At 67.0% G+C, this 54551-nt stretch carries 64 protein-coding genes (1 of these 64 cut by a window edge); 27 read left to right on the forward strand and 37 right to left on the reverse strand.

What is annotated here, in order from left to right; all coding sequences use genetic code 11:
• A protein-coding gene (holA, locus tag AC0CH8_RS03200) for a DNA polymerase III subunit delta (protein ID WP_465238642.1) crosses the window boundary here: on the forward strand, window positions 1-774 show its 3' portion. The gene continues 246 nt to the left of window position 1, outside the view; 774 of the gene's 1020 nt are visible here — the last part of the coding sequence; the start codon falls outside the window, past its left edge; its stop codon occupies window positions 772-774.
• Here the strand turns inward: holA and AC0CH8_RS03205 are convergent.
• The 10 genes from AC0CH8_RS03205 to hemE form a co-directional block, all read right to left on the reverse strand.
• A complete protein-coding gene (locus AC0CH8_RS03205) occupies window positions 771-1664 on the reverse strand; it encodes a ParB/RepB/Spo0J family partition protein (protein WP_465238643.1) in 894 nt (297 codons plus the stop codon). The genes holA and AC0CH8_RS03205 overlap by 4 nt on opposite strands.
• Window positions 1661-2446 carry a ParA family protein gene (locus tag AC0CH8_RS03210; RefSeq protein ID WP_465238644.1) on the reverse strand — a complete coding sequence of 262 codons (786 nt, stop codon included), beginning with the start codon at window positions 2444-2446 and terminating at the stop codon, window positions 1661-1663. The genes AC0CH8_RS03205 and AC0CH8_RS03210 overlap by 4 nt, the downstream gene beginning before the upstream one ends.
• Window positions 2443-3054, reverse strand: coding sequence for a 16S rRNA (guanine(527)-N(7))-methyltransferase RsmG (gene rsmG / locus AC0CH8_RS03215; protein ID WP_465238645.1), 612 nt, complete (start codon window positions 3052-3054; stop codon window positions 2443-2445). The genes AC0CH8_RS03210 and rsmG overlap by 4 nt, the downstream gene beginning before the upstream one ends.
• Window positions 3051-4874: a tRNA uridine-5-carboxymethylaminomethyl(34) synthesis enzyme MnmG gene (gene mnmG / locus AC0CH8_RS03220; RefSeq protein ID WP_465238646.1), complete on the reverse strand. Its 1824-nt coding sequence runs from the start codon at window positions 4872-4874 to the stop codon at window positions 3051-3053. The genes rsmG and mnmG overlap by 4 nt, the downstream gene beginning before the upstream one ends.
• Window positions 4875-4931: 57 nt before the next feature.
• Window positions 4932-6203: a tRNA uridine-5-carboxymethylaminomethyl(34) synthesis GTPase MnmE gene (gene mnmE, locus AC0CH8_RS03225; protein ID WP_465238647.1), complete on the reverse strand. Its 1272-nt coding sequence runs from the start codon at window positions 6201-6203 to the stop codon at window positions 4932-4934.
• Entirely contained in the window at window positions 6200-6445 is a 246-nt protein-coding gene (locus tag AC0CH8_RS03230) for a DUF6489 family protein (protein ID WP_204199048.1), read from the reverse strand. The genes mnmE and AC0CH8_RS03230 overlap by 4 nt, the downstream gene beginning before the upstream one ends.
• 64 nt (window positions 6446-6509) lie before the next feature.
• Entirely contained in the window at window positions 6510-7238 is a 729-nt protein-coding gene (locus tag AC0CH8_RS03235; RefSeq protein WP_204199047.1) for a TerC family protein, read from the reverse strand.
• A gap of 194 nt (window positions 7239-7432) precedes the next feature.
• Complete coding sequence (gene rho / locus AC0CH8_RS03240; protein ID WP_055844563.1) at window positions 7433-8689, reverse strand: transcription termination factor Rho; 1257 nt, start codon at window positions 8687-8689, stop codon at window positions 7433-7435.
• Window positions 8690-8841: 152 nt separating this feature from the next.
• The gene (locus tag AC0CH8_RS03245; RefSeq protein WP_465238648.1) at window positions 8842-9300 is read right to left on the reverse strand and encodes a CopD family protein; all 459 of its coding nucleotides are present in this window, start codon (window positions 9298-9300) and stop codon (window positions 8842-8844) included.
• Window positions 9297-10343: a uroporphyrinogen decarboxylase gene (gene hemE / locus AC0CH8_RS03250; RefSeq protein ID WP_465238728.1), complete on the reverse strand. Its 1047-nt coding sequence runs from the start codon at window positions 10341-10343 to the stop codon at window positions 9297-9299. Before hemE ends, AC0CH8_RS03245 begins: the two co-directional genes overlap by 4 nt.
• Before the next feature lie 345 nt (window positions 10344-10688).
• On the opposite strand from hemE, the gene AC0CH8_RS03255 reads away from it, so the two are divergent.
• The 11 genes from AC0CH8_RS03255 to AC0CH8_RS03305 all read left to right on the forward strand — a co-directional run bounded on the left by AC0CH8_RS03255 (window position 10689) and on the right by AC0CH8_RS03305 (window position 17784).
• Window positions 10689-11501 (forward strand): pyruvate, water dikinase regulatory protein, encoded by an 813-nt coding sequence (locus AC0CH8_RS03255; protein WP_055844568.1) that lies wholly within the window; start codon window positions 10689-10691, stop codon window positions 11499-11501.
• Between the two features lie 283 nt (window positions 11502-11784).
• Window positions 11785-12372 carry a Maf family protein gene (locus AC0CH8_RS03260; RefSeq protein ID WP_465238649.1) on the forward strand — a complete coding sequence of 196 codons (588 nt, stop codon included), beginning with the start codon at window positions 11785-11787 and terminating at the stop codon, window positions 12370-12372.
• A gap of 60 nt (window positions 12373-12432) precedes the next feature.
• Window positions 12433-13239 carry a shikimate dehydrogenase family protein gene (locus tag AC0CH8_RS03265; protein ID WP_465238650.1) on the forward strand — a complete coding sequence of 269 codons (807 nt, stop codon included), beginning with the start codon at window positions 12433-12435 and terminating at the stop codon, window positions 13237-13239.
• Complete coding sequence (coaE, locus tag AC0CH8_RS03270; protein ID WP_465238651.1) at window positions 13239-13832, forward strand: dephospho-CoA kinase; 594 nt, start codon at window positions 13239-13241, stop codon at window positions 13830-13832. The genes AC0CH8_RS03265 and coaE overlap by 1 nt, the downstream gene beginning before the upstream one ends.
• Before the next feature lie 7 nt (window positions 13833-13839).
• Window positions 13840-14535: a DNA polymerase III subunit epsilon gene (gene dnaQ / locus AC0CH8_RS03275; RefSeq protein WP_465238652.1), complete on the forward strand. Its 696-nt coding sequence runs from the start codon at window positions 13840-13842 to the stop codon at window positions 14533-14535.
• A gap of 51 nt (window positions 14536-14586) precedes the next feature.
• Entirely contained in the window at window positions 14587-15171 is a 585-nt protein-coding gene (gene hpf, locus AC0CH8_RS03280) for a ribosome hibernation-promoting factor, HPF/YfiA family (RefSeq protein WP_465238653.1), read from the forward strand.
• A gap of 73 nt (window positions 15172-15244) precedes the next feature.
• Window positions 15245-15712, forward strand: a complete 468-nt coding sequence (locus tag AC0CH8_RS03285) for a PTS sugar transporter subunit IIA (RefSeq protein WP_211534501.1) — start codon at window positions 15245-15247, stop codon at window positions 15710-15712.
• Entirely contained in the window at window positions 15702-16154 is a 453-nt protein-coding gene (locus AC0CH8_RS03290; RefSeq protein ID WP_204199038.1) for a PaaI family thioesterase, read from the forward strand. Before AC0CH8_RS03285 ends, AC0CH8_RS03290 begins: the two co-directional genes overlap by 11 nt.
• Window positions 16151-16477, forward strand: a complete 327-nt coding sequence (locus AC0CH8_RS03295) for a DUF1491 family protein (RefSeq protein WP_465238654.1) — start codon at window positions 16151-16153, stop codon at window positions 16475-16477. The genes AC0CH8_RS03290 and AC0CH8_RS03295 overlap by 4 nt, the downstream gene beginning before the upstream one ends.
• 154 nt (window positions 16478-16631) lie before the next feature.
• Window positions 16632-17228, forward strand: coding sequence for a cell wall hydrolase (locus AC0CH8_RS03300; protein ID WP_465238655.1), 597 nt, complete (start codon window positions 16632-16634; stop codon window positions 17226-17228).
• A gap of 55 nt (window positions 17229-17283) precedes the next feature.
• Window positions 17284-17784, forward strand: a complete 501-nt coding sequence (locus tag AC0CH8_RS03305; RefSeq protein ID WP_465238656.1) for an MmcB family DNA repair protein — start codon at window positions 17284-17286, stop codon at window positions 17782-17784.
• Window positions 17785-18293: 509 nt separating this feature from the next.
• Here AC0CH8_RS03305 and AC0CH8_RS03310 read toward each other — a convergent pair.
• Window positions 18294-18887: an ankyrin repeat domain-containing protein gene (locus tag AC0CH8_RS03310; RefSeq protein WP_211534463.1), complete on the reverse strand. Its 594-nt coding sequence runs from the start codon at window positions 18885-18887 to the stop codon at window positions 18294-18296.
• A 73-nt stretch (window positions 18888-18960) separates the two neighbouring features.
• On the opposite strand from AC0CH8_RS03310, the gene AC0CH8_RS03315 reads away from it, so the two are divergent.
• From AC0CH8_RS03315 to AC0CH8_RS03325, 3 genes are read left to right on the forward strand one after another with little or no spacing between them, the layout of a single operon-like run.
• Complete coding sequence (locus tag AC0CH8_RS03315) at window positions 18961-19536, forward strand: SCO family protein (protein ID WP_465238657.1); 576 nt, start codon at window positions 18961-18963, stop codon at window positions 19534-19536.
• Complete coding sequence (locus AC0CH8_RS03320; RefSeq protein ID WP_425530303.1) at window positions 19536-19964, forward strand: YcgN family cysteine cluster protein; 429 nt, start codon at window positions 19536-19538, stop codon at window positions 19962-19964. Before AC0CH8_RS03315 ends, AC0CH8_RS03320 begins: the two co-directional genes overlap by 1 nt.
• Window positions 19961-20653 (forward strand): M48 family metallopeptidase, encoded by a 693-nt coding sequence (locus tag AC0CH8_RS03325; RefSeq protein WP_465238658.1) that lies wholly within the window; start codon window positions 19961-19963, stop codon window positions 20651-20653. Before AC0CH8_RS03320 ends, AC0CH8_RS03325 begins: the two co-directional genes overlap by 4 nt.
• Here the strand turns inward: AC0CH8_RS03325 and AC0CH8_RS03330 are convergent.
• The 6 genes from AC0CH8_RS03330 to AC0CH8_RS03355 all read right to left on the reverse strand — a co-directional run bounded on the left by AC0CH8_RS03330 (window position 20629) and on the right by AC0CH8_RS03355 (window position 26325).
• Window positions 20629-22779: a transglycosylase domain-containing protein gene (locus AC0CH8_RS03330; RefSeq protein ID WP_465238659.1), complete on the reverse strand. Its 2151-nt coding sequence runs from the start codon at window positions 22777-22779 to the stop codon at window positions 20629-20631. The two genes, AC0CH8_RS03325 and AC0CH8_RS03330, sit on opposite strands and share 25 nt — an antisense overlap.
• A gap of 51 nt (window positions 22780-22830) precedes the next feature.
• Complete coding sequence (msrB, locus tag AC0CH8_RS03335) at window positions 22831-23229, reverse strand: peptide-methionine (R)-S-oxide reductase MsrB (RefSeq protein WP_465238660.1); 399 nt, start codon at window positions 23227-23229, stop codon at window positions 22831-22833.
• Between the two features lie 31 nt (window positions 23230-23260).
• Window positions 23261-24343: an NAD(P)/FAD-dependent oxidoreductase gene (locus AC0CH8_RS03340; RefSeq protein WP_465238661.1), complete on the reverse strand. Its 1083-nt coding sequence runs from the start codon at window positions 24341-24343 to the stop codon at window positions 23261-23263.
• Window positions 24322-25002: a methyltransferase domain-containing protein gene (locus AC0CH8_RS03345; protein ID WP_465238662.1), complete on the reverse strand. Its 681-nt coding sequence runs from the start codon at window positions 25000-25002 to the stop codon at window positions 24322-24324. The genes AC0CH8_RS03340 and AC0CH8_RS03345 overlap by 22 nt, the downstream gene beginning before the upstream one ends.
• Window positions 24999-26084, reverse strand: a complete 1086-nt coding sequence (locus AC0CH8_RS03350; protein WP_465238663.1) for a type III polyketide synthase — start codon at window positions 26082-26084, stop codon at window positions 24999-25001. The genes AC0CH8_RS03345 and AC0CH8_RS03350 overlap by 4 nt, the downstream gene beginning before the upstream one ends.
• 91 nt (window positions 26085-26175) lie before the next feature.
• The gene (locus AC0CH8_RS03355; RefSeq protein WP_204199025.1) at window positions 26176-26325 is read right to left on the reverse strand and encodes a hypothetical protein; all 150 of its coding nucleotides are present in this window, start codon (window positions 26323-26325) and stop codon (window positions 26176-26178) included.
• A gap of 309 nt (window positions 26326-26634) precedes the next feature.
• Here AC0CH8_RS03355 and AC0CH8_RS03360 point away from each other — a divergent pair, with 309 nt between their 5' ends.
• On the forward strand, window positions 26635-27105 hold the full coding sequence (locus AC0CH8_RS03360) for a hypothetical protein (protein ID WP_204199024.1): 471 nt from the start codon (window positions 26635-26637) through the stop codon (window positions 27103-27105).
• 30 nt (window positions 27106-27135) lie between these two features.
• Here AC0CH8_RS03360 and AC0CH8_RS03365 read toward each other — a convergent pair whose 3' ends face one another.
• Both AC0CH8_RS03365 and hisC read right to left on the reverse strand, forming a co-directional pair.
• On the reverse strand, window positions 27136-28044 hold the full coding sequence (locus tag AC0CH8_RS03365; protein ID WP_211534461.1) for a prephenate/arogenate dehydrogenase family protein: 909 nt from the start codon (window positions 28042-28044) through the stop codon (window positions 27136-27138).
• Window positions 28044-29150, reverse strand: a complete 1107-nt coding sequence (hisC, locus tag AC0CH8_RS03370; RefSeq protein WP_465238664.1) for a histidinol-phosphate transaminase — start codon at window positions 29148-29150, stop codon at window positions 28044-28046. The genes AC0CH8_RS03365 and hisC overlap by 1 nt, the downstream gene beginning before the upstream one ends.
• Window positions 29151-29210: 60 nt before the next feature.
• On the opposite strand from hisC, the gene metX reads away from it, so the two are divergent.
• The 4 genes from metX to AC0CH8_RS03390 are packed head-to-tail and all read left to right on the forward strand — an operon-like array spanning window position 29211 to window position 31780.
• Window positions 29211-30320, forward strand: coding sequence for a homoserine O-acetyltransferase MetX (gene metX / locus AC0CH8_RS03375; protein ID WP_465238665.1), 1110 nt, complete (start codon window positions 29211-29213; stop codon window positions 30318-30320).
• Window positions 30317-30751 (forward strand): GNAT family N-acetyltransferase, encoded by a 435-nt coding sequence (locus AC0CH8_RS03380; RefSeq protein ID WP_465238666.1) that lies wholly within the window; start codon window positions 30317-30319, stop codon window positions 30749-30751. Before metX ends, AC0CH8_RS03380 begins: the two co-directional genes overlap by 4 nt.
• Window positions 30748-31344: a methionine biosynthesis protein MetW gene (gene metW, locus AC0CH8_RS03385; protein ID WP_465238667.1), complete on the forward strand. Its 597-nt coding sequence runs from the start codon at window positions 30748-30750 to the stop codon at window positions 31342-31344. The genes AC0CH8_RS03380 and metW overlap by 4 nt, the downstream gene beginning before the upstream one ends.
• 43 nt (window positions 31345-31387) lie before the next feature.
• Window positions 31388-31780 (forward strand): response regulator, encoded by a 393-nt coding sequence (locus AC0CH8_RS03390; RefSeq protein ID WP_465238668.1) that lies wholly within the window; start codon window positions 31388-31390, stop codon window positions 31778-31780.
• A gap of 243 nt (window positions 31781-32023) precedes the next feature.
• On the opposite strand, the gene AC0CH8_RS03395 is transcribed toward AC0CH8_RS03390, so the two are convergent.
• From AC0CH8_RS03395 to AC0CH8_RS03425, 7 genes are all read right to left on the reverse strand, one after another.
• Complete coding sequence (locus AC0CH8_RS03395; protein ID WP_465238669.1) at window positions 32024-33580, reverse strand: sensor histidine kinase; 1557 nt, start codon at window positions 33578-33580, stop codon at window positions 32024-32026.
• 5 nt (window positions 33581-33585) lie between these two features.
• Window positions 33586-34164, reverse strand: a complete 579-nt coding sequence (gene ssb / locus AC0CH8_RS03400; protein ID WP_465238670.1) for a single-stranded DNA-binding protein — start codon at window positions 34162-34164, stop codon at window positions 33586-33588.
• A gap of 13 nt (window positions 34165-34177) precedes the next feature.
• Window positions 34178-36031, reverse strand: a complete 1854-nt coding sequence (feoB, locus tag AC0CH8_RS03405) for a ferrous iron transporter B (RefSeq protein WP_465238671.1) — start codon at window positions 36029-36031, stop codon at window positions 34178-34180.
• A gap of 21 nt (window positions 36032-36052) precedes the next feature.
• Window positions 36053-36304, reverse strand: coding sequence for a FeoA family protein (locus AC0CH8_RS03410; protein WP_204199016.1), 252 nt, complete (start codon window positions 36302-36304; stop codon window positions 36053-36055).
• Between the two features lie 91 nt (window positions 36305-36395).
• Window positions 36396-37061, reverse strand: coding sequence for a PEPxxWA-CTERM sorting domain-containing protein (locus tag AC0CH8_RS03415; protein WP_465238672.1), 666 nt, complete (start codon window positions 37059-37061; stop codon window positions 36396-36398).
• 119 nt (window positions 37062-37180) lie between these two features.
• Window positions 37181-37882, reverse strand: a complete 702-nt coding sequence (locus AC0CH8_RS03420) for a COQ9 family protein (protein WP_465238673.1) — start codon at window positions 37880-37882, stop codon at window positions 37181-37183.
• Window positions 37879-38904 (reverse strand): DMT family transporter, encoded by a 1026-nt coding sequence (locus tag AC0CH8_RS03425; protein WP_465238674.1) that lies wholly within the window; start codon window positions 38902-38904, stop codon window positions 37879-37881. Before AC0CH8_RS03425 ends, AC0CH8_RS03420 begins: the two co-directional genes overlap by 4 nt.
• Window positions 38905-38959: 55 nt before the next feature.
• Between AC0CH8_RS03425 and AC0CH8_RS03430 the strand changes: the two genes are divergently transcribed.
• The gene (locus AC0CH8_RS03430; protein ID WP_465238675.1) at window positions 38960-40048 is read left to right on the forward strand and encodes an alkene reductase; all 1089 of its coding nucleotides are present in this window, start codon (window positions 38960-38962) and stop codon (window positions 40046-40048) included.
• A gap of 178 nt (window positions 40049-40226) precedes the next feature.
• On the opposite strand, the gene AC0CH8_RS03435 is transcribed toward AC0CH8_RS03430, so the two are convergent.
• The 9 genes from AC0CH8_RS03435 to gltX all read right to left on the reverse strand — a co-directional run bounded on the left by AC0CH8_RS03435 (window position 40227) and on the right by gltX (window position 46823).
• Window positions 40227-40610, reverse strand: coding sequence for a hypothetical protein (locus AC0CH8_RS03435; RefSeq protein ID WP_465238676.1), 384 nt, complete (start codon window positions 40608-40610; stop codon window positions 40227-40229).
• Window positions 40607-41152: a GNAT family N-acetyltransferase gene (locus AC0CH8_RS03440; RefSeq protein WP_465238677.1), complete on the reverse strand. Its 546-nt coding sequence runs from the start codon at window positions 41150-41152 to the stop codon at window positions 40607-40609. Before AC0CH8_RS03440 ends, AC0CH8_RS03435 begins: the two co-directional genes overlap by 4 nt.
• Window positions 41152-41574, reverse strand: a complete 423-nt coding sequence (gene ribH, locus AC0CH8_RS03445) for a 6,7-dimethyl-8-ribityllumazine synthase (RefSeq protein WP_055844659.1) — start codon at window positions 41572-41574, stop codon at window positions 41152-41154. The genes AC0CH8_RS03440 and ribH overlap by 1 nt, the downstream gene beginning before the upstream one ends.
• 4 nt (window positions 41575-41578) lie before the next feature.
• Window positions 41579-42712, reverse strand: a complete 1134-nt coding sequence (gene ribB / locus AC0CH8_RS03450; protein ID WP_204199008.1) for a 3,4-dihydroxy-2-butanone-4-phosphate synthase — start codon at window positions 42710-42712, stop codon at window positions 41579-41581.
• A complete protein-coding gene (locus AC0CH8_RS03455) occupies window positions 42702-43304 on the reverse strand; it encodes a riboflavin synthase (protein ID WP_465238678.1) in 603 nt (200 codons plus the stop codon). Before AC0CH8_RS03455 ends, ribB begins: the two co-directional genes overlap by 11 nt.
• A gap of 10 nt (window positions 43305-43314) precedes the next feature.
• Window positions 43315-44253: a bifunctional diaminohydroxyphosphoribosylaminopyrimidine deaminase/5-amino-6-(5-phosphoribosylamino)uracil reductase RibD gene (ribD, locus tag AC0CH8_RS03460; protein WP_465238679.1), complete on the reverse strand. Its 939-nt coding sequence runs from the start codon at window positions 44251-44253 to the stop codon at window positions 43315-43317.
• A gap of 20 nt (window positions 44254-44273) precedes the next feature.
• Window positions 44274-44621 carry a hypothetical protein gene (locus tag AC0CH8_RS03465; RefSeq protein ID WP_465238680.1) on the reverse strand — a complete coding sequence of 116 codons (348 nt, stop codon included), beginning with the start codon at window positions 44619-44621 and terminating at the stop codon, window positions 44274-44276.
• 88 nt (window positions 44622-44709) lie between these two features.
• Complete coding sequence (locus tag AC0CH8_RS03470; RefSeq protein ID WP_465238681.1) at window positions 44710-45390, reverse strand: energy transducer TonB; 681 nt, start codon at window positions 45388-45390, stop codon at window positions 44710-44712.
• Between the two features lie 107 nt (window positions 45391-45497).
• Entirely contained in the window at window positions 45498-46823 is a 1326-nt protein-coding gene (gltX, locus tag AC0CH8_RS03475; RefSeq protein ID WP_465238682.1) for a glutamate--tRNA ligase, read from the reverse strand.
• Window positions 46824-46924: 101 nt separating this feature from the next.
• Between gltX and AC0CH8_RS03480 the strand changes: the two genes are divergently transcribed.
• Entirely contained in the window at window positions 46925-47860 is a 936-nt protein-coding gene (locus tag AC0CH8_RS03480; RefSeq protein ID WP_204199002.1) for a ribose-phosphate pyrophosphokinase, read from the forward strand.
• A 181-nt stretch (window positions 47861-48041) separates the two neighbouring features.
• On the opposite strand, the gene AC0CH8_RS03485 is transcribed toward AC0CH8_RS03480, so the two are convergent.
• Window positions 48042-48374, reverse strand: a complete 333-nt coding sequence (locus AC0CH8_RS03485; protein ID WP_204199001.1) for a PilZ domain-containing protein — start codon at window positions 48372-48374, stop codon at window positions 48042-48044.
• Between the two features lie 203 nt (window positions 48375-48577).
• Here AC0CH8_RS03485 and sucC point away from each other — a divergent pair, with 203 nt between their 5' ends.
• From sucC to AC0CH8_RS03500, 3 genes are all read left to right on the forward strand, one after another.
• A complete protein-coding gene (sucC, locus tag AC0CH8_RS03490; RefSeq protein WP_465238683.1) occupies window positions 48578-49777 on the forward strand; it encodes an ADP-forming succinate--CoA ligase subunit beta in 1200 nt (399 codons plus the stop codon).
• 185 nt (window positions 49778-49962) lie between these two features.
• Window positions 49963-50712 (forward strand): electron transfer flavoprotein subunit beta/FixA family protein, encoded by a 750-nt coding sequence (locus AC0CH8_RS03495; RefSeq protein WP_465238684.1) that lies wholly within the window; start codon window positions 49963-49965, stop codon window positions 50710-50712.
• Window positions 50709-51638, forward strand: a complete 930-nt coding sequence (locus tag AC0CH8_RS03500) for an electron transfer flavoprotein subunit alpha/FixB family protein (protein ID WP_465238685.1) — start codon at window positions 50709-50711, stop codon at window positions 51636-51638. Before AC0CH8_RS03495 ends, AC0CH8_RS03500 begins: the two co-directional genes overlap by 4 nt.
• On the opposite strand, the gene AC0CH8_RS03505 is transcribed toward AC0CH8_RS03500, so the two are convergent.
• Window positions 51604-52563, reverse strand: coding sequence for an acyl-CoA desaturase (locus AC0CH8_RS03505; protein ID WP_465238686.1), 960 nt, complete (start codon window positions 52561-52563; stop codon window positions 51604-51606). The genes AC0CH8_RS03500 and AC0CH8_RS03505 overlap by 35 nt on opposite strands.
• Before the next feature lie 81 nt (window positions 52564-52644).
• Here AC0CH8_RS03505 and AC0CH8_RS03510 point away from each other — a divergent pair, with 81 nt between their 5' ends.
• Window positions 52645-53484, forward strand: coding sequence for a metalloregulator ArsR/SmtB family transcription factor (locus AC0CH8_RS03510; protein ID WP_465238687.1), 840 nt, complete (start codon window positions 52645-52647; stop codon window positions 53482-53484).
• Between the two features lie 499 nt (window positions 53485-53983).
• Window positions 53984-54394: a response regulator gene (locus AC0CH8_RS03515; protein WP_204198996.1), complete on the forward strand. Its 411-nt coding sequence runs from the start codon at window positions 53984-53986 to the stop codon at window positions 54392-54394.
• The last annotated feature ends 157 nt before the right edge of the window (window positions 54395-54551 follow it).

Below are 54551 nucleotides of genomic sequence, written 5' to 3' on the forward strand. Positions count from 1 at the left end.
ACCGGTCTCGGCGAAGAGAGCCTCGCGGCGATCAGCGCGTTGCTGGAGGCGGAAAGCGCAGGCAATCCCGTCGTGGCGATCGCACCGACGATCAAAGCCACCGGCAAGGTGGTGAAGCTGGCGCAGGACTCTCCTGCCGCAATGGCCTTCGCCTGTTACCCGCCGACCGCACAGGACGCCGAGCGGCTGGCAGTGTCGCTTGCCGCCGAACAGGGCATGCGGACCGCCCCCGGCGTCGCGGCACGGATGGTGGCGGCGAGCAGCGGCGATCGTGCCGTGCTGGCGCGAGAGGTCGACAAGCTGGCGCTGTTCCTCGACGCCGCCGCCGACCGACCGCGCGATCTGGATCACGAGGCGCTCGACGCGATCGGCGCGGCGCTGGACGAGGCGGAGACGAACTTAGCCGTCGAGGCCGTGGTCGAGGGGCGCGCCGATGTCCTGGCCGTAGAGCTGGCGCGGCTTTCGGAGAGCGGCACGTCGCCGATCATGTGGCTGCGTCAGCTGGCGCGTCGGCTCACGGCCTTGGCGGAGATGCGGGCCGAAGTCGCCCGCGGCGAGCCGGCCGACAGCGTGGTCAAACGCCACCGCGTCTTCTGGAAGGAAGAGCAGGCGACGATCCGGGCGTTGCGCCGCTGGTCGCCCGTGATGCTTGCCGACGCCCTGGCGCGCGCGCGCGCCGCGGAACGGGCGGTGATGACCGCGAACAACGCTGGATCGGTGCTGGCGGATCAGGCGATCCTGACCCTCTCCCGCGCGGTGGCCCGGCGAGGCTAGATCGTCTCGCCGGTCAGTCGCTGACAGAGCATGTCGAGCTGGTCGAGCGTCGAGTAGGCCAACGTCAGTGTCCCGCCTTTCTCTCCATACCCGATCGATACGGAGACCCCGAGCAGGTCTGCAAGCCGACGTTCCAACGCCGCGATGTCGGCATCCGGTGCCGGCGGTGCCGCCCGCTCCCCGCGCGGTTCGGATCGTCGCGGCTTGGTGTCGCGGGCCAGCTTCTCCGTCTCGCGCACCGACAGGCCACGCCGGACGACCTGTTCCGCCAACCCCTCGACGTCGGGAGCGCCCAGCAACGCCCGCGCATGGCCCATCGACAGCGATCCATCGACCACCCTCGCCTGTACGGGGTCAGGCAAATCCAGCAGCCGCAGCAGATTGGCGACGTGGCTGCGCGACTTGTGGACGATCTGCGCCAGCGCTTCCTGCGTATGACCGTAATCGCCCGCCAGACGTTGATACGCCTGCGCCTCTTCGATCGCATTCAGGTCCTGCCGCTGGATGTTCTCCACCAGCGCGATTTCGAGCGTCTCTGCGTCGTCGAAGTCGCGAACGACGACCGGCACTTCATGCAGCCGAGCCCGCTGCGCGGCCCGCCAGCGTCGTTCACCCGCGACGATCTGATACTGGTGACCATGCGGCCGCACCACGATCGGCTGGATGACGCCCCGCGACGCGATCGACGCGGCGAGTTCGTCCAGCATCGCCTCGTCGAAGTGGCGTCGTGGCTGCTCGGGGTGCGGAGCGAGAGCACTGACCGGTAGCATCCGCACGCCCGGTCCCGGCTCCGCCCCCGGTGTAACCGGCGCTTCGCGCGCGATTTCGCCCAGCAAAGCGTTTAATCCGCGCCCGAGTCCTCCCCGCGGTCGACGTGCGGCATCGCTCATGCGGCCGCATCCACAGCCGGCTTGGGAAGCCGCTGAATCATCTCGCGTGCCAACGCCATATAGGCTTCCGAGCCGGAGCAGCGGTGATCGTAAATCAGCGCGGGCAAGCCGTGGCTCGGCGCTTCGGACAGGCGGACATTGCGCGGAATCACGGTGTCGAACACGACCTTGCCCAGCACGGCGCGAACGTCGGTAGAAACCTGCTCGGTCAGCCGGTTCCGGCGATCGTACATCGTCAGCGCGACGCCGAGGATCGCGAGTCCGGGATTGAACCGCTCCCGGATGCGCTCCACCGTACTCAACAGTTGGGACAATCCTTCGAGCGCGAAGAACTCGCACTGCAGTGGAACTAGCAACCGGTCGGCGGCCACCATCGCATTGATCGTCAGCAGTCCGAGCGATGGAGGACAATCGATCAATACGATGTCCCAACGCGAGGCGTTCGCACGGATGGCCGCATCAAGGCGGTGGGTACGATCATCGAACTCGACCAGTTCGATCTCCGCCCCGGACAGGTCAACCGTCGCCGGAAGAACATCGAGCCGTGGCACCTTGCTGGCAACGACCGCGGCATCCACCGGACAATCCCCGAGCAAAACGTCGTAGCTCGATCGCTCGCGTTGCGACTGTAGAATCCCAAGGCCTGTGGAGGCGTTGCCCTGCGGGTCAAGGTCCACCAGCAACACGCGTTGGCCGGTAGCGGCGAGAGCAGTGCCAAGGTTGATGGCGCTGGTCGTCTTTCCAACACCACCCTTCTGGTTCGCGATCGCCACGCAGATCATGTGGGGCAGCCTTCAAGAACCACGATCGAAGACGAGGTCTCCGTGACGCTTTGTTCCACGTGAAACATCATACCCCTCGCTTCGACCTGGGTCTGAAGATCGCCGATGTCGGCCGCTCCCCGCGGCAACAACCAGCGTGTCCTTGGTGTGCAGCAATGCCGCGCCGCAAGCAAAAGCTTTTCGACGGACGCCACTGCCCTGGCGGTGATAACATCCGCTTCAACCCGAGCCGTTTCAATCTTGCCTTCGATGACCAAGGCGGGCGCGACGCCCAACGTGTCGAGGCAATGGCGCAAAAACGCGACGCGACGCTTCCGCGGTTCCACCATCGTCATCGGCAATGCACCCGCGATGGCGAGAACCATCCCCGGAAATCCGCCGCCCGATCCGATGTCGAGCCACCTGCTCGGCCGATCCGACGCTGCGATTGACATCAGCTGCAGCGAATCCGCAATATGTCGACTCCACAGCATCGGCACAGTACCCGGCGAAATCAGGTTCTGCCGCGTATTCTCTTCGACGATCATGATCGCGAACCGTTCGAGCAATTGGAACGCGCTCGGATCCACTCGATCAGCAACCCACGCCTTGGCGTCGTCCTCGGTCACGCGGCCTTCCTCGCATGAAGCAACACTGCGCTGAGAGCGGCTGGTGTGATCCCCCTGACCCGCGCGGCCGCCGCCAGCGACCGCGGCTGGCTGGCCGACAACCTGACGACCATCTCGTTCGACAGCCCCTGAATTTCGGCGAAGCACAGATCGTGTGGCAAAGGGATATCCTCATCCCTCCTCATGCGCTCGACCTCGGCTGCCTGGCGGTCGAGATACGGGGCATACCGCGCGTCTTGCAGCGTCTCCGCAAGGATGTCGGCATCAGCGACCACATCTGGCGCGACATGGTCCCACGCGACACCGTCGAAACGCAGCCATTCCCACGCGCTCCGCCGCGATCCATCCTGCGCCACCTTACCGCCCGCGACCGCAATCGCGGATGACGTGACTTCTCGCGCAAGCAGTGTGCGGACCCGCGCTCGTTCCTGAGTCCGGCCGTGCTGGTGCTCCAGCCGAGCGCTTCCCAATGCTCCGGCCGCCTCGGCAATATGGCCCAATCGTGATCCGGCATTGTCGGCGCGCAGGGCCAGTCGGTACTCGGCGCGAGCCGTCAGCATCCGGTACGGCTCGGTCACACCTTGCAGCACGAGATCATCGATCATGACGCCGATATAGCTCGACGCGCGGTCCAGAATGACAGGCTCCAAATCGCACGCATAAGCCGCTGCGTTCAACCCGGCGACAAGGCCCTGCCCCGCTGCCTCCTCATATCCCGTCGTGCCGTTGATCTGTCCTGCGAAGAACAGGCCGTCGACACCGCGATGCGCCAACGTAGGTCCCAGAGAGCGCGGGTCGAGGTGGTCGTACTCGACCGCATAGCCGGGCACAGTGATCCGCGCGTTTTCCAGCCCGGGAATCGATGCGAGCACCGCCTCCTGAACCGAAGTCGCCAGGCTGGTCGACAAGCCGTTCGGATACACCGTGGTATCCGACAGACCCTCCGGCTCCAGAAATACCTGATGACCGTCGCGATCGCCGAACCGGTCGATCTTGTCCTCGATGGAGGGACAATAGCGTGGACCCTGCCCCTCGATCGCGCCGGAGAATAGCGGCGACTCCGGCAGCGCGCCGCGGATGATCGCGTGCGTGGCCATGGTCGTGCGCGTTATCGCGCAGGCTATTTGGGGAAGAGCCCGATGACGGGTTAGCGCCGACATGGACCACTGATCGTCATCCGACGGCTGCTCTTCGAGTTTCGCCCAGTCGATCGTTCGGCCATCGAGCCGGGGCGGCGTGCCCGTTTTCAAGCGAGCCATCGGCAACGCGAGATCACGCAACGACGCCGCTAGAGGACCAGCGGCACGCTCGGCGATGCGGCCGCCGTGATGACGTTCGTCACCTCGGAAGATCGTCGCACCGAGGAACGTCCCGGTTGCGATGACGACGGCGCGCGCCTGAACATGGTCGCCGCTGCTCAGCGTGATTCCAACGATGCGACCGTTGTTCAGCTTCAGGGCAATAGCTTCGCCCTGCAGCATTTCGACGCTGGTCGTTTCAAGAATGTTTCGCACCGCTGCCGCATACAGGCGCCGGTCCGCTTGTATGCGGGGTCCCTGAACCGCCGCCCCTTTGCTGCGATTCAGCATCCGGTGATGGATAGCCGCAGCGTCTGCGGCCACTGCCATGATGCCGTCGAAGGCATCTACCTCGCGGACGATGTGTCCTTTTCCCAACCCGCCAATCGACGGGTTACAGGACATCTGCCCAATGTTGTCGGCCGAGTAGGAGAGCAAGGCGATCCGAGCGCCTCTCCGCGATGCTGCTGCCGCTGCTTCGGCACCAGCATGGCCGCCACCAATTACGAGAACGTCGTACATGGTTCGGCTTTGACGCGGCCACGGACAAAGGTCAAAATTGTTCCACGTGGAACAGCGTCATTTTCCCAAGCAAAAGCGCGAAAAGAGTGCATCCAGCATCGCTTCGGTAGCATCCGCCCCGGTAACCGCTGCCAACGCCTTGAGCGCAATCCGGAGGTTCTCACCCAGCAAAAGCGGAACGCGCGTAGCATCAAGCAATGCATGTGCCGCAGTGCGGCATAACTCAGCTTGGTGGGCCCTTAAAGGAACGAGGTCGATGGAGGGTATCAGCGTGACGGCCCGCGCCGATATGGCGTTCCAAACGGCTTCTATAGATTGGGGGTCCGACTGCGATATCACGACGTCAGCATTCGTCGGCACCACTCGTCGATCTGGCAGATCGCTTTTTGCGTGTACCCTGATCGCGTCCTGACGTGGAGGTGCTCCGTCCCCCAGCCACAACACGATATCGCCCGCATCGATGGCCTGCTCCGCCCGGCCGACTCCGATGGCTTCGACGATGTCATCGGTTCTGGTCAGGCCGGCCGTGTCCGTCAGCCGATACGCCAGCCCTCCGCGTGCGACCTGTACTTCGATCCGGTCGCGGGTCGTCCCCGCGATCGGCGACACGATCGCGGCGTCCTGTTCTGCCAACAGGTTCAACAGGGTCGACTTGCCGGCATTCGGAGGACCCGCCAAGACGACGACGATGCCGCGGTGCAGCGCATCGACGGGGGGCGCCGACGCAACGTCGTGGATTGATGTTCCGAGCGTTCGCGCATCGAGAGCTATGGCATCGATATCTTCGTCGACGGCATCGTCCTCGCCATAGTCGAGCACCGCCTCGATACGCGCCGACAGGATCGCCAACTCAGTGATCCAGCCCTCGATCGAGCGGCTGACATTCCCCTCGGCAGCGGCGATCGCCACGCGACGCTGCCCCTCGGTTTCGGCGGCCAGCAGGTCTGCCAACCCTTCCGCTTCGGTCAGATCGATGCGCCCGTTGGTCAATGCTCTCCGCGTGAACTCGCCGGGTTCCGCGAGACGAACGGTGGCGCTATCGACCAGCGTCGTCAGGATCGACGCGACCACGGCGCGTCCGCCGTGGCAGTGGATCTCGACTAGGTCCTCCCCCGTCGCCGTGGCGGGTCCGGGAAAGGCCAGCATCAAGACGCGGTCGAGCACCGAACCTGCGGGATCTCTCAGGGTTCGCAGCTTCGCCGTTCTTGGTGACGGCAGCGATCCTGCAAGCGCCTCCCCCGCCGCAAACGCCGCCGGTCCGCTAACCCGGATCACCGCAATGGCCGCCGGCGGCTGACCGCTGGATACCGCCGCGATCGTATCGATCATCCCTTCGATGCCGCGCCGATCGTACCGGCACTGTCGAGCATCTGCCGCCAGAATTTCATGCCCGCGTCACCCATCGGGGCCCAGCTTTTCAGCATGCCCTCCAGCAGTTCGGGCTGGACCTTCCCCTGCATCACCTCCTGCATCATCGCAACATATTGATCGTGCAGCGGCGTCAGGTCCGGCAGGCCCATGGCCCGACGGGCCTCGTCTGGCGTGCAGTCGATCTCGATCGTGACCTTCATATCGCATGTCCTCCGCCGCCGTGGCGCCGCATAGCGCCACGACCGCGTGTTCCCGTCAACCGGATCACCCGAACAGGCTGGCGACGCCCAGCGTGTTCTCGCTACCGACCCAGCCTTCGTAGATCATCTTGAACGCCACGAAGACGATCACGGCAAGGCCGACATAGGCGATCCAGCGATACTTGTTGATGATGCGCGCGATGAAGTTCGCCGCCAGCCCCATCAGGGCCACCGACAGCAGCAGGCCGACGACGAGGATGCCCGGATGCTCGCGCGCCGCCCCTGCGACCGCCAACACGTTGTCCAAGCTCATCGATACGTCGGCGACGGCGACCGCCCAGGCCGCTCCGGCGAAGCTCTTCGCCGAGCGAATGCCCGACGCTTCATCACCAGCAATTTCATCGGAGCCGGGGTTGTGTCCACCCTCGCGAATTTCGCGCCAGAATTTCCAGCTCACCCACAACAGCAACAGGCCACCCGCGAAGATCAGGCCGACGATGCCCATCAGCCACGTGACGATCAACGCGAACAGGATGCGCAGCACCAGCGCCGCGCCGATGCCGATCAGGATCACCTTCTTGCGCTGCTCGGCCGGCAGGCCCGCCGCCAGCGCCCCGACGACGATCGCATTGTCGCCCGCAAGGACGAGGTCGATCATCAAAACCGATCCGAACGCGGCGAGTGCCGCGGGCTCGGTGATGTTCGAGAAGTCGGCGACGATATGCTGCCAGATCTCGGCGGGCGAACCCGGTCCGCTCGCGACGGCCGCGGCTAGAAGGGTGAGGATAGACATGTCGGCTCCCGATGACGCATTCGTCACCTCATAGCGCAACAGGCGGGTGTTACGAGCGAAAGTCGCTTAACTCGGTCGTTCTCGGCGCTTGTGGTGCCCGTGACGCGGGCAAAGCCCGCGTCGTTCGACGGGCGCAACGCGCCGGCCGCGCTTGGGCGAGTCCTGCCGCAAGGTGCGGCAGGCCGCCCCGCGCGTTACTGATTCATGCTGTCGAAGAAATCGTGGTTGGTCTTCGAATTCTTCATCTTGTCGAGCAGGAATTCCATCGAGTCGATCGTGCCCATCTGCATCAGGATGCGGCGCAGGACCCACATCTTGGACAGCTTGTCCTTCTCGACCAGCAGCTCTTCCTTGCGGGTCCCGCTCTTGCCGACGTCCAGCGCCGGGAAGATGCGCTTGTCCGCCACCTTGCGATCGAGCACGATCTCGGAGTTGCCGGTGCCCTTGAACTCTTCGAAGATCACCTCGTCCATGCGGCTGCCGGTGTCGATCAGGGCAGTGGCGATGATCGAGAGCGAGCCGCCCTCCTCAATGTTACGCGCCGCACCGAAGAAGCGCTTGGGGCGCTGCAACGCGTTGGCGTCGACACCGCCGGTCAGGACTTTGCCCGACGACGGCACGACCGTGTTGTAGGCGCGGCCGAGACGCGTGATCGAGTCGAGCAGGATCACGACATCGCGCTTGTGCTCGACCAGCCGCTTCGCCTTTTCGATCACCATTTCGGCGACCTGCACGTGGCGCTGGGCCGGCTCGTCGAAGGTCGAGGACACGACTTCGCCCTTCACGGATCGCTGCATGTCGGTGACTTCCTCCGGCCGCTCGTCGATCAGCAGCACGATCAGGAACACTTCGGGATGGTTGTCGGTGATCGCCTTGGCGATGTTCTGCAACATGACCGTCTTCCCGACGCGGGGCGGTGCGACGATCAGCGTACGCTGGCCCTTGCCCTGCGGCGAGACGATGTCGATAACGCGCGCCGACTTGTCCTTCTGCGTCGGATCTTCCGGGTCGAGCGTCAGCTTCGATTCCGGATACAGCGGCGTGAGGTTGTCGAAATTGACGCGGTGACGGACCATGTCCGGATCGTCGAAATTGACCGCGGTCAGCCGCACCAGCGCGAAATAGCGCTCGCCGTCCTTCGGCCCGCGGATCTCGCCCTCGACCGTGTCGCCGGTGCGCAGCCCGTGCTTGCGGACCTGATTGGGCGAGACATAGATGTCGTCGGGGCCGGCAAGGTAATTCGCTTCCGGACTACGCAGGAAGCCGAAGCCGTCCTGCAACACCTCGATCGTGCCCAGTCCCATGATCTGGTCGCCACGCTCCGCCTGTTCCTTCAGGATGGCGAACAGCAGGTCCTGCTTGCGCAGCGTCGACGCGCTTTCGACGCCCAGTTCCTCGGCGAGCTGCACCAGCTCGGCGGGCGTCTTCTTCTTCAGGTCTTTGAGATGCATGGAAAGGTCCGGATGCGAGCGTCGGGCGGCGAAGGGATCGCGATCATACCGATGCTGGAAAGGCGCGTGGGAACGCGGCAGGACGCCGCTACGCGAGACAGGGAGGTAAGCGGCTCGCTTCCTCCCGTCAAGCAGGGTTCGTCAAGCAGGGTTCAGGGTTTTACGATCACCAGCACCACGATCAGCGTCACCGCCAGCGCCGGTATCTCGTTCAGCATCCTGAGCTTGCGCCCGTCGAGCGTCGGCTTCCCCCGCGCCAGCTTCTTCGCATAGCCGACTGCCCAGCCGTGATAGCCCGACAGCAGGAACACCAGCAGCAGCTTGGCGTGCAGCCAGCCCAGCCCCGACACACCGTCGAACAGCCCCAGATTGGCTGCCAGCATCAATCCGAGCACCCACACGACGACCAGCGCCGGCGTGAGGATGATATGGCGGATCTTGCCCTCGCGCGACACCCACTCAGCGGCCTCGTCGGTGCGGCCGGCGGCCAGCGCCTCCTGATGATAGACGAGGTAGCGCGGCAGCATGAACAGCCCCGCCATCCAGAAGATGACGAAGATCAGATGCGCCGCCTTCACCCAGTCATAGGTCGCGCCCAGCCAGCCGATCATCGATCCCTCCTTACGTGCGCAATCAACCGTTCGACATGCGCGATCGGCGTGTCGGGCAGGATGCCGTGGCCCAGATTGAAGACGTGCGGCCGCCCCGCCAGCGCTGCCGTGATACGGTCCACCGCCCGATCGAGTTCCGCACCGCCCGCGATCAGCGCCAGCGGATCGAGATTGCCCTGCACCGGCATCCCCTCCGGCAACACGCTGTTCGCCCAGGCGGGATCGACCGTTTCGTCCAGCCCCAGCGCATCGACCCCGGTCTCGCGCGCATAGGCAGGCAGCTTGCCCCCCGCCCCCTTTGGAAAGCCGATCACCAGCAGCTCCGGCCGCTTCGCCTTCAGCGCCGCGACGATCGCCGCATTCGGCGCGATCACCCAGCGTTCAAACTGTGCCGGGCTCAGAGATCCGGCCCAGCTGTCGAACAGCTGCACCGCCTCCACGCCCGCATCCGCCTGCGCGATCAGATACTCGACCGTCATCGCGACGATCGCATCGACCAGCGCCTGGAACGCGCCGGGATCATTATAGGCGAAACGCCGCGTCTCGCCCTGATCCTTCGATCCCTTGCCCGCGACCATGTACGTCGCGACCGTCCAGGGCGATCCGGCAAAGCCCAGGAAGGTCGTCGCTCCGGCGTTCAGGGCGGGCAGTTCCGCCGCGACCCGACGCACGGTGCCATAGACCGGCTCCAGCCGCTCCGGCACCCGCTCCAGAGCGCTCAGCGCGTGGTTCATGAGCGCCGGCTCCAGCCGCGGCCCCTCGCCCACCCCGAAACTCAGGTCCTGCCCCAGCGCCCACGGCACCATCAGGATGTCGCTGAACAGGATCGCGCCGTCGAACCCGAAGCGTCGGATCGGTTGCAGCGTCACCTCCCCCGCCGCGATCGGATCGGTGGCGAGTGCAAGGAATCCCCCCTTCTCCGCCCGCAGCGCGCGATATTCCGGCAGGTACCTACCGGCCTGACGCATCAGCCACAGCGGCGGGACCGCGGGAATCGCACCCTTCAACACCGCGAGCAGCGGCTTGTGACTCGAATCGGTCAGCGTCCTTCTTCCTTAAAGAAGAGTTAAAAATAGGATGAGGTAGTGGATGGCGCGTTGGCACCGGGGATTAGGCATCCGTCCCGGAAATGCCAACAGCTTGACCGCGCGGGAGTCGCTGAATCACGCGCGATTCGGACCAACCGTCCCCGCTTTTCACAGCCTGTGGATAAAATGCGCGGCTGTGGACGCGCCTGTGGATGAAATGCCGATTGTCCACCATCACGGCCTCGCTTGGCCGGGTGGGCGGGTTACGCTACCTCTTATCCCCATGTTATCCACAGATCGGCCCACAGCATCGCTCACCGGCCCCGCGACCTGTCTCGCCGCCTATCCTGCTCACCCCCGGTGACGACGCGGCTTCACCTGCATTTGCTGTCGGATTCGACCGGCGAGACGCTGGAGAATATCGCCAAGGCGGCGCTCGCGCAGTTCGACGATGTCGAGACGGTCCGCCACTTCTGGCCGATGGTCCGGACGGAGATGCATCTCGACCGCATCCTCGCGGAGATCGCGCAGAATCCGGGCCTCGTCGTCTACACGCTCGTCAATCCGGCGATGCGGCGGACGCTGGAGACGCGGTGCGCCGGGCTCGGGCTACCCGCGGTCGCGCCGCTCGATCCCGTCAACGACGCGCTGTCGGCGATGCTGGGTCAGCAGGCGAAAGCGCGGCCTGGGCGGCAGCACGTCCTCGACGCCGCCTATTTCGCACGTGTCGATGCGATTCAGTGGACCATCGCGCATGACGACGGCATCGCGCACGAGGAATGGGAGGAGGCGGACATCGTCCTGGCGGGCGTCAGCCGCTCGTCGAAGACGCCGACCTCGATCTACCTCGCCAATCGCGGCTTCAAGACCGCGAACATCCCGATCGTCGTCGAGAGTCCGCCGCCGGCGTCGCTCTACCGCCTGCGCAATCCGCTCGTCGTCGGACTGACGACCAGCGCCGATCGCCTGATCCAAGTACGCCGCAACCGCCTGTTGTCGCTCAACCAGCAACCCGACACCGCCTATGTCGAGGAGGAAGCCGTGGTCCGCGAACTCGCCTTCGCGCGCCGCATGTTCGCTGACAATGGCTGGCCGGTGATCGACGTCACCCGCCGCTCGATCGAGGAAACCGCCGCGGCGATCGTGTCGCTCGCCAACCAGCGGGAGGTGTGAGGATGGGGCTGGCGTCGGTTTCCCCTCCATCTTTCTCCCCTCCCCGGCGAAGGCCGGGGTTCAGCTGCCGCGCACCGCGTGAGTGTCACCGGCCGCTCCGCAACTGGACTCCGGCCTCCGCGGGGGAGGAACTCGGCTCGTCACCCCGCAATCTCTCGTACTCCCGCGAAGGCGGGAGCCTAGTGCCTTCTGACTCACGAATCACCGCTCATCCCGGATCACTGTGTCCGCGCCTTCGCAGGGACACATCGGACCAGAACCACCGCGCAGGAATGCTCCACCGATGACCTTCATCCTCGCCTCGCAAAGCGCCTCCCGCCGCGCCATGCTCGACGCCGCCGGCGTCCCGTTCGAGGCGGTCGCCGCCAACGTCGATGAAGAATCCGCGAAGGCCGCCCTCACCCACCTCTCGCCTCGCGACCTCGCGGATGCGCTGGCGGAACTGAAGGCGGTCAAGGTCGCCACCCGCCTGCCCGGCCTCGTCCTCGGCTCCGACTCGCTGGTCGCGCTCGCCGACGGCACCCGCCTCGATAAGCCGGAGCGCCGCGAACAGGCGGCCGAGCATCTGACCCGCATGAGCGGCGGCACGCACGACATCTGGAGCGCGGTGGTGATCGCCGAACAGGGCCGCCCGGTCTGGCGCCATGTCGAACGCGCGCGGCTGCATGTACGGCCGCTGTCCTACACCTTCATCGAGGCATATCTGGATCGGGAGTGGCCGGTCATCGCGGGATGCGTCGGCTGTTTCAGGATCGAGGGGCCGGGCGTGCAGCTGTTTGCGAAGATCGAGGGAAGCCATTTCACCATTCTCGGGATGCCGTTGCTGCCGGTACTCGCCTATCTGCGCGAACGCGGCGTGTTGCCGAAGTAAAGGCACACGCTGGATCGCCTCCACTTCCTCCACTTCGGGCCTCCACTTCGAAGGATATTAATGCCCTACGCAGACGTGATCGGGGACCCGATCAGCCACTCCAAATCGCCGCTCATCCACCGTTTCTGGCTGGAGGCGCTGGGCATCGACGCCGATTACCGCGCGAGGCACGTCACGCCGGATGACCTCGCCGCCTTTCTCGATAGTAGCGCCGCCGACCCCGACTGGCGCGGCTGCAACGTCACCGTCCCGCACAAGATCGCCGCGCTCGACCATGTCGCCGACCCCGGCGACGTGCGGACCTCGATCGGCGCGGTGAACACCATCTTCCGTCAGGCGGACGGCACTCTGGCCGGCACCAACACCGACGCCGCCGGCTTCTGGGCACCGATCGCTGACCTCGATCTCGCCCGACAGCCGGTGACGGTGATCGGAGCGGGTGGTGCGGCGCGCGCGATTCTGTGGGCGCTGGCGCAGGTCGGCGTCGGCCCGGTGACGGTGATGAACCGCAACCCGCTCAAGGCCGCGGCGCTGTTGTCTCACTTCAAGCTCAGGGGTCAGGCGCTGCCGCTCGGTCCGTCCGCGCCGCCGTCCGCGCTGCTCGTCAACGCGTCGAGCCTTGGGATGGTCGGCCAGCCGCCGCTGTCGCTCGACCTGTCCGCCCTGCCCGACCACGCCGTTGTCTACGACATCGTCTATGCGCCGCTGGAGACGGAGCTGCTGGCGGCGGCCGGCGCGCGCGATCTCGACACGGTGGACGGTCTCGACATGCTGGTGGCTCAAGCCGCGGCGGCGTTCGCGATCTTCTTCGGCAAGGACCCGCCCCGCGACCGTGACGATGATCTGCGCGAGTTGCTGACGGCCTGATGTTGACCGTCGGCCTCACCGGATCGATCGGCATGGGCAAGTCCACCGTGGCGGCGATGTTCGCGGCCGAGGGCGTGCCGGTGTTCGACGCCGACGCGGCCGTCCACCGCTTGCAAGGCGCCGCGGGTGCCGTCGTCGCCGAAATCGAGGCGGCGTTTCCCGGCACCACCGGTCTGGCTGGCGTGAACCGCACCGCCCTTTCCGAAGCGGTACTGGGCGACGATGCGGCGATGAAGCGGCTGGAGGCGATCGTCCACCCCGCGGTCGCGGCCGAACGTGCCGCATTCGTCGCAGCCCATGCCGACGCGCCGCTGATCGTCTTCGACATTCCGCTGTTGTTCGAAACCGGGGGCGATGCGCGCGTCGACCGGGTCGTCGTCGTCTCCGCCGCTTCTGTCGTCCAGCGCGCCCGCGTCCTCGCCCGCCCTGATATGACGGAGGCGAAGTTCGCCGCGATCCTCGCGCGGCAACTGCCCGATGCTGACAAGCGCGCCCGCGCGGACCTCGTCATCGCGACCGACGTGACATTCGACGAAACCCGCGATGCGGTTCGCCGGGCGATCTCTTGCCTCCGCGCGCCGACGGGCGGATAAGGTCCCCATGCGCGAGATCGTGTTCGATACCGAAACCACCGGATTCAAGTTCGCCGAGGGCGACCGGATGGTAGAGATCGGCTGCGTGGAGCTGTTCAACCGGGTCGAAACCGGCCGCACCTTCCACGCCTATTATTGTCCCGAGCGTCCGATGCCGGCGGAGGCGCAGGCGGTCCACGGCTTGTCTGACGCCTTCCTGTCCGACAAGCCGGTGTTCGCGGCGGGTGTCGCCGACCTGCTCGACTTCATCGGCGACGCGTCATTGGTCGCGCACAATGCCGGCTTCGACTTCGCCTTCCTGAACGGCGAGCTTGGGGCATGCGGTTTCCCGCCGATCTGTACCCGGACGCGGATGGTCGACACGTTGCAGATCGCCCGATCGCGACATCCCGGCGCAAAGCATACGCTCGACGCGCTGTGCTCACGCTTCGGGATCGATCGTTCGCACCGCGTCCTGCACGGCGCGCTGCTCGATGCGCAGTTGCTGGCGCAGGTCTATGTCGAACTGATGGGCGGGCGGCAGATCGGGCTCGGCCTCGTCAGCGACATCGTCGTGGCCGATACGGGGCCGGTCGTCGCATCCGCCCCTCGCATCGTCCGGCCGCCGCGTGTTTTCACGGTGCCGGAGGGAGAACTTCTCGCGCATGCCGCGTTCATGAAGGGCATTTCAGATCCGCTCTGGGGGGCCGTGGCGTCCGGTTGACGCTGTTTCGGACGAAGCCAACAGGATCGTTCGAGAGACATGGAGAAGACGATGGATATCCGGATTTCAGGTCATCAGGTCGAAACGGGCGAAGCGCTCAAGACCCATGTCCAGGACCGACTCCAGGGTATCGCCGACAAGTATTTCAGCCGCGCCATCTCTGCCGAAGTCACCTTCGGAAAGGGGCCGCATGATGTCGGGTTCAAGTGCGATATCGTCGCCCACGTGATGAAGGGCCTGGTGCTGAAGGGTCGGCACGAAGCGCAGGACGCGCATCCCGCCTTCGACGGTGCGGCGGAGAAGATCGAGAAGCAGCTACGTCGCTACATGCGCCGCCTGAAGGATCGCCACGCCGCCGAGACGATCGAGATCGCGGAGGCCGGCGCCTACGACAATGCCGGCTATACGCTGTTCGCCGAGTCGACGTCCGAGGAGGAAGAGGCCGACGCCCCCCTGATCGTGGCGGAAACGCGCGTCGATATCCCCGATGCGTCGGTGAGCGATGCGGTGATGATGCTCGACCTGCGCAACACGTCGGCGCTGCTGTTCAAGAATTCCGGCACCGGCACGTACAACATGGTCTATCGCCGTGGTGACGGGACGATCGGCTGGGTGGAGCCGCAGCGCGCCGCCTGAGCCCTTCCCTTGCTCCCCCCGCGCCAGCCGCTATGGCCCGCGCGGGGGCCTTCATGACCGGGACAGCTTCGTGATTACCGATTTCAGCGACTTGCTGCGTCCCGACGCCGTCGCCACCGGCTGGAACACGGCCACGAAGAAGGCGCTGTTCCAACAGGTCGCCAACAGCTTCGAAATCCTGCGTGTCGGCGACGCCCGGACGATCGCCGATCGGTTGGCGGAACGGGAGAAGCTCGGCTCGACGGGGTTCGGCGGCGGCGTCGCGATCCCGCATGCCAAGCTGCCTGACCTGGCTGCCCCTACCGGCCTGTTCGTGCGCCTGTCGCAGGCGATCGACTTCCAGGCGGTCGACAACTTGCCCGTCGATCTGGTGTTCGTACTGCTGTCGCCGGTCGACGCCGGATCGGACCATCTGAAGGCGCTCGCCCGCGTGTCGCGGCGGCTGCGCGACCGGTCGTTCCTGGGCAAGCTGCGCGGGGCCGGATCGCGCGACGCGCTCTATGCGCTGTTCACCGCCGACGAGAGCCGGCATGCCGCCTGAAAGCGGAGAGTCGGCGCATTTTCGGGCGCTGGAGCAACTCTACGCAGAGGCGCCGATCAACCGCTTCTTCGAATCCTCGCTGGAGATCCCCGAAAGCGGCGTCGCCCGCATCCGCTTTACGATCGACGACCGCTATTACCACGCCGGCGGTGCCGCGCATGGCACGAGCTATTTCAAGATGCTCGACGATGCCGCCTTCTACGCCGCGAATAGTCTGGTCAGCGATCGCTTCCTGCTGACGACGGCGTTCAACCTGTTGCTGACCAAGCCGCTGACCAGCGGCCCGGTGGTGGCGGAGGGGCGCTGGATCAGCGGCAAGCGCCGCGTCTTCGTCGCGGAGGCGCGCCTGATCGATGCGGATGGCGAGGAAGCGGCGCGCGGGACCGGCACCTTTATGCGGTCCCGCATCCCGCTCGCGACCTTGCCGGGGTACCGCGCGTGAGCGACCGGCTGCCGAGTCATCTGCTCGTGTCGGCGATGCTGCGACGGGCGAACGACAGCGGCGGGCTGGGCATGGTGCTGGCGAAAGGCAACGCTCAGGCCGGCGCGATCCTGGCCGTGACGATAGAACCGGGTGGTGCCGAGCGGTTGTTCGAGCGGGGTTTCGACAGGCTCGGTCGGGTCGCGATCGTCGAGTCGACACCGGCGGAGGATGTCGTCGGCTACTGGCGGCGGAGGCGCTCACGCGACCCCGATCTGTGGGTGATCGAACTGAACGTCCCGGGGGCGGAACGACTCGTCGCTGAAACATTGGCGGCGAATTGACTCGTTAACTCGCTTCGGCGAGCGCGGTTCCACTGAAAACACGCGTTGTGCTGTGTCCGGGTGCGATCCGGGTCGGTGACGCAGTCGGGGGGCAGCCCGGACGACCACCTCGGGTGGTCGGGTCCGTGATCTCACCGCATGTCGTATAGAGTGAATGACCGTTTTTGCCCGGTTCGCGACTGCCGCGACCATGTCCCTTGCGCTGGCCGGCCTGCTCGGCACCAGCACGCCGACCCTGGCACAGGAGGTTCAGACCTCCGTCGCCGTGTCGGCCCCCGCGGTGGAGTCCACAGTCGAGCAGACCGCTCCTGTCGAGACCGCGGCCACCGACTCCTTCGATACCCTGGCCGATGCCGTCGACGCGCATGATGACAATGCGACCGCTTCGACCTCCGCGATGCGCTGCCTGGCCGGTGCGATCTACTTCGAATCCAAGGGCGAGCCGCTGTCCGGTCAGCTCGCAGTCGCTCAGGTCATCCTGAACCGCGTGAAGTCGGGGCGTTTCCCGACCGACGTTTGCGCCGTCGTCAAGCAGCGCGGGCAGTTCGGCTTCGTGCGCGGCGGTGAGATCCCCGCGGTCAACGAGGGCGCCCGGTCGTGGCGCACCGCGATCGCGGTCGCCCGCGTCGCGATGGCCGACATGTGGAAGGCTGCCGCCCCCAAGGCGCTGTACTTCAACACGCCGGGCCGCTTGCCGGGTTCGGGCCTGACCAAGATCGCCGCGATCGGCAATCACATCTTCTATCGCTGAACGCACCACGGCGGGGCTTGCCCGCCGTTCGTGTTACGTTCTATGAGCGGGGGCGATGCTGGACGTCGCCCTCTCTTCGTGTCTGGATGATGGCAATCCGCTGCTCTGCGCCGCCGATGTGGCGCGCGGGGTCACGCGGATGCTGCTGCGTCACGACCTCGTCACCCTGACCGAAGTCCCGCTGGACGGTGGTCGCCGTGCCGACCTGATGGCGATCGATGCGCGCGGGGGGCTCGTCGTGGTCGAGATCAAGGTGTCGCGCGCCGACCTGCTGGGTGACGGCAAGTGGCCGGATTATCTGGCGCATTGCGACCGGTATTTCTGGGCGGTGCCGGCGGGGTTCGACCTGTCGCCGCTGGACGGTCCAGCGTTCCTGCCGGAGCGGACGGGCGTGATCGTCGCGGATCGTTACGATGCAGAGATCGTCCGTCAGGCGCATACGGTGCCTCTTCCCGCGCATGTCCGCAAACGGTGTACCCTCGCGTTCGCGCGGCGGGCGGCGCGGCGGCTGACGGCACTGGCCGATCCCGAGGCGGCGGCGCTGCCGTTCGAGTGACCCTCCGGCACTGATTGGCCAAGTTGTTGTAATCGCTGGGGGCGGCCCTGGAAGGTTAGGCTAAGGTTAGTCCAACGTCGTTGGTTCGCAGGGTTCGCTTTCCACACGTCAGAGCTGGCGGGTTCAAGGAGCAAGCGCAGGCGGAGCCTTGGACGACGCGTTCAGCGTGGCACGAACCGGGCGCTGTAGGACAGCTTCCATCGGTATTTTGTTGGAGCGATCAGCGGGCGGCGTCGGGCGTGACGTTGCGTCCCGGCTTCAATCGATCGCGAGAGTAGCGGACTGGCAGTGTGCGGGACCGTAAATGACGGGACGAGGTCGGCATGACGGATGAGGTTGGGGCCGCCCTGTTCGCGCCGTCGCCGGAGATCTCAGGGGTCGCTGGGATGACGAGGGAGTGATCGTGCGCCGCCCCTTGGCTTTCGCGCGAGCGGCGCCACGGGCGCCCCGCATTCCATCTGTGCTTCGACAGGCTCAGCCCGAACGGCGCAAGCTGAGGTCGTCAGGCTCTAGAATTTCGGGCCGGCGACCTGAGCCTGCGTCTTCTTCGGCGTCTCGGCGAAGATCTTGGCGATGGCGGAGTTGCGCGGGTCGTTGGTGGCGTATTCGCGGGCCGACTGCCCGGTCTGGCGATCCTGCTGGTCGGGATCGGCCTTGGCGGCGATGAGCAGGCGGACCATGTCGATGCTGCGGTTCTGCGTCGCCAGGATCAATGGCGTGATGCCGGTCTGATTGGCGAGGTTCGGATTCGCCTTTGCCGCGGACAGGATCGGGATCATGTCCGACTGGCCGCCCTGCACGGCGAGCAGCATCGGCGTGTTGCCCTTGCCGTCGCGCAGATTGGGGTCGGCACCCTTTTGCAGCAGGAAGCGCAAATAGGTGCTGTCGCCGCGCTTCACGACGATGTGCAGCGCGCCGTCGCCGGAGGTGACTTCGCGGGTATTGATGATGTTGCTGCCCGGCTTGTCGAGCATCGCGATCACGTCGTTGCCCTTCGCATCGCGAACGGCACTGAGGAATTTGTAGCTTTCGGATTGCTGCTGCGCCGCCACGGGGGCCGTCAGCATCAAGATAGCTGCCGAAATCAATGCCTTGCGCATCATGCGAACGGGGTCCTTGGAACGATAACCGGAATGCTTGCGCGACACCGGCTAACAGATCAAGGCTGGCACCGCCATGAACAAGCTTCTTCTCGCCGGACTTGTCCTGCTATCCGCCTGCCAGCCCGCGCCGATCGAGAAGCCGCCGCTGGAGGGTGCGCGGATCGGTGGTCCGTTCACGCTGACCGACCAGAACGGGCGCACCGTGACCGACCGCAGCTTCGCGGGGAAATACCGGATCATGTATTTCGGCTATACGTTCTGTCCCGACGTCTGTCCGACCGACGTGCAGTCGATTTCCGCGGGGCTGAAGCTGGCCGAACGCGATGCGCCGGACAAGGCGGCGAAGGTGGTGCCGGTCTTCGTCACCGTCGATCCCGCCCGCGACACCGTGCCCGTGCTGAAGCAGTTCGTTTCGGCCTTTCATCCGCGCCTCGTCGGCCTGACTGGCGACGAGACCGCGATCGCGGCGATCAAGAAGGCGTATGCGGTCTATGCCGCCAAGGGGGCGGCGACGCCCGGCGGCGGCTATCTGGTGGATCACAGCCGCACTGCCTATCTGATGGACCCGGACGGCAAGCCGCTGGTGCTGGTGCCGCAGGACGAGGGGCCGCAAGCGGTGGCCGACACGATCGAGAAGTGGGTACAGTGATCGACAAGTTCTGGGAACGACCGATCGAGACGCTCGACCGTGGCCAGTGGGAAGCACTGTGCGACGGATGCGGGAAATGTTGTCTTCACAAGCTGGAGGACGAGGATACCGGCGAGCTGCACAGCACCAACGTGGCGTGCAAGCTGCTCGACCGGCGCAGCGGCCAGTGTTCGGATTACCGTCACCGGCGCGCTTATGTGCCGGAGTGCGTACGACTGACGACGCGCAACGTGCGCGACATCGACTGGTTGCCGTCGACCTGTGCGTACCGGCTGCGCGCGAACGGTGAGCCGCTGCCCGACTGGCATTACCTCGTCAGCGGCGACCGCGAGGCGGTGCATGCGGTCAAGCAGTCGGTGCGCGGCTGGACGGTCAGCGAGACGGATGTCGGCGACCTGGAGGATCACGTCGTCGATCGTATCCTGTGACCGTACAGGCGCTGGCGGCGGCGGGGATCGACGTGGTCCGCAACCCGCGGGCGCGCCGATGTACCCTGTCGCTGGATAGCGCAACCGGGCGGGCGCGGCTGGTGTTGCCGCCGCGCGCTGCGCTGAAGCCGGCCCTCGCATGGGCCGCCGGCAAGACGGCGTGGCTGGCGGAGCAGCGAGCGCTGCTGCCGGTGGCGCGTCCGTTCGCGCCGGGAACGACGATCACGGTCGCCGACGAAACGCTGACGATCGTGCGCGATGAGGGATCACGCCGCGTACTCGTCCGGGACGGCGACCGGCTGCTCGTGGCGGGGCCGGAGGAGACGATCGGCCGCCGGGTCGAGGCGTGGATCAAGCGGCGTGCGCTCGACCTGCTGAGTGCCGAAACGCAGGAGTACGCCGCGCTGGCCAAGGTGACGGTCGCGTCGGTCGCGATCGGCGACGCACGGCGGCGCTGGGGAAGCTGTGCGTCGACGGGCGTGATCCGCTACAGCTGGCGGCTGGTGCTCGCACCCGGTTGGGTGCGTCGTGCGACCGTCGCGCATGAGGTGGCGCACCGGGTGCACATGAATCACGGGCCGCAGTTTCATGCGCTGGTCGCCGACCTGTACGGTTGCGACCCGACCCCTGCGCGCGTCTGGCTGCGCGAGCACGGCGTGGCACTTCACTGGGTCGGGCGGTCGTCTTGAACCGGTACCGGCTGGCGGACCGGCGGTAGCGGCTGACGGATCGGGGCGGGCAGGGGCTGCCGGCCCGGTGGTACCACCTCGCCAGCGGCCGGATCGCGCGGCGCATCGCGAGGGGGCCCATCACGCCCGGTCACGCGATCGATAAGGTCGTCGAGCTGTTGCCGCGAGGTGTCGTCGTCGGGGCGCTCGTCCGGCGCACTGGGATCGACCGGCTGCGCGGTCGAGGCGCCCGCGATGGGATTGCCGTTCTCGTCCACCATCTGGCCGCTATTGTCGGGCTGGCCGAAATAGCTCTCCTCATCGGGTTCGATCTGCCACTCGGGCAGCGTCACCTGCGTGTCGAACTGCTCGATTGGGCGCTTGGCGGTGGCAGGGCGCATGAAGGCAGCGAAGGCGCGCGCGGGCGCGGTACCGCCATGCAGACCACGGATCGGGCGGGCGTCGTCGCGACCCATCCACACGCCGGTGGTCAGGCCACTGGAGAAGCCCAGGAACCAGCCGTCCTTCAGCGAGGTGGTGGTGCCGGTCTTGCCCGCGACCGGACGGCCGATCTGCGCCTCCCGCCCGGTGCCGGTGTTGACCGCGGTCTGGAGCAGGTCGGTCATTTCCGCTGCGACATAGGGCGCGACGAGGACGCGGCTGGTATCCGCCTGATGCTGGTAGATCACCTCTCCGTTCGCGGTCACGCGGGTGATCCCGTAGGGGACGATCGCGACGCCCTTCGACGCGACGCTGGCGAAGGCGCGGGTCATGTCGATGAGGCGAACGTCGGACGTGCCGAGCACCATCGCCGGATGCGTGTTGATCGGGGTTGTGATGCCGAAACGGCGGGCCATGTCGGCGATCGTGGTGAAGCCGACCTCCTGCCCCAGCTTCGCCGCGACGGTGTTGAGCGAATAGGCGAAGGCGGTGCGAAGCGACACGTTGCCGCTGTTGCGGCGGGAATCGTTGCGCGGGCTCCAGCCGTCGATCGTGACGGGTTCGTCAACGATCGTGTCTTCCGGCTTGTGGCCTGCCTCCAGCGCGGCGAGGTAGACGAACAGCTTGAACGCGGACCCCGGCTGGCGGACCGCCTGGGTCGCGCGGTTGTAGATCGAGGACACATAGTCGGTGCCGCCGACCATCGCGCGGACCGCACCGTCGCGGTCGAGGCTGACGAGCGCACCCTGCGCGCCGCCGGGGACGTTGGCGCGGATCGCAGTATCCGCCTGACGCTGCATCGCCGGGTCGATCGTCGTCCACACCTCCAGCGGCGCCTGCGTCTCGTCGATCAGCGTATCCAGTTGCGGCAGTGCCCAGTCGGTGAAGTAGCGCGCGCTGTTCTGCTGCGCGCCCTGCACCAGTTTCAGCGCCTCCGGATTGGCTTCCTCCGCCTGCAACTGGGTGACGTAGCCGTTCCGCACCATCTGCTGGATGACGACGCCCGCGCGGCCCCGCGCGGCGTCGGCGTCGGCGGTGGGCGAGTAGTTGGAGGGGGCCTTGACCAGGCCGGCGATGACGGCGGCCTCGGCCAGATTGAGTTCGTCCGCGCCGTGGCCGAAGAATTTGCGGGAGGCCGCGTCGATACCGTACGCGCCGCCGCCGTAATAGACCTTGTTCAGGTACAGTTCGAGGATCTGGTCCTTCGAAAACTTGCGTTCCAGCGCCAGCGCGAGGATCGCTTCGCGAAACTTGCGGCCGAACTTCTTCTGGCTCGACAGGAAGACGGTGCGGGCGAGCTGCTGGGTGATCGTCGAGCCGCCCTGGATCCAGCGACCGCGTTCGTAGCGGACCTCGACCGAGCGGGCGATGCCGATCGGGTCGACGCCCAGATGGCTGCGGAACCGGCGATCCTCGACCGCGACGGTGGCGTCGCGCATGACGCCGGGGATGCGGCTGTAGGTCAGCCATTCGCCATAGCTGGGGCCGAGCGAGGCGATCACCGAACCGTCGCTGGCGTGGACGCGGATCATCTGGCCGTTCGGTGAGGATTTCAGCTCCTCGAAGCTCGGCAGTTGCGACCGCGCGACATAGACGGCGATCACCAGTGCGCCGAGCGCAAGAACGCCGAGGCCGGTCAGGATCTTGACGAAAAGACCGAGGCGGCGACGCCAGGGCGAGCGGAGAGCTTTACGCGTGCGGGCCATGTAGGCGGCACGAATTACGCGGTAACCGTGCCCGCCACAAGCGTTACCGCGTCAGCCCTTGCGAGGCCGAAACTCCAGCGCGACCGAGTTCATGCAATAGCGCAGGCCGGTCGGCGGCGGACCGTCCGGGAAGACGTGGCCGAGATGGGAATCGCAGCGGGCGCAGCGGGTTTCGGTGCGGACCATCCCGTGGCTGCGATCGGAATGATCGGTGACGCTATCTTCCGCCAGCGGCTGCGTGAAGCTGGGCCAGCCGGAGCCGCTGTCGAACTTGTCGGCGCTGTCGAACAGTTCGTTGGCGCAGGCGGCGCAACGATAGATGCCGTCCGCCTTGTTGTCGGTCAGCGCGCCGGCGAAGGCCCGTTCCGTCCCCGCTTCGCGCAGGACGTGATATTGCTCCGGCGTCAGCTTGCGACGCCATTCGGACTCGGACAGATTCAGATGTTCCATGTCGCTAATCTCGGATCGAGGGGGCGGAGCGTCAATGGCCAGCGTGACCGATCCGGGTCAGTCGCGCGACGATCTGGATCAATGCGGGACGGGCGGCGGCGACGAGCAGCGGTGCGAGCGGACCTTCGCCGATGCCGCGGATCAGGCCGGCGACGCCGATCGGGCGGTGGACGGCGCGCGCGAAGGCCGGCTGCCAGCGTCGTGCCGCGTCGGATCCACCACGCGTGTAGGCGTTCGCGGCGGCGATGCCGCTGGCGATGGCGATTCCCATCCCTTCGCCGGCGAGCGACGGGATGACGCCGGCCTGATCGCCGAGCCGGAACAGCCCAGCGGTACCGCTGCGCTGACGCCAGCCATAGGGGACGTTGGCGACGGCATCGATCGCGGCACCCGCGGCCATGTGTGCGATACGGTCGCCGAGGTGGGGGTTTTCGTCACCGAGCGCCGCGAGGAGGGCGGCGGGCGACCCGGCTTCGGTCAGGCGGGAGCGGTGGACGGCCATGCACAGGTTGACGCTGCCATCCTCCTGTCGCGCGACGCCGGCATAGCCGCGGTCGAACAGGTGTAGTTCGATCGTGTCGCCGACCAGCGCGTCGAGTGCGGGCGCGGCGGCGAGGCGGACGCGCAGGCCGAGCGTGGGGTCCCGCCCACGCGCCGCCTCGGGCCGCGCGAGCCCGCGCAGGTCGTGCTTGCCGGTGGCGAGGAACAGCGCGTCCGCCGCGACGGTGGTGCCGTCGTGGAGGCGGATGCCGTCGTCTTCCACCGCCCGCGCACCGACCCCACGCTCGATGGCATCGACGCGGTCCAGCAGGAGCGTATCGAGGCGGTGGCGCGAGACGCAGACGGCGGGGCGGGGCAGGGGGGCCTTCGCCATGCGGCCGCCGGCGAACAGGCGGACGCGGGTGACGCGGTCGCGGTTCAGATCGTCGGCTTCGACACCGAGCGTCGCCAGCGTCTCCAGCGTCCGCCAGCTCAGGAAGCCGCCGCACAGCGCGTCACCGGTTTCGCGCGTCCGCTCCAGCACGAGCGCGGGTGTGCCGCCGCGCGCGAGCGCGATGGCGGCGGCGGCACCGGCCGGACCGCCGCCGACGATCAGCGCAGCGTGTCGACGCACAGCCGGAACGGGAAAGTGCGGTAGACGCGGGCGTGATTGATGCCGGCCTCGTGCAGGATCACGGGCCATTCGGTGGGGCGATAGCTGCGCGCGATCGACAGGGTACCGTCGTGGCGGACGATCGGGTGCCAGCGCGCGAGACGGGCAAGCAGCGGGAAGCCGATATGCGCGAAGCCGTGGCGGTGGAGGTCGTTGACCAGCCAGCAGCGCGCGTTCGCGTCCATGAAGCGCAGGAAGGCGACAAGCTGGTCGTGATTCATGTGATGCGCGACGAGGCTGGAGACGATCGCATCCCACCCCCCGCCCTGCTCGGCATAGTCGCCGGTCACCCAGCGGATGCGCGAATCGGCTGACGTATGCGCGCGCGCGGCCTGTTCGGAGCGGGGATTGAGGTCGACGCCGACCAGTTCGGCCTCGATTCCGCGCTTCATGGCCCATCGTTCGATCCGGCGCAGCATGTCGCCGTCGCCGAAGCCGACATCGAGCAGGCGGAGCCGTCGACCTGTGACGGCACGCTTGAGGAAGGCCATGGTCGGGCGCGCTGCCAGCGTCACGGCGTTGACGCGCGCGAGGTCCGCTACGACGTCGGCGTAGACGGCGGGGTCGAGGTCGTCCGCGTCCATCAGCTCCTCGGCCTGGGCGCGGACCGCGAGGGTCATGACGCGCTTCGGAATCCGAAGCCCTCCGCCGCGAGGCCGGGGCCGAACGCCAGCGCGACGCCGTGCTCGACCGGTGGTCCGGCGAGCAGCCGTTCGAGCACGAACATCAACGTCGCGGACGACATATTCCCGTGATCGGCCAGCACGCTGCGCGACGGCGCGAGCGCGTCGCCGGGGAGTGCCAGCGCCTGCTCCACCGCATCGAGGATCGACCGGCCGCCGGCATGCACGGCCCAGCCGTCGATCGCGTGCGCGTCGCGACCGGCGGTGACGGTGGTGCGGAAGGCGTCGTCGTCCAACGCATCCGCGATCCGGCGCGGGACTTCGCCCGACAGGTGCATAGCGAAGCCGGTATCGGTGATCGCCCAGCGGATCAGCGCATCGCTGTCGGGCAGCGTTGCGGCGAACGGCGCGTCGAGCGCAAAGCCATGCGGGTCGCCCGTGACCAGGGCCGCCGCCGCACCGTCGCCGAACTGCAGCATCGCCAGCAGCGGCTCCAGCGCGGTCGTCTCCTGCAAATGCAGCGTCGACAGTTCGCAACAGATCACCAGGATGCGGGCATCGGGTTCGGAGCGCACCAGATGCCGGGCGGTGCGCAGCGCGGCGACCGCGGCATAGCAACCCATGAAGCCGATCAGCAGCCGCTCGACCGATCCCGGCAGGCCGAGCGCCCGCGCGACGATCTGATCGAGGCCCGGTGCGACGAAGCCGGTGCAACTGGCGACGACCAGATGGGTGATGCCGGTCAGGTCGACGCGGTTCGCGAGGGCGGCGACGGCATCAAGGCTGAGCGCCGGCGCGGCTTCTGCGTACAGCGCCATGCGGGCTGCGGTGCCGGGCATCGCCTCCGCATAGAAGCCCCCCGGTGAGACGGGGGACAGACCCTCCGCGGTGGGGGGCAGCACCGACCAGCGGTGGCCGATGCCGGATCGCCGCGCCATCCGTGCGAATAGTCGCGCATCATCGGCGGCGACGCGTGCGCCGGCCCAGTCGATGAAGGCGTGATGGATATCGTGCGGTGGCGTCGCCGTACCGACTGCGTTGAGATAGGCCGACACTGCGGGGTAAGCGGACACGGGCAAGCGGTTGCGACCTTCGATCAGCGGTGGCGCGGACCATCGGGAGGAACCGCGCGCAACGTCAACGCATCAATCGCCCGCTTCGCTGCACAGGTTAGCACGCATCCGGTTCATCATCGTCATGATCGCCGCCAATGCCGAAGCGCTCCTCGACCAGGGCAATCGCATGGCCGACATAGGCGGCCACGACATGCTCCTCGAGCTCTTCCAGCTTGATGCACGCGGCGCGGAGTTGGGTATGCACCCATTGCACATCCTGCCGACGATCGTTCGATGCGACCAGACTATCCTCCTTGAAAACAGGTTACGGTAAGATGTGCAAACACCATTTCGGCGATCGGTATACAACGGTCAAGCCAGCCTCAGTACTCCAATAGCTCGGCCGCGAAATTCATCCTAACATATGTTTGGATTGTGGATGTAAAGCTATTACAATATGATCGAGATTGGTTCATCGTCTCAGCCGGAACCAATGCACGGGTTTTCCGTCTGAACGATGGGATCAATCGCTGATCGCACGACGGGGGGCTGGCCTGATGGAGCAGTATAGATTGTGAGCGACGCCTCGATCGTAGCCCTGATCAAGGACATGACGGCCAAACTGTCAGCAGTCGCCGACGAGTTCAGCATGCGCGCCGATCAGGTTCATACCGATCATCCCGCAACTCCTTTGAACGGTGCCACCGCCGCGCCGGTCCGGGAACCGATCACGGTCTGTCGGCGATTGCTGGAGGAACGCCGCCTCCGCCGTCGGCATCTGCCGGCCGACCTGTTCCACGAACCGGCCTGGGATATGTTGCTGGCGCTGTATGTCGCCGATCACGAACGCCGGATCATGAACGTCAAGACGCTGGTCGGCAGCGCGGATGCGCCGGTCACCACGTCGCAGCGCTGGATCGATCATCTCGCCAAGCTGGGGCTGATCGACCGGGTCACCGATCCGATCGACCGGCGGCGGATCGAAGTGTCGCTGAGCGATAGCGGGCGCAAGGCGATCGAGGGCTATCTCGCGGCCATCGCCTGACGACCGCGCGACCGCTTCGCGCAGCCTCGCTTATTGGTGCGACCGACCGAAATCGGGGGCGGGATCGTCCTGCCCCTGTTCGATGATCGACCGGCGGATCGCGCGGGTGCGGGTGAACAGGTCGAACAGCGCATCGCCGTCGCCCCAACGGATTGCGCGTTGCAGCATCGTCACGTCCTCGGTCAGGCGCTGCAAGATCTCCAGCACCGCTTCCCGGTTGTTCAGGAACACGTCGCGCCACATCGTCGGATCGGATGCGGCGATGCGCGTGAAGTCGCGGAAACCGCCGGCGGAATATTTGATGACCTCCCCCTGCGTCACCTCTTCCAGATCGGACGCGGTGCCGACGATCGAATAGGCGATCAGGTGCGGTACGTGGCTGGTGACGGCGAGCACCAGATCGTGGTGGCGCGGCGTCATGATCTCCACGTTCGCCCCGAGGGCCTCCCAGAACGACCGGAGGCGAACGACGGCGGCTTCCGGCGTGGCGTCCTCCGGCGTCAGGATGCACCAACGGCCGCGGAACAGCGTCGCGAATCCCGATTCGGGGCCGCTATGCTCGGTGCCGGCAACGGGATGACCGGGAACGATCGTCGCGTCGGGCAAAACCGCGCGGAGAGCGGCGATCACGCTTTCCTTCGACCCGCCGACATCGCTGACGATCGCGTCGCCGGGCAGGTCGGCGGCGAACTCCGCCGCGACCGCGCCCATCGCACCGACCGGCACGCACAGCACCACCAGATCGGCGTCGATCACTGCCGCGCCGGCGCTGTCCGCGACATCGTCGCACAGGTCGATCCGCACTGCGGTCGCGCGCACATCCGGGTCGGCATCGTACCCGGTGACGCGCACGGTCGGCATCGTCGAGCGGACGCCGCGCGCGATCGAGGAGCCGATCAGGCCCAGACCGACGATCGTGACGCGCGCGAACGGCAGCATCAGCCTGCCTTCTGGACCCCGGCGGCGAGCACGTCCGCCACCGCGCGCAGCTCGTCTTCGGTGCCGATCGTGATGCGCAGGCCGTGCGGGAGGCCCTGTCCGGGCAACCAGCGCGTCGCGTAGCCGGCCGCCATCAGCGCGTGATAGGCGACCTCCGCGGTCAACGCACCCTCGAACAGCACCAGCACGAAGTTCGCCTTGCTGGGCACCACGCGCAGGCCGATCGCGGTCATGGCGTCGGTGAACCAGTCGCGCCATTCGCGATTATGCTCGCGGCTGCGGGTGACGAAGCCGTCGTCGCCGAGCGCCGCGATCGCCGCCCGCTGCGCGCCGATGCCGAACGCGAAGGGCGCGCGGATGCGGTGCATGGCGTCGATGATCTCCGTGGAGGCATAGCCCCAGCCGATCCGCTCCGACGCGAGGCCGAAGATCTTGGAGAAGGTGCGCGTGACCAGCACGTTGGGTTGCGTGCGCGCCAGTTCGAGCCCGCCGTCGTCGTCCTCGGTTTCCAGATACTCGGTGTAGGCCTGGTCGAGCACCAGCAGCACGTCGCGAGGGAGGCCGGCGTGCAGGCGCGCGATCTCGCCGCGGTCGGTGTAGGTGCCGGTCGGGTTGTTGGGGTTGGCGACGAAGACGACGCGGGTGCGCTCCGTCACCGCGGCGAGGATCGCGTCGACATCGGTGGCATAATCGCGGTCGGGCGCGATCACCGGCGTGGCGCCGACGCGCCGCGTCGCGATCTCGTACACCGCGAACCCGTAGCGGACGTGGATGATCTCGTCGCCCGGTCCGGCGAAGGTGCCGGCGGCGAGGTGCAGCACCTCGTCCGACCCGGTGCCGTAGATCAGCCTGTCCGCCTCGACCCCGTAATGCGCTGCCAATTTGGCGCGAAGTTCGATTGCGGCGGCATCGGGATAGCGTTCGAGCTCGGTTGCCGCGCTGCGATAGGCATCGCGGGCGGCCTCGGGCGTGCCGAACGGGTTCTCGTTCGACGACAGCTTCACGACCTTGCGCCCGTCCTCGCTGGTGGCGCGACCGGGGACGTAGGGGGCGATGCCCAGAATCCACGGCTTGGGGGCAGGGGCGGCGGTGCTGCTGTCGGTCATCGCTTGCGCATAGCGAGCGCGGTCTTGCCCCGCCAGCCTGTGCGGACTAACCGGCGCAGCGTGGACGACCGCTACGGCCTTGCGCGCCGCGTGACGCTGCCGGGGCCGCTGCGGCTGGACGGCGGCGGGACGTTGGGCCCGATCGACATCGCGTACGAGACGTATGGCGAGCTGGCTGCGGACGGCGGCAACGCGATCCTGATCTGCCACGCGCTGACCGGCGACCAGCACGTCGCCTCCGCCCACCCCCGCACCGGCAAGCCCGGATGGTGGACGCGGCTGGTTGGGCCGGGCAAGCCGATCGATCCGGCGCGGCATTTCGTGATCTGTTCCAACGTGCTGGGCAGTTGCATGGGATCGACCGGGCCAGCGTCGGTCGATCCGTCGACCGGGCAGCCCTGGGGCATGCGGTTTCCGGTCATCACGATCCGCGACATGGTGCGCGCACAAGCACTGTTGCTCGATCATCTCGGCGTCGGACGGCTGATGGCGGTGGTTGGCGGGTCGATGGGCGGGATGCAGGCGCTGTCATGGCCGGCGACGTTCCCGGAGCGAGTCGCGGCGGCGGTGGTGATCGCCTCCACGGCACGCCATTCGGCGCAGAACATCGCGTTCCACGAAGTCGGGCGGCAGGCGATCATGGCCGACCCCAACTGGCAGGGCGGCGAGTATCATCGGGGCGATCCGCCGTCCGCCGGGCTGGCCGTGGCGCGGATGGCGGCGCACATCACCTATCTGTCGGAAGCAGGGCTGACCGAGAAGTTCGGGCGCAAGTTGCAGGCGCGCGATTCGAAGGGTTTCGGGTTCGACGCGGATTTCCAGGTCGAGAGCTATCTGCGGCATCAGGGGTTGAGCTTCGTCGACCGGTTCGACGCCAATTCCTACCTCTACATCACCCGGGCGCTGGATTATTTCGATCTGGCGGAGGAGCATGGCGGCTTGCTGGCGAATGCGTTCCGCGCGACGGCGGCGCGGTTCTGCCTCGTCAGCTTCGATACCGACTGGCTGTATCCGACCGCCGATTCGCGCACCATCGTCCACGCGCTGAACGCCGCGGGTCGCGCGGTCAGCTTCGTGGAGCTGTCGAGCCCGTACGGCCATGACGCGTTCCTGCTCGACAGCCCCGAACTGAACCGCGTGGTCGACGGATTCCTGCGGGGTGGGCGGTGAGCGACATCGTGCTGTCCGACGATCCCGCGCTGTTGCAGGTCGAGCGCGTTCATGCCTGGCTCGCGGGCAGTTACTGGTCACCGGCAATCGAGCGGACGACGGTGGAGCGGGCGATCGCCGGGTCGCATGCAGTCGGTGCGTATCGGGGCGGTGTGCAGGTGGGCTTCGCGCGGCTGATCTCCGATCGCGCGACGTTCGGCTGGCTAGCGGACGTTTTTGTCGATCCCGAAGCACGCGGCGCGGGACTTGGACGGCGGCTGGCCGGCTTCTTCCTCGACCATGCCGATTATGTGGGCATACGGCGGATCATGCTCAACACCCGCGACGCGCACGGCGTCTACGAAGCACTTGGCTTTCATGCACCGGTGCGACCCGACTTCCTGATGGAGCGGCTCGCACCGGGTGCGGCAGAGCGGTTGCGGACGCTATGAGTCTCAGGCCCGATCTGGCGATCATCGCGCAGCATGTGGCGCGGGGAGCAAGGGTGCTGGACGTCGGCTGTGGCGACGGGGCGCTGATGGCAAGCCTGCGCGACGAGCGTGATGCGGACGTGCGTGGGCTGGAGATCGATCCGACCAACGTCGCCGCCGCGGTCGCGCGGGGGTTGGCGGCGGTGCAGGGGGATGCGGATGTTGACCTGGAAGGTTACCCCGACGCCAGTTTCGATTATGCGATCCTGAGCCAGACGTTGCAGACGACGCGCAACCCGCATCTGGTGCTGGACGAGTTGTTGCGGATCGGACGACGCGCGATCGTCAGCTTTCCGAACTTCGCGCACTGGCGCGTGCGGCTGTCGTTGCTGTGGGGCGGGCGGATGCCGGTGACGTCGCTGCTGCCGGAAGAGTGGTACGACACGCCCAACATCCACCACGTGACGATCGACGACTTCCGGGCGTTCCTGAGCAAGCGCGGCGTGGCGGTGGAGGAGGCGTGGTTCCTGGCGCGGGGTACGCGACGGGCGGCGGCGGGGGCCAACCTGCTGGCGGAACACGCGGTATTCCTGTTGCACCGCGAGGAACTATGATCCAGATCAAGCGTTTGCCCACTCCGAACCTGCTGGACATGGTATGAGCAAGACCGCGCTGATCGTCGAAGACGAAATTTTCGTCGCTCTGGATCTGGAACGCATCCTGACGGATGCCGGCTACCGGGTCTGCGCGATTGCGGCGGATCGGCAGGAAGCGCTGGACGCCGCCCCCGAGTGCGCGTTCGCGTTCGTCGACGTCAACCTTCGGGATGGACCGACCGGGCCCGAGATCGCGCGCAGGATCGCTGCCGACTATGGCGTGAAAGTGGTGTTCGTGACCGCCAATCCGGCGCAGATCGGTGCCAGCGAATCTGCGTTGGGATTCGTGCGGAAGCCGTTCAGCGAGTCAGCCATTTTGGCCGCAGCCGCGATGGCCGCCGGCGACACGATGGTCGCCAACGATCAGGTGCAGCCGCTCGCCGCGGCGGGATAATCGTACGAAGCGGCGTGGGTCGCGCGGATGATGCGCCGCTAGGATCAGAGTCGGATCGGAGCCCATCCTGGCAACAGCCGGGGTGGGATTTTGTATGGAAGCCTGATAGCTCGGGATGGAGCGGCCCGCTCGTTTCCCTGCTGACGGAGGTTGGCGTGGGATTCTCTACAAGTGACCTGCTTGCGGAAAAGCCCTATTCCAGTCCGTCCCCCTAAAGGGGAGGGGGCAGATAAAATCTAGCGGTCAGTGCCGCGCGCGGTGATCCTGATGCGGCATCTTGTCGCGGCTGAGGGCGGCGGCGGGGATTTCGACCGTGACGACGAGACCCTCGGGACGCCAGTCCTTGGCGACCGTTCCACCAAGCTGCCGTACCGCGCTGAGTTCGATCAACTGACTGCCGAAGCCGGAATGGACACCCGGATCGACGACGACGGGACCGCCCCGCTCGCGCCACGTCATCATGACCAGATCGTCGCGGTTCTCGACCTCGACGACGACGTGGCCGCCCTCGATCGACAGGGCACCGTACTTGGTCGCATTGGTCGCGAGTTCGTGGAACAGCAGCGCCAACGGAGTCGCCGAGCGGTCGTCGATCGACACCATTTCGCCGGACACCGCAATCCGCTCCTCGTTCGCGCCGCTATAGGGGCTGAACAGGTCCTGGAGCAGGCCGTGCAGACTGTCCTGACGCGACGCCGGGCGTGACTGGGCGCTGTGCGGGCGGACGAAATCGTGCGCGCGGCCGAGCGCGGTGATGCGTTGGCGCAGATCCGTCGCGGCGGGCGCGAATTCCGGACGCGCGCGCGCAGCGAACCCGACCAGGCCGGCGATCACCGCGAAGATGTTCTTGATGCGGTGCGACAGTTCCTGGCTGATGATCTCCCGCTCATCCAGCGCCATCTTCTGTTCGTGGATGTCGGTGCAGGTGCCGAACCAGCGGACGATGACATGGTCGCCGTCGCGGATCGGCAAGGCCCGCCCGAGAACCCAGCGATAGGTGCCGTCGAAATGTTTCAGCCGGTATTCGATGTCATAGGGATCGCCCGTTTCGAGGCTGTGGCGCCACACCGACCAGGCGCGATCCTGATCGTCGGGATGAAAGATGTCGTTCCACGCCTCGCCGTCGGTCGACCCCTGCGGCACGCCGGTGAATTCATACCAGCGCGCATTGTAATAATCGTGGAAGCCGTCCGGCAGCGTCGACCAGACCATCTGCGGCATCGTGTCGGCCAGAGTCCGGAACCGCTGCTCGCTATCCTCCAGCGCCTGACGTGACAGCGCCTCTGCCTCGCCCTGCTCGCGCGAGGTGCGGCGATCGTCCAGCCGTGCCATCGCCGCTTTCGCCAGCAGCGCCAGCCCTTCGCGCTGAAGAGGGGTCAGGCCGAGCGGACGGGCGACGGTGTCGATGACGCAAACGGTGCCGAGAACGACGCCCTCGCCAGAGAGCATCGGCGCGCCGGCATAGAAGCGGACATAGGGATCGCCGGTGACCAGCGGGTTGCCTGCAAAGCGCGGGTCCTGCGTCGCGTCGACGACTTCGAAGATGTCGGGCCCGCCGAGCGCGTGTGCGCAGAACGAAATGTCGCTGGGCGTACGGTCCTGATCGATGCCCGTGCGCGCCAGGAACTGCTGAAACTCCGCCTCGACCAACGTCACCAGCGCGACCGGCGTGTCGCAAAGCCGCGCTGCGAAGCCGACGATGTCGTCCAGCGCACCCGCCTCGCGTAAATCGCCGGTGTCGTAGGACGCGAGAACGCGCGTCCTACGATCGTCGCACAGGATGGATTTGTCGAAGCTCATGCCGATCAGAACGGCACGTCGTCGTCGAGATCGTCCGCGAAGCCGCCGCCCTGACCGAAGCTGCCGCCGCGTGCGCCGCCGCCACCACCGGACGCGCCTCCGGCTCCGCCACCGCTCGCGCCGCCCGATCGACCGCCGCCATAGCCGCCGCCGGAGGACGAACCGCCGCCGCCCCAATCATCGTCACCGCCGCCGCTGCGGCCGCCACCGGCACCGCCGCCTGCACCGCCACCGGCGCCGTCGAGCATCGTCAGGACGCTGTTGAAACCTTGCAGCGTGATCTCGGTCGAATAGCGGTCCTGACCCTGTTGGTCCTGCCACTTCCGCGTGGTCAGCGCGCCCTCGATATAGACCTTGGATCCCTTGCGGAGGTATTTTTCCGCCACGTTCGCAAGACCTTCGTTGAAGACCTTGACCGTGTGCCACTCGGTCTTCTCCTTGCGCTCCCCGGAATTGCGGTCCTTCCACGATTCCGATGTCGCGATGCGCAGTTCGACGACCTTGCCACCGTTCTGGAACGAGCGGCTTTCGGGGTCGCGCCCCAGGTTGCCGACCAGAATGACCTTGTTGACGCTGCCCGCCATGAATTGCCCCGAATCAGAGGCCGACGGCGACCGCCAGCCAGTATGTTAAGCCGGCCATGATGTAGGCGGCGGCGAACAGATAGCCAACCATGAAGGCGGGCCACTTCCATCCATTCGTCTCCCGCCGGGTCACGGCGATCGTCGAGATGCACTGCGGCGCGAACACGAACCACATCAGGAACGCCAGCGCGGTCGGAAGGCTCCAGCGGCCGCGCAGCCGATCGGAGATCGCGCGTGTGCCCGACTCGCCCTCCGCATCGTCGATCGCATAGACGGTGCCGATCGCCGACACCGCGACCTCGCGCGCGGCCATCGCCGGTAGCAGCGCCAAGGCGATGTCGCGGTTGAAGCCGATCGGGGCGACGACCGTCTCGATGCCGTTGCCGATGCGGCCGGCGATCGAATAATCGACCGGGCTGATATTGCTGCCCGGCGGCGGTTTGGGGAAGCTGAGCAGCAGCCACAGCACCACCGTCGTCGCGGCGATGATCGTGCCGGCGCGCTTCAGGAAGATCATCGCGCGCGTCCACAGGCCGATGCCGATGTCCTGCCAGCGCGGCCACTGGTATTTGGGCATCTCCATCATGAAGCCTGACGATGCGCCCTTGGTGACGGTACGTCGCAGCAGCAGCGCGGCGACGTAAGCGCCGGCGACGCCCATCACGAGCAGGCCGAACATGACGAGCCCCTGAAGGCGCACGAACGGCAGCACCTGTATGTTGGGGATCATCGCACCGATGATGAGCGTGTAGACCGGCCAGCGCGCGCTGCACGTCATCAGCGGGGCGATGAGGATCGTGGTCAGCCGGTCCTTCTCGTCCTCGATCGTGCGCGTCGCCATGATGCCGGGGACGGCGCAGGCGAAGCTCGACAGCAGCGGGATGAACGCACGGCCGGACAGGCCGACGGTCGCCATCAACCGGTCCATCAGGAACGCGGCGCGGACCATGTAGCCCGACGCCTCCAGCACCAGAATGAAGAGGAACAGGATCAGGATCTGCGGCAGGAACACGATGACCGCACCTACGCCGGCGATCAGGCCGTCGGTCACCAGCGATCGCCAGAAGCCGTCGGGTGCCGTCTCGCGGACCCAACCCTCCAGCCCGCCGAACGCCACGTCGATCATGTCGGCGGGTGTGGCCGCCCAGCTGAACACCGCCTGGAACATGACGAACAGGATCGCGACGAGCAGCAGTGGCCCGACGACCGGATGCAGCGCGACCGCGTCGAGCCAGTGCGCCCAGCGACGTGCGGGTGTTTCCGACACCGTTGCCGCCGCCGCGATCGTGCGGGCGCGGCGTTGCAGGACGACGATGTTCTCCTCGACCCGGTCCACGGCCGGCACCGGATGGCCGCCGAGCAGTGGCGACAGCTTCGCGCGCAGTTCGTCCAGCCCGCGACGGCGCACTGCGACGGTGGAGACGACGGGGACGCCGAGTTCGCGCTCCAGCACGGCCGGATCGAGGACGAGGCCGTCGCGCTCCGCCAGATCGATCATGTTCAGCGCGACGATGACGGGGACGCCGAGCGCAATCAGCTGCAACGTGAAGCGCAAGTGATTGTCGAGATTGGCGGCATCGACCACCACCACCAGCGCGTCCGGTAGGCGTTCGAAGCCGCCGCGCCCGGTCACGACATCGCGCGTGACGCGCTCGTCGGGGGAGGAGGGGTCGAGGCTGTATGCGCCGGGCAAGTCGACCAGTTCGATCGGGCGACCGTCGTCCAGCACCATGCGGCCCGAATGCCGTTCCACCGTGACGCCGGGATAATTGCCGACCTTTTGCCGGGCACCCGTCAGGGCATTGAACAGCGCGCTCTTGCCGGCGTTGGGATTACCGACCAGCGCCACCAGGGGCGCGGCATGCACCGGGCGATGTTCGATGGCTGGTCAGCCGGCGAGCGGCGCGACGTGGATGCTGGCGGCAACGGCGCGGCGCAGCGCCACCGTCATCCGGCCGATCCGGCACGCGATCGGTCCGCCGCCGATCGACGCGCGGTGCAGCACCTCGACCCCGACACCCTCGTCGAAGCCCAGTTCTCGCAACCGGCGCGCCTCAGGATCGGCGAGGCGCGTCCAGTCGATCGCGGCGATCAGCGCCCGGCGATGACGGGGAAGGGTATCGAGGCGGTCGGGAACCATAACTCGCCACATAGAAGGCCTGCGATTGATTATCAATAACCTCGTCGGCGACGAGGGACCGGCCGCAGGGGATCGCGGCCGGTCCCGTCGGTCATCCGAGGGTGACGACGGCATGGGTCCTGCGCCGGCGCAGCGCACCACCCGCGGCGCCGATTCCGACGATCATCATCGCCCAGCTGGCCGGTTCCGGCACCGCCGCCACGTCGCCGAGCCGGATGTTGTCGAACTGCACGAACCCGCTCGACCCGGCGCGCGGCGTGAAGCTGAACGACAGCAGCGGCGACAGGTCGAAGGTCAGGACATTCGGCGTCAGGCGCTGCCCGGCGAAATTGTCGAGGACATAGGTCTGCGCGCGGCTGGAGCCGTCGGCAAAGGCGAAGGTGAAATCGACATCCATCGTCACCGGCCCGAAGCCGCTGAAGTTGCCGTAATTGTTGGCCATCGTCAGTTCGTCGAGCACGAACGCCGCGCCATCGACGCGGGCGACGGTGACGACCGCGCCGCCGAGCTGGTTAGTCAGCGCCGCGCCGGTGCGGTCGAGGCTGGTGAGCGTCGTACCGGTCGTCACGAAGCAGGCCCCGTTGTTGGCGGGGCAGCGATCGGCGGAGACGCGGAAGCCATCCTCCAGCCACGGGCCATAGACATAGCCGGTGCGGCCGTTGCGACCACGGGCGGCATCGAAGTCGAGAACGGCGGCGGCGGCGGCGGGAGCGGCGCTGCCGGCCAGCAGCGCGATGGCCGCGATGCGCTTCATCATCAGACGTTATCCTTTGAACCGGAACGATAAATCGGTCCGGTCGCGCTAGACGGTCAAGATGACGGCGCCGTTACATTGCGGCATACCCATCGAGGAAAACGACAGCGCCCCTGCCGCGATCAAACGGCGGGGTAGCGCAACCGGCCGATAAAGCGGGACAGGCTGGGGCGGTGCTCGGTGCGCTTCAGGAAGCCGGCCTTCGCCTTTTCGAAGCGCATGATGCCGTCGATGCGGCGATCGAGGAAAGCCCGCGTGTCGGCATGGCCCTCGCTCTCGTCGTTGAGGAAGACGGTCACGGTGGCACCGTAGACGCCGAGCAGGATCGTGCGCTTCGTATAGTGATTGTAATCGGTGGCGGTGTCGCCGGCGAGACGCCAGATCGCATCGACGCTGCGCCAGCCCAGCTTCGCGGCGCGGGCGACGTTCTGCGGCATGGCGAGGATCGTCAGCGCGCGGCGCAAGGCCTCCCGGTCCGGGGCGAGGATCGCCAGCCGCGCCTCGACCAGCGCGGCGATCCGCGCGCGGATCTTCATCGTCGCGAGCGCTTCGGGCGGCAGCATCTCCGCCATCCGCCGGTCAATGGTCGAGAACCACGCGTCGATCATCTCCACCGCACTGACGCCGCGGTCGCCGGCGAACGCCAGCGTCGCAATGTCCGGATCGACGCCGTTGCCTTCGGCCGCCATCGCCAGCGCCGCTTCGCTCCACCCGTCGAACGCGGCATTGGCGGCGATCGCGGGCGCCAGTTCGAGGCGCAGCTCGTCCAGCGTCGGATCGGCCGGTGCGGCGGGCGGCTCAAGCGTGGTGGGATGGGCGATCATGCTATGCTCCTCGGCTCCTGCACATGAGGGCTGACCGGCTCCGGTGCAACCACGGGCCGGCGGCGGACCAGCACGAGCGCGGCGGCGACCATCGCGATGCCGATCCAGTCGACGGCACCGAGCCGCTCGCCATAGATCAGCCAGCCGATCGTCGCGGCGACCACCGGCTGGATCAGCAAGGTGATGCCGACCATCAACGGCGACGCCTTGCCGAGTGCGAAGATCATGCATCCCTGGCCCAACACCTGACTGACGAGGGCGAGCCCCAGCAGCGGGCCCCACGCGGTCGGCATCACCGTCTCCCCCAACGCGACGGCGAAGATCAGCAGCGGCACGATGCTGGCGATCGTCGACAGGGCCAGCGCCGGCATCGGCGGCACATGCTCCCGCACGCCCGCCATGATGATGAAATAGACGGCGTAGAGCAGGCCCGCGGTCAGGCAGAGCGCGTCGCCGACCAGATTGGCGGGATCGAGATCGTAGGACCGCCCGAGCAGCAGCAGCGCCCCCGCCCCGGCCAGCGCGAGCGCGAACCCCTGCGTCCGGCTGGGCCATGTGCGCACGACGATGAAGCCGTAGATCGGGAAGATGAAGGTGGCGCAATTGCCCAGCAGCGTCGCGTTGGCGAGCGTGGTGCGCATGATGCCGAGGTGCCAGCTGCCGAGATCGCCGGCGAACGCCACGCCCGCGAGGATCAGGATCGTCCACCGCTTCGGCGTCATCATCGGGGCGGCGTCGGTCGGCTGGCCCCGTCCCGCCAGTGCGAGGACGACGAGCAACGGCGCCGCCAGCGTGATCCGCCAGAAGCCGGCCGCGACCGGACCGGTATCGGCCATCCGCACGAAGAGCGGGCCGAAGGCGAGCGCGACGTTGCCCACGATCAGGGCAAGAAACGCAAGCGCGGAGCCGGTGCGGGGAGCGGGCGTGGTGCCTCTCGCCTCCGGTTCCGCCGGAGCATCGCCCTGCAGGGGATCGATGCTTTGCAGGGGACCAGTTTTTCTTGGGCGGTCCGATGCGGGCATGAGGCGCTGTAGCGTCCTATCTGTTGACGCAACAGCCTTTGAAACAGGAGTTTCCATGCCCGAACTATTCGACCCGATCGATCTGGGTGCGATCCACGCCGCGAACCGTGTGCTGATGGCGCCCCTGACCCGCGGTCGGGCGGATCGCGATGCCGTGCCGACGCCGATCATGGCGCAATATTATACGCAGCGAGCGAGCGCGGGCCTCATCATCTCCGAAGCGACGGGAATCAGCCGCGAAGGTCTGGGCTGGCCCTATGCGCCGGGGTTGTGGAGCGACGAGCAGGCCGCGGCGTGGAAGCCGGTCACCGATGCCGTGCACGCCGCGGGCGGGCGGATCGTCGCGCAGCTGTGGCATATGGGGCGGCAGGTGCATTCGTCTGTAACGGGAAGCCAGCCGGTATCGTCGTCGGCGACCAGGTCCGACGGCACGGTCCACACCTATGACGGCAAGCAGGCGTTCGAGACGGCGCGGCCGCTGGACGTGGCGGAGTTCCCGCGGTTGCTGGACGATTACGAGCGGGCGACGCGCAACGCGATGGCGGCCGGGTTCGACGGCGTGCAGGTGCATGCCGCGAACGGTTATCTGATCGATGAATTCCTGCGCGACAATGCGAACTTCCGGGACGATCGATATGGCGGCAGCCCGGAGAACCGGGTGCGCCTGTTGCGTGAGGTGACCGAGCGCGTCGCATCGATCGCCGGCGCGGATAGAACGGCGGTGCGCCTGTCGCCGAACGGCAATTCGCAAGGGGTCGATGACAGCGATCCGGCATCGGTGTTCGGCCCGGCGGCGAAGGCGCTGTCGGAGATCGGCATCGCCTTCCTCGAACTGCGCGAACTCGGCCCCGACGGTACGTACGGGGCAACCGATGTCCCGAAGCAGTCGCCGCTGATCCGGCAGCTTTTCGATGGTCCGCTGGTCCTCAATTCCGACTTCACCAGCCGTGCGCAGGCGCAGGCGGTGCTGGATGCGGGCGCGGCGGATGCCATCGCGTTCGGGCGGACGTTCCTCGCCAATCCGGACCTGCCGGAGCGGTTGCGGATCGATGCCCCGCTCAACCCGATCGACCCGAAGACGCTGTATAGCCAGGGGCCGGAGGGGTATATCGACTATCCTGCGCTGGAAACCGAGGCGGCGTAACGGACATGGCTGCTCGACCCGGAGCTTTGGATGTTCCGGGTCGAATAGCCATCAAGGTTGCCGGTTTTCCCGTGCCACCCCGGCGAAGGCCGGGGTCCAGTTCCCGGGTGACCGGTGAGACGCACCAGCTTCGCCGGGGTAGATGGTTGTTGCTGTGCCGGTTTGGCGACCGCCCACCTCAACCCCCACGTGCGACTATCCCGTCGAGCCACCGGGTGATGCCGTCGCGCGCCGGGTTGCGGACGGCCTTGCTAAACAGCGCAAACGGGATGGCGAGCAGCCACGGCATCGCCACCGCCGCGACGACGAACGCGAACGCGGCGAACAGCGCCACGAACTTCACCCGGGCGATCACCCCGACGCTGACGCTGTCGAGGCGGATCGTGCGCGGACCCTTCGCGTCGTAGAAGGCGCGCGTGGTGATGTCGCCGCTGCCGTCGAAACGCGTCTGGCGCGGGAAGAGGCGTGGCGGCGGACCGGTCGGGTTCGCCCGCGTATCGATCACCTCCAGCCGCCGGCCGCGCTCCACGACGCGGTAGCGGGAGGGCGGCGGCTCGGTCACCGGCCGGGGCGACCCGTGCGCCAGTCGGCGGCGGACTGCCCCCACGCATCGACGCGGAAGGCGTCCAGCGGCGGCGGCAGGCTGCACGGCCCGCCATTGGTCGCGCCCAGTCGCTGCGCGAGCCGGATCGAGGCATGATTGTCGGGATCGATCGTGTGGATCACATGTGTCCAGCCGAGCACGTCCACCGCATAGTCGATCGCGGCGATAGCGGCCTCATGGGCGTAACCCTTGCCCGCGAAGGCCGGCGCGACGCCCCAGCCGACCTCCGTCCCGGGCCAGCCATCGGGCTGGTGCGGGCCGATGCGCCCGACCCATGCGCCGGTCGAGCGTTCGACGACGGCGAACATCGAGAAGCCGCGGATCGTCCATGCGCCGGCCATGCCACACAGCGAGCGCCACGCGACGCTGCGCGCCTGCACGCCGCCGAGGAAGCGCATCGTTTCCGGATCGGCGTGGAACGCTACCCACGGCTCCAGATCCTCCGCCGCCAGCGGCCTGAGCATCAGGCGCGGCGTGAAGAGGATCGGGCCGCCGGTCATCAGCCGCCGAACCGCTCGCGCAGGTCGAGCAGCGCGAGCGCCGCCTTGGCCGCCTCGCCGCCCTTGTCCTTCTCGTCGGGACGCGCGCGGGTCAGCGCCTGCGCCTCGTTCTCGACGGTCAGGATACCATTGCCGATGGCGAGGCCGTCCATCGTCAACGCCATGATGCCGCGCGCGCTTTCACCCGCGACGATCTCGAAATGATAGGTCTCGCCACGGATCACGACGCCGATCGCGACGAAGCCGTCATAGCGGTCGGCCTCCGCCGCCAGCGCGATCGCGGCGGGAATCTCCAGCGCGCCCGGCACCGTCACCGTCTCGTGCGTGTGGCCTGCGGCCTCGATCGCGGCGCGCGCGCCGGCGACCAGCAGGTCGTTGAGATGGTCGTAGAAGCGCGCCTCGACGATCAGGATATGGGCCAAGCTGTCAGTCCTCGATGCGCCGCTCGCCGACGATCGACAGGCCGTAACCGTCGAGCCCGACAAGGGTGTGGTGGGTGTTGGTGAGCAGGATCATGTCATGCACGCCGAGTTCCGCCAGGATCATCGCGCCGACGCCGTAGTCGCGCAGTTCCTCCATCGGCACCTCGACCTGCTCGCCCGCCTGTCGCCGGACGGCGGTGGTGAAGGCATCGGCGCGCTGGCGGTTGATGAGGACGATGACGCCCGATCCGGCTTCGGCGATCATCTCCATCGATCGCTGGAGCAGGCCGCCGCGTGCGGACTCCTCGCCGAAGATGTCGCCGTAAGGGGACAAAGCGTGCATCCGCACCAGCACCGGCTGCGACGGGTCGATCCGGCCCTTGACCAGCGCCACCTGCTCGGTGCCCGTCGCGGTGTTGCGATAGGCGCGGGTGGTCCATTCGCCACCCCAGCGGCTGGTGAACTTCGCCTCCGCCTTCTTCTCGACGAGGTGGTCGTAGCGGCGGCGATAGGCGATCAGGTCGCGGATCGTGCCGATCTTCAGGCCGTGCAATTGCGCGAACGACACCAGGTCGTCCATCCGCGCCATCGTGCCGTCCTCGTTCATGATCTCGCAGATCACGCCGGAGGGATTGAGGCCGGCGAGACGCGAGACGTCGACGGCCGCTTCGGTATGGCCGGCGCGTACCAGCACGCCGCCGTCGCGCGCCACCAGTGGGAAGACGTGGCCGGGCGTCACGATGTCGGCCGCGCCCTTCGTGCCGTCGATCGCCACGGCGATCGTGCGCGCGCGGTCGGCGGCGGAGATGCCCGTCGTCACGCCCTCGCGCGCCTCGATCGAGACGGTGAAGGCGGTTTCGTGACGGGTGCCGTTGTTGCGGCTCATCAGGTCGAGGCCGAGTTCGTCGACGCGGCGCTTGGCCATCGCGAGGCAGATCAGACCGCGGCCGTGGCGGGCCATGAAGTTGATCTTTTCGGGCGTCGCCATCTGCGCGGGGATGACGAGGTCGCCCTCGTTCTCGCGATCCTCGTCATCGACGAGGATGAACATGCGGCCGTTGCGCGCCTCGTCGATGATCTCCTCGGGCGAGGACAGGAAGGCGTGGCGGAGGCGCGCCAGCTCCGGATTAGCGGCCACGATAATGCTCCATCCGTTGCAGGTAGCGCGCCAGCACGTCGATCTCGATGTTGACGGTGTCGGCCACGGTCAGGGCGCCGAGCGTCGTCGCGGCCTGCGTATGCGGGATGACGTTGACGCCGAACTCGGTCGCGTCCGCCGCGTCGGTGACCGCGTTGACGGTCAGCGACACGCCGTCGACCGTGATCGAGCCTTTGGTGGCGAGGAAGGGTGCGAGGGCGGGCGGAACCGAGAACAGGATGCGCTTCGAATCCCCGTCGGGTTCGACCGAGACGATATGCGCGACACCGTCGACGTGACCGGTGACGATGTGGCCGCCGAGTTCGTCGCCCAGCTTCATCGCGCGTTCCAGGTTCAGCGTGCGACCTTCGCGCCACTGATCGGCGGTGCGGCCGATCGTTTCCCCGGACACGTCGACCGCGAACCAGCCGGGACCCTTGTCGACCACCGTCAGGCACACGCCCGAACAGGCGATCGACGCGCCCAGATCGACGGTGCCGGTGTCGTAGGCGGTCGCGATCCGCACGCGCGCGTCGCCGCGATGCTCCACGGCCTCGATCGTGCCGATGTCGGTGATGATGCCGGTGAACATGGACCCTCGTCTATCTGGCGCGCTCGTAGACTTCCAACCGGTCGCTGCCAAGCGCACGCGCATCGTAGAGCCGCCAGCGGCCATGCGCGTCGCCCAGATCGGACAGGCCGATATCGGTGACGGCCGGGCGACCGCCACCGATCAGGATCGGCGCGCGGTAGAGCAGCAGCCGGTCGACAAGGTCATGGCGCAGGAAGGCGGCGGCGGTGGCGGCACCACCCTCCACGAACAGATGGTCGCCGGGAAGGTCGCCGATGGCGTCAGGAGCAGCGATGACGCTGTCGCCGGTCGTGGCCGCGGACAGGATGAACCGGCGCGGCGAGCGGTCCTCCAGCCCCCGCAGGCGAACGTCGAGCTTCGGCGCATCGGCATCTTGCGTGCCGCGGCCGACCAGGATCGTTTCGTGCCGGCTGCGTTCGAGGTGGACGTGCGCGCGGGCTTCGGGGCCGGTGATCCAGCGGCTTTGCCCCGATGCAGTCGCGATCATGCCGTCGAGCGAGGTCGCGAGCTTCAGCGTGACGAACGGGCGGTCGAGCGTGCGCCGGGTCAGGAAGCCGGCCATCGTCCGGCGGGCGTCCGCCGCGCCGGTTCCGACATCGACGACGATGCCTGCGCTGCGCAGTCGGGCGAAGCCGGCCCCGGCGGTGCGGGGGTCGGGATCCTCGATCGCACCGACCACGCGCATGACGCCGGCCGCGACGAGCAGGTCGCTGCACGCGGGGCCACGCGGCGACACATGCGCGCAGGGTTCGAGCGTGACGTAGCAAGTCGCGCCGCGCGACTCTGTGCCGGCCTGCTGCAAAGCGGTGGCTTCGGCGTGCGGTCGTCCGCCCGCGGCCGTCCAGCCGCGGCCGATGACGCGACCCGCCTTGACGATGACGCAGCCGACATTGGGGTTGGGGGCAGTGCGCCCCCGCGTCCGCTCCGCCAGCGTCAGCGCCGCCGCCATCCAGCGCGCGTCGGCGTGGGTCAGATGCCCCAGCCCTTGAGCTTGTCGTCCAGGCGCTTGAACGACGCGCGCTTCGCCGCCTCCGCATCGGCCTGCGCCTTCAGGGCGGCGGCCTTGATCGGCGCGTCGATCTTTTGCTGGGCGACGATCTCCGCATCGGTGCGGTTCGCCGGCCATTGTTCGACATAGACGATGTCGCGCTTGTACGTCGGGTCGACGCGGCTGTCGTGCGCGAAGGCGTAGATGAAGAAGCCGGTGATGAGCATCGACGCGACGAGGAACGCGAGATCGATCCGCGTGCGCGTGGCGAGGAAGGCGCGGAGATCGCGGATCGCGCTCACCGGCGACATGCGGGAAAAGAACTGCATCTGGGGAAAATAGGCCTGTTGGTGCGCAGTTGCCAGTGGTGTCGTTCCTCTCGTGCTCCCGCAGCGGCGGGAGCACGAGACGGGCGGGTCAGTCCTCCATCCGGAACGTCACGGTCATCACCCGCCACGCCGCCTCGGCGACGCCATCGCGGGTGCCGGCGCGGAAGCGCCAGCGCGACAGGGCGCGTTGTTCGGTGACGCGGAAGAACGCGTCGCTCGTCGCGCTGACCCGCTCGACCTGTTTGACGCGACCGTCCGCGCCGACGAGCACGCGCACCGTGACCTTGCCCTCGTTGCCGAGACGGCGTTCGGACGGGGGATAGTCGGGCTGGAAATCGCCGGCGTAACGCGAATCGACGGCAGGCCCGACGATCAGTGGCGGAGGCAGCGGCTTGGGTTCCGGGACCGCCTCCGTTGAGGTGCCCGTGCCGGGCTGGGCGTTGTAGGGGAGCGGCGGCAGGGGATCGACGGTGCCGGTCAGGGGCGAGTCGATCGGCGTCTCGACGATCGGTTTTGGCGCATCCAGCGGCGGCGCCGGGCGAGGTTCCGCGCTGACCCGTGGATCGGCCGGCTTGGGCTCGGGGGGCGGGGGCGGGTCTATCGGTCTGAAGATCGTGACGAGCGGTGGATCGGCGGGCGGGCGTCCCGTCACGATCGGCGCGGCGACCATGAGTGCCGCGATGACCGCCGCGTTGATCCCGATCGCCGCCGCAAGGCCGCCGGGGTTGAACCGGGCACGCGCAGGCCCGCCATAACGATCCGCATACATCAGCAACGCTCCTTCACCAGAGTGACAAGGTGCGAGTCGGCCAACCGCATGAAGGATGTTACATCATATCGTAATCAGCGCAAGTGGCCCCTGTGTGGCCTATTGCGCTAGCGCAGTGCGAGCCTCGCCAGCGCGCGTTCCCGCCCGATCAGCGGCAGCAGCGCCGCCATGTCGGGCCCGTGGTCGAGGCCGGTCAGCGCCCGTCGCAGTGGCAGGAACAGCGTCTTGCCCTTGCGGCCAGTCGTCGCCTTCAACGCGCCGGTCAGCGCGTGCCAAGGGTCGGTGGCCCAGTCGATCGTCGCGGCGGCCTGCGCGGCGTCGGCCAGATAGGCGCGGTCGTCCTCGTCGAGATCGGGCACGGCGATCGGTCCTTCCACGACCCCCCACCAGTTGGCGGCGTCTTTGACCGCAGTCAGGTTCGGGCGGACCGCGTTCCATGCCGCGGCGTCCATGCCCGCCGGCAATCGGTCCGCGACCTCCTCGTACGGCAGCGTGTGCAGGATCTTGGCGTTAAGCTGCGCGAGTTCCGCCTCGTCGAAGCGTGCCGGCGCACGACCGAAGCGGGCAAAGTCGAACGTCGCGATCAGCACGGCGTCGTCGATCGCCTCGACCGGGTCGCTGGTGCCGAGCCGCGCGAGCAGGGCGCGGATCGCCTGCGGCTCGATGCCCTCCGCACGAAAATGATCGAGTCCAAGCGCACCAAGCCGCTTCGACAGCTTGCCCTCGCTGCCGGTCAGCAGCGCCTCGTGCGCGAAGGCGGGCGGAGTCGCACCCATCACATCGAACATCTGCAATTGTAGGGCGGTGTTCGACACGTGATCCTCGCCACGAACGACATGAGTTACGCCCATCTCCACATCGTCGATCGCGGAGGGCAGCATATACAGCCACGATCCGTCGGCGCGGCGCACGACGGGGTCGCTCATCGTCGCCGGATCGAAGCGCTGCGGCCCGCGGATCAGATCGTCCCACGTGATCGGCGCGGCGTGGTCCAGCCGGAAGCGCCAGTGCGGCGTAATGCCATCCGCCTCCAGCGCCGTGCGCTGGTCGTCGGTCAGCGTCAGGGCGGCGCGGTCGTAGACCGGCGGCAGGCCGCGGCCGAGCAGGATCTTGCGCTTCAGGTCCAGTTCCTGCGCCGTCTCATAGGCCGGATAGACGCGCCCCGCCGCGACCAGCGCGTCGAACCGCGCCTGATACAGCGCGAATCGTTCCGACTGGCGGACCTCCGCATCGGGTGTCAGGCCGAGCCAGCCGAGATCGCTGCGGATAGCATCGACGAAACGCTCCTCGCTCCGCTCCGCATCGGTGTCGTCGATGCGCAGCAGGAAGCGTCCGCCGTTCGCCCGTGCCCACATGAAGTTATGCAATGCGGTGCGGATGTTGCCGACATGCAGGCGGCCGGTGGGCGAGGGGGCGAAGCGCGTGACGATCATGCTGCGCGCTCTAGGTCGCACGCGACCCTGGGCCAAGAACATTGCATCCATGTTGCACGGGGGTAAGGGGAGCGTCCTACGGGGCGGCTCAGGAACGACGCATGAAACTCATCACCGGCAATTCGAACCTGCCGCTCGCGACCGCGATCGCGCAGTATCTGGAACTGCCGCTGACCGACGCGCTGGTCCGCCGCTTCGCCGACGAGGAGGTGTTCGTCGAGATCCAGGAGAACGTCCGGGGCGAGGACGTGTTCGTGATCCAGTCGACCGGCTTTCCGGCCAACGACAACCTGATGGAATTGCTCATCATCATCGACGCGCTGAAGCGGGCGTCGGCGCGGCGGATCACCGCGGTGATCCCGTATATGGGCTATGCGCGACAGGACCGGAAGCCGGGGCCGCGCACGCCGATCTCCGCCAAGCTGGTCGCGAACCTCATCACCGTCGCCGGCGCGGACCGGGTGCTGTCGGTCGACCTGCACGCCGGGCAGATCCAGGGGTTCTTCGATATTCCGACCGACAACCTCTACGCCGCGCCGGTGATGTCGGCGGACATATTGGCGCGGTTCAAGGGCAAGAACCTGATGGTCGTGTCGCCCGACGTGGGCGGCGTTGTTCGTGCGCGGCAACTCGCCAAGCGACTCGACAATGCACCGCTGGCGATCGTCGACAAGCGCCGCGAGCGCGCGGGCGAGTCGGAGGTGATGAACATCATCGGCGATGTCGAGGGCCGCTTCTGCGTGCTGATCGACGACATCGTCGATTCGGCGGGCACGCTTTGCAACGCCGCGGCGGCGCTGCGCGAGGCGGGGGCGGAGGATGTCGTCGCCTATGTCACACACGGCGTGCTGTCGGGCGGCGCGGTGGCGCGGGTCGACGGATCGAGCCTGACCGAGCTGGTCATCACCGACTCGATCGGCAACCACGAGTCGATCGGTGCGACGACCCGCATTCGCCACCTGCCGATCGCGCCGTTGCTGGGCGAGGCGATCAAGCGCATCGCGGACGAGACGAGTGTGAGCAGTCTCTTCGACTGAGCGGCTTCGCCCATCAGTCGAAGAGACTGCTCGGACGGCGAGCCGGCGGTGCCGGACTCTTCCGACGGCGGCTTTGCCGTCGGCACGGCGACGTGGTTCTGCGGTTCGATGAAGTCCGGCGGAAAAGCCGCCGTCGGTGGGGTTGGCTTCGCCGACCCGCCGGCCGGGCCTGTGGAACCGTTTAGCGGTTCCCGAGGCCGACGATATGCTCGAACACCGCCGGGTGCAGCGGCTTGTTGAACGCACAGCCGTAACGGAACTTGTCCCGCCACGCGACGACCGCCTCCAGCGGTGCCAGCCCCGGCAGCGTCAGCCACACGATCGTGCCAGGCCACAGGGTGAAGCTCGTCTCCGCGCGAAAGCCTGACATCGACAGGTCGACCACGTCGATCTCGAACTTGGTCTGGCCGCGGTCGCGCAGGTGCGCACGCATTTTCACCGCGCGGCGCAACGCGTGGCGGTGATCCTCTCCGGGGACGGATTCGAAGGGCGGCGTAAAGACCGGGCGTTCCATGAACACCTTACTGCGCCTCGAATGGTTATTATTCGGATAACGCCGTGTTCGGCCGATCTGACCGACACCGAACTGGCTTATTGCAAACAGCATGCAATAGCAGCGACGCAAGGGGTGGATTTGATCGCCCCCCTGTGCTTTAGGGGCGCGCAAAGCCTCCAGACCCTCTCGCATGATGCGTAGCCAGAAAGGCGGATGATCCCATGAACATTCACGAATATCAGGCCAAGGAACTGCTCGCCAAGTTCGGCGTGCCCGTGCCCGCCGGTTTTGCCGCGATGAGCGTCGAGGAAGCCGTCGCCGCCACCGAGAAGCTGCCTGGGCCGCTCTACGTCGTGAAGGCGCAGATCCACGCGGGTGGCCGCGGCAAGGGCAAATTCAAGGAACTCGGCCCCGACGCCAAGGGCGGCGTACGCCTCGCCAAGACGGCTGACGAAGTTCGCGCGGCGGCGACCGACATGCTCGGCAACACGCTCGTCACCATCCAGACGGGTGACGCGGGCAAGCAGGTCAATCGCCTGTACGTGACCGACGGCGTCGACATCGCCAAGGAATTCTACCTCGCGCTGCTCGTCAACCGCGCCACGGGCCGCGTGTCGATGGTCGCCAGCACCGAGGGCGGCATGGACATCGAAACCGTGGCGCACGACACGCCCGAGAAGATCCACTCGATCGATATCGACGCCGCGACCGGGTTCCAGCCGCATCACGGCCGCGCCGTCGCCGCTGCGCTGGAGCTGACCGGCGACCTCGCCAAGCAGGCCGCCTCGACCGCGGCGAAGCTGTACGACGCCTTCCTCGGCACCGATGCCGAGCAGATCGAGATCAACCCGCTTGCCGTGACCGACGACGGCAAGCTGATGGTGCTCGACGCCAAGGTGGCTTTCGACGGCAACGCCATGTTCCGTCACAAGGATTTGATGGAACTGCGCGACACCACCGAAGAGGACGCGATGGAGCTGGAGGCGTCGAAGTACGACCTGGCGTACATCAAGCTCGATGGCGATATCGGCTGCATGGTCAACGGCGCCGGCCTCGCGATGGCGACGATGGACATCATCAAGCTGAACGGCATGTTCCCGGCCAACTTCCTCGACGTCGGCGGCGGCGCCAACAAGGAGAAGGTCACCGCGGCGTTCAAGATCATCCTCGCCGATCCCGCGGTGAAGGGCATCCTGGTCAACATCTTCGGCGGCATCATGAAGTGCGACATCATCGCCGAGGGCATCGTCGCCGCGGCAAAGGAAGTGAACCTGTCGGTGCCGCTGGTTGTCCGTCTGGAAGGCACCAACGTGCAGGCCGGCAAGGACATTCTGGCGAACTCCGGTCTCGCGATCGTCCCCGCCAACGACCTGGGTGATGCGGCGAAGAAGATCGTGGCCGAGGTGCAGAAGGCGGCGTGAGCCGCGCCTGACCCGATGTTCGAAGGGGCCCGGCGGAAACGTCCGGGCCCTTTTTCGTTGAGGGCATGCGGCATAGTCCTAAAGCCGCTGCGGCAAGGCCGGCCGACCATACCGGACTTGCGAAAACCGGGTTTTAGCGCCTAGGACCATCCTAAGCGAACGCGACGAAATTGAGAGGAGCTCCGATGAAGGTGCTGGTGCCGGTCAAGCGCGTGCTTGACTATAATGTGAAGCCCCGCGTGAAGGCGGACGGGACGGGTGTCGACCTCGCCAACGTCAAGATGTCGATGAACCCGTTCGACGAGATCGCCGTCGAAGAGGCGATCCGTTTGAAGGATCGCGCCGGCGTGACCGAGATCGTCGTCGTGTCGATCGGCGAGCAGAAGTCGCAGGAGACGCTGCGCACAGCACTGGCGATGGGCGCGGACAGGGCGATCCTGGTGACGAGCGATACCAAGGTCGAGCCGCTGGGGGTCGCCAAGATCCTCGCCAAGATCGTCGAGGAGGAGCAGCCGCAGCTGGTGATCCTCGGCAAGCAGGCGATCGACGACGACAACAACCAGACCGGACAGATGCTCGCCGGCCTGCTCGGCTGGGCGCAGGGCACGTTCGCCAGCAAGGTCGAGATCGAGGGCGACACCGCCAGGGTGACGCGCGAAGTCAATGGCGGGCTGGAGACGGACGATCTGAAGCTGCCCGCGATCGTCACCACCGACCTGCGCCTGAACGAGCCGCGCTACGCGTCGCTGCCGAACATCATGAAGGCCAAGTCGAAGCCGATGGCGACGAAGACCGCGGCCGATTTCGGCGTCGACGTGACGCCGCGCCTGACGACGCTGAAGGTGGTCGAGCCGAACAAGCGCTCGGCGGGCGTCAAGGTCGCCGATGTCGACGAACTGGTGATGAAGCTGAAGGCGATGGGAGTGGCGAAGTGAAGACGCTGGTCTGGGTCGAACATGACGGGTCTGCCGTCAAGGACGCCACGCTGTCGGCCGTCACGGCGGCATCGAAGCTGGGCGAGGTGCATCTGCTGGTGGCAGGGCAGGGCGTCGGCGGTGTCGCGGACGCGGCGGCGAAGATCGCCGGCGTCGGCAAGGTGCATGTCGCGGACGACGCGGCCTATGCGCATGCGCTGGCGGAGAATGTCGCGCCACTGGTCGTCGAGCTGATGGGCCACCACGACGCGTTCGTCGTGCCCGCCACGACGACGGGCAAGAACATCGCTCCCCGCGTCGCGGCGCTGCTCGACGTGATGCAGATCAGTGAAGTCCTGTCGGTGGAGAGCGAAGACACGTTCACCCGTCCGATCTACGCCGGCAACGCGATCGCCACGGTGCAGTCGTCGGATGCGAAAAAGGTGCTGACGATCCGCGGCACGGCGTTCGACAAGGTGGCGACCGAGGGTGGTTCGGGCTCGATCGAGGCGGTGGCGTCGACCGGGGACAAGGGTCTGTCGACCTTCGCCGGTTCCGAGATCGCGGCGAATGCCCGTCCGGAACTGACCAGCGCCAAGATCATCGTCTCGGGCGGCCGTGCGCTGGGGTCGTCGGAGCAGTTCCATGCGCTGATCGATCCGCTCGCCGACGCACTGGGTGCCGGCGTCGGCGCGAGCCGCGCGGCGGTCGATGCGGGTTATGCTCCGAACGACTATCAGGTCGGCCAGACCGGCAAGATCGTCGCCCCGGAAGTCTATGTCGCGGTCGGTATTTCCGGCGCGATCCAGCATCTGGCGGGGATGAAGGACTCCAAGACAATCATCGCGATCAACAAGGACGAGGACGCGCCGATCTTCCAGGTCGCGGATCTGGGTTTGGTCGGTGACCTGTTCAAGGTGATCCCGGAACTGACCGAAAAGCTGTGATCCGGTGGCGGGTGGGGCAAGGCCGCTCCACCCGCCGCAATCCCGCGCGCGGCACCAGCATCGGCGGCTCCTTCAGGTCCCAGACCAGCCCCAGCCGCCGCATCGCGAGCAACACCCACCAGCCCGGATCGTGCTGGCCCGGTTCCACGCCCAGTCTTGCGGATTCGGGCCATGCGTGATGATTGCCGTGCCACGCCTCCCCGAAGGTGATCAGCGCGGCGGCGGGCAGGTCGTGACCCTGTACCGCGACATCGTCCACGATCCACCCCTGCGGCCCGCGGCGATGCGTCAGGTGTCCGACGAACCAGTGGCCGGTGACGCTGACGGCGACCCGCACCGGCACGCCCCAGATCAGCCACGGCAACCCGCCGATCCTGAAGAACACCACGGCCAACGGCAGTTGCTGCAACATCCACGTCGCCTCCAGCCAGCGCAGCACGCGGTCGCGTGCCAGCCGCTCCTCCAGCACGAAGGTCGGTGGGTGTGCCAGGATCAGGCGGCAGTGCATCTGCCACCATGCATCCCGCAGCATCGTGGTGCGATGCGCGTGCAGATCGTGGCACGCCGTCTGCCGCTGCGCCCAGTCGCGTGTGTCGTGCAGCCGGACCATGCCGAGCGGTCCCGCCATGCTGACCAGCGTGCCAAGATACGCCAGCACCTGCTCCAGCCAGCGCGGCGCCGACAGGCTGCGATGGATGAGCAGGCGGTGAAGGCCGATCGAGTGGCCCAGACACAGGGTGGCGGCGGACGTGGCGAGGAACAGCAGTATCGCGCCGGATGTGGTGTAGAAGGGCGCAAGGGTGATGGCGGAGAGCGTCATCCCGCCTATCCACAATGAGCGGGCGGGCGCCCATTCGACACGGCCGGTGACGGCGCAGCTTCCGTCATCCGCTTCCATGCGGTCGGTCGAGGAGCATGGCATCATCGTCTCCTAGGTATTTAGGCAACTACCTAAACAACGATACGACGGTTGTCGATAGTTAGGCAAGCACCTAATTGCCCAGTGATGCAGCGTATCTTCGAAGCCCTGTCCTCATCCGTCCGCCGGAAGATACTGGCCTATCTCAGCCATGCGGAGCTGAGTGCCGGCGAGATCGCATCGCGCTTCTCCATGTCGAAACCGTCCATCTCGCAGCATCTGTCGGTGCTGGAGGCGGCGGGCCTCGTCACCAGCGAGAAGCGTGGGCAGTTCGTCTTCTACGCGATCGTGCCGGACAGCCTGACGAACACGCTCAACGGCTATGTCCAGGAGGTGTGCCCCGTCTCACGCCCACTGAAGCGCGAGTCGGCGGCGCTGACCCCGTCGGACCGGCTGCACGTCATCACTGGCGGGCCGGGATCGGGCAAGTCGACGCTGATCGACGCGCTGGCGGCGGCGGGTATCGCCACCAGCGAGGAAATCGGCCGGCGAATCATTCGCGAACAGGTCGCGGCGCGGGAGAATGCCTTGCCCTGGGGCGATCAGCGTCGCTTTGCCAAGCTGATGCTGGCGGGCGAGACGGCGGCGCGCGAGGCGGCGCTGGATCGCAGCGAGACGGTGCTGCTCGACCGCGGGGTCCCGGATGTCGCCGGCTTCCTGCGCGTGTCGGGGATCGCGGTACCGCCCGTGCTGGATCAGGCGGTGCGTTCGCACCGGTACAACCGCCGCGTGTTTCTCGCGCCATTCTGGGCGGAGATCTTCACTGAGGATGCGGAGCGCCAACAGTCGATGCAGCTCGCCGCCGCGACCGAATCGATCATGCGCGCGACCTATGCCGACTATGGCTACACGATCGTCGAACTGCCGCGCGCATCCGTCGCTGAGCGGGTCGGCTTCGTGCTCGAACACCTGAACGCGGGGGACTGACACCTCCGGGGAGCGGTTCGATGTTACTGGCTCCGAGGCAATCCTGCGTTCGTCGCTGACCGAGGTTGCCTTTAAGGCCACCGTCGCGCTCCGGCCCAGCCGGTCCAGAGCTAACTCGAACCCTCGGCCTCGGCGGCATCGTCCGAGCGGGCAGGATGTGACTGCGCGCAGACTGCCAAGCCACTGTAATCCGGGTAGGTGACGTGCAAATTCTAACGATCGAAGCGTATGAGGCGCTTTTCGGGGCAGCGACCGTCTGTTGCATGCCTTTGAGCCGAAGCCCGGATCGTGTCGCCACGTGCACGCGCTGCCCCGGCAGCAGAAGACGACGAAGCAGGCTCCAGAGGAATTTTGTCGAGCGAAAACCGGCGCTGGCGGGATGTCGCATTTCCCCTGCCCAGCTATGCAGGCGCTCTGGCGAGGCTTGGCTGCATGCTGACTCATGCCGATCCCACCACGGCAGTGAGGATCGGAAGCGATCTCGGCGGGTTAGAGCGGGATGGAGCCTTCTACAACGCCGTTTGCCCTCGTGGTCGAGGACGAACCTCTCATCCTCATGGAGACCTGCGCGATTCTGGAGGATGCAGGCTTCCGCGTCTACGATGCGGACGACGGCGATCGCGCCAAGGAACTGCTCGATCGGCACAGTGACAGCGTCATTCTTCTGTTCAGCGACGTCGATATGCCGGGATCGACGCTGGACGGGTTTGCCCTCGCGCGGCATGTCGCGGCGACCCACCCCCACATCGAAATCGTGATCGCCAGTGGGCGGGTGAAGCCCTCGGACGGCGACATGCCGGACAAGGCGACGTTCATCAACAAGCCGTTCAATCAGCAGATGGTGATCGGCCATCTCGCGAAAACCCTTCCGGATCACAAGAAGCCGGAACCGCTGAAGACGGCGATCTAGGCTCCGCATTCGCAGGAGTCCCTGACACTATCGACGCTCGACCCTCGGAGAAGCCGAGCATCCACAGCGTTCGCTCGGCAGGAGCATCGTGGTCGATCGGGCATTGTCCTGCCCAGGATGCTTCGTCCCGCCCCGCAGCAAAGCCAGCGGCCCGAGG

It is taken from the genome of Sphingomonas sp. AC435 (genome assembly GCF_979253005.1).

Bases quoted from the DNA above. Each gene is read 5' to 3' on its own strand.
- AC0CH8_RS03205 (WP_465238643.1), bottom strand. From the start codon at position 1,664: ATGAGCGATGCCGCACGTCGACCGCGGGGAGGACTCGGGCGCGGATTA.
- AC0CH8_RS03210 (WP_465238644.1), bottom strand. From the start codon at position 2,446: ATGATCTGCGTGGCGATCGCGAACCAGAAGGGTGGTGTTGGAAAGACG.
- mnmG (WP_465238646.1), bottom strand. From the start codon at position 4,874: ATGTACGACGTTCTCGTAATTGGTGGCGGCCATGCTGGTGCCGAAGCA.
- mnmE (WP_465238647.1), bottom strand. From the start codon at position 6,203: ATGATCGATACGATCGCGGCGGTATCCAGCGGTCAGCCGCCGGCGGCC.
- AC0CH8_RS03230 (WP_204199048.1), bottom strand. From the start codon at position 6,445: ATGAAGGTCACGATCGAGATCGACTGCACGCCAGACGAGGCCCGTCGG.
- AC0CH8_RS03235 (WP_204199047.1), bottom strand. From the start codon at position 7,238: ATGTCTATCCTCACCCTTCTAGCCGCGGCCGTCGCGAGCGGACCGGGT.
- rho (WP_055844563.1), bottom strand. From the start codon at position 8,689: ATGCATCTCAAAGACCTGAAGAAGAAGACGCCCGCCGAGCTGGTGCAG.
- AC0CH8_RS03245 (WP_465238648.1), bottom strand. From the start codon at position 9,300: ATGATCGGCTGGCTGGGCGCGACCTATGACTGGGTGAAGGCGGCGCAT.
- AC0CH8_RS03260 (WP_465238649.1), top strand. From the start codon at position 11,785: ATGACCTTCATCCTCGCCTCGCAAAGCGCCTCCCGCCGCGCCATGCTC.
- AC0CH8_RS03265 (WP_465238650.1), top strand. From the start codon at position 12,433: ATGCCCTACGCAGACGTGATCGGGGACCCGATCAGCCACTCCAAATCG.
- coaE (WP_465238651.1), top strand. From the start codon at position 13,239: ATGTTGACCGTCGGCCTCACCGGATCGATCGGCATGGGCAAGTCCACC.
- dnaQ (WP_465238652.1), top strand. From the start codon at position 13,840: ATGCGCGAGATCGTGTTCGATACCGAAACCACCGGATTCAAGTTCGCC.
- hpf (WP_465238653.1), top strand. From the start codon at position 14,587: ATGGATATCCGGATTTCAGGTCATCAGGTCGAAACGGGCGAAGCGCTC.
- AC0CH8_RS03290 (WP_204199038.1), top strand. From the start codon at position 15,702: ATGCCGCCTGAAAGCGGAGAGTCGGCGCATTTTCGGGCGCTGGAGCAA.
- AC0CH8_RS03300 (WP_465238655.1), top strand. From the start codon at position 16,632: ATGACCGTTTTTGCCCGGTTCGCGACTGCCGCGACCATGTCCCTTGCG.
- AC0CH8_RS03305 (WP_465238656.1), top strand. From the start codon at position 17,284: ATGCTGGACGTCGCCCTCTCTTCGTGTCTGGATGATGGCAATCCGCTG.
- AC0CH8_RS03310 (WP_211534463.1), bottom strand. From the start codon at position 18,887: ATGATGCGCAAGGCATTGATTTCGGCAGCTATCTTGATGCTGACGGCC.
- AC0CH8_RS03315 (WP_465238657.1), top strand. From the start codon at position 18,961: ATGAACAAGCTTCTTCTCGCCGGACTTGTCCTGCTATCCGCCTGCCAG.
- AC0CH8_RS03330 (WP_465238659.1), bottom strand. From the start codon at position 22,779: ATGGCCCGCACGCGTAAAGCTCTCCGCTCGCCCTGGCGTCGCCGCCTC.
- msrB (WP_465238660.1), bottom strand. From the start codon at position 23,229: ATGGAACATCTGAATCTGTCCGAGTCCGAATGGCGTCGCAAGCTGACG.
- AC0CH8_RS03345 (WP_465238662.1), bottom strand. From the start codon at position 25,002: ATGACCCTCGCGGTCCGCGCCCAGGCCGAGGAGCTGATGGACGCGGAC.
- AC0CH8_RS03365 (WP_211534461.1), bottom strand. From the start codon at position 28,044: ATGCTGCCGTTCGCGCGCGTCACGATCGTCGGTCTGGGCCTGATCGGC.
- hisC (WP_465238664.1), bottom strand. From the start codon at position 29,150: ATGACCGACAGCAGCACCGCCGCCCCTGCCCCCAAGCCGTGGATTCTG.
- metW (WP_465238667.1), top strand. From the start codon at position 30,748: ATGAGTCTCAGGCCCGATCTGGCGATCATCGCGCAGCATGTGGCGCGG.
- AC0CH8_RS03390 (WP_465238668.1), top strand. From the start codon at position 31,388: ATGAGCAAGACCGCGCTGATCGTCGAAGACGAAATTTTCGTCGCTCTG.
- AC0CH8_RS03395 (WP_465238669.1), bottom strand. From the start codon at position 33,580: ATGAGCTTCGACAAATCCATCCTGTGCGACGATCGTAGGACGCGCGTT.
- ssb (WP_465238670.1), bottom strand. From the start codon at position 34,164: ATGGCGGGCAGCGTCAACAAGGTCATTCTGGTCGGCAACCTGGGGCGC.
- AC0CH8_RS03410 (WP_204199016.1), bottom strand. From the start codon at position 36,304: ATGGTTCCCGACCGCCTCGATACCCTTCCCCGTCATCGCCGGGCGCTG.
- AC0CH8_RS03415 (WP_465238672.1), bottom strand. From the start codon at position 37,061: ATGATGAAGCGCATCGCGGCCATCGCGCTGCTGGCCGGCAGCGCCGCT.
- AC0CH8_RS03420 (WP_465238673.1), bottom strand. From the start codon at position 37,882: ATGATCGCCCATCCCACCACGCTTGAGCCGCCCGCCGCACCGGCCGAT.
- AC0CH8_RS03425 (WP_465238674.1), bottom strand. From the start codon at position 38,904: ATGCCCGCATCGGACCGCCCAAGAAAAACTGGTCCCCTGCAAAGCATC.
- AC0CH8_RS03430 (WP_465238675.1), top strand. From the start codon at position 38,960: ATGCCCGAACTATTCGACCCGATCGATCTGGGTGCGATCCACGCCGCG.
- AC0CH8_RS03440 (WP_465238677.1), bottom strand. From the start codon at position 41,152: ATGACCGGCGGCCCGATCCTCTTCACGCCGCGCCTGATGCTCAGGCCG.
- AC0CH8_RS03455 (WP_465238678.1), bottom strand. From the start codon at position 43,304: ATGTTCACCGGCATCATCACCGACATCGGCACGATCGAGGCCGTGGAG.
- ribD (WP_465238679.1), bottom strand. From the start codon at position 44,253: ATGGCGGCGGCGCTGACGCTGGCGGAGCGGACGCGGGGGCGCACTGCC.
- AC0CH8_RS03465 (WP_465238680.1), bottom strand. From the start codon at position 44,621: ATGCAGTTCTTTTCCCGCATGTCGCCGGTGAGCGCGATCCGCGATCTC.
- AC0CH8_RS03470 (WP_465238681.1), bottom strand. From the start codon at position 45,390: ATGTATGCGGATCGTTATGGCGGGCCTGCGCGTGCCCGGTTCAACCCC.
- gltX (WP_465238682.1), bottom strand. From the start codon at position 46,823: ATGATCGTCACGCGCTTCGCCCCCTCGCCCACCGGCCGCCTGCATGTC.
- AC0CH8_RS03480 (WP_204199002.1), top strand. From the start codon at position 46,925: ATGAAACTCATCACCGGCAATTCGAACCTGCCGCTCGCGACCGCGATC.
- AC0CH8_RS03485 (WP_204199001.1), bottom strand. From the start codon at position 48,374: ATGGAACGCCCGGTCTTTACGCCGCCCTTCGAATCCGTCCCCGGAGAG.
- sucC (WP_465238683.1), top strand. From the start codon at position 48,578: ATGAACATTCACGAATATCAGGCCAAGGAACTGCTCGCCAAGTTCGGC.
- AC0CH8_RS03495 (WP_465238684.1), top strand. From the start codon at position 49,963: ATGAAGGTGCTGGTGCCGGTCAAGCGCGTGCTTGACTATAATGTGAAG.
- AC0CH8_RS03505 (WP_465238686.1), bottom strand. From the start codon at position 52,563: ATGATGCCATGCTCCTCGACCGACCGCATGGAAGCGGATGACGGAAGC.
- AC0CH8_RS03510 (WP_465238687.1), top strand. From the start codon at position 52,645: ATGCAGCGTATCTTCGAAGCCCTGTCCTCATCCGTCCGCCGGAAGATA.
- AC0CH8_RS03515 (WP_204198996.1), top strand. From the start codon at position 53,984: ATGGAGCCTTCTACAACGCCGTTTGCCCTCGTGGTCGAGGACGAACCT.